We start from the raw sequence: 57339 nt of genomic DNA, 5'->3' as shown, positions 1-57339 counted from the left end.
CTGGTCTCACAAAATATTCAGGGCCATCTGGACTGGCATGCCCGGACGCTGACCCTGTCTCGTCCCGGCGTTCAGCCAGCAGTCCCCGTGACATCTTCCGCCCCTGCTGCCACGCCAGCGCCGCGTAATCCGTTCCGGCAGGGGCGTGAAGACGATACCTCCATCCCCCCTCCAGCCCCAATACCGGTCGCACCTGCCGGCCCGGTCTGGAAAGCCGAACCCGGCAGCACCCTGCGGACCACCCTCACGCAGTGGGCCTCCACGGCCAGCTGCAGTGGTGGCAAATGGCTGGTTATCTGGCCCGTCGCGGTTGACTATCCAGTTTCTGCGCCTCTGACCTTTAACGGGCCATTTGAACAGGTGATGACCGGGCTGTTTACCCTCTATCAGAAAGCCGCGGTTCCCCTGTATGCCGGAGTCAGTCGCCAGCAGTGTGTGATTTCCGTCAGTGATAAACCTTTTCCGGGAGGCACGCCGTGAACATGCTGGCGCCGTTACTGCTGCTGGTACTGCTTGTGACCGGCGGCTGGTATCAGAGACACGCAGAATCCCGGTTAACGCCGTCTGACCTGACCGCGAGACAGACCGCGAGTGAGATACTGATGCTGGCCGATGCGGTCAATGACTGGCGGTACCGTTACGAGGGTACACCAGCCCTGCAGGACCTGGATCTGCCCTGGCCCCTGCCTGCCGGGATCCACTTCACTGTGCACAACGACCGGCTTTTTATCTGGACCCGGGAACAACCTGGCCTGCTCAGCGCCCTGCGTGCTGCAGCCCGTCAGTCGGTTCTCGTCCTGACCGTCAGTAACGGTACACTGCTGATGGCATCCGGCACGCCGATGGGTGTCCCTCTGCCTTCAGGTATCACTGACAGTGACATTGTCTATCTGAATTAATGAATTAACTTCCCCCGGAGTTTCCCCTATGAAATTACCGTTCCGATCCGGCGCGGTCTGGCTGATGACATCCCTTTTGTCGCTCGCCGGCTGTTCTGCCATGTATGACGACATCAGTCAGGAGGCCGCCGGCATCACCCGCCAGAGCGATACCGCGCTGCAAACCCACCAGGTGGCAGAAGCACCTCCGGTGACGTGGCTTGACAGCCAGTGGGTCAATCCACACCCCCTGACCGTCAGTGAAAAAACCAGAAGCGTCCCGGCCTGCAGCATCACGCTGGTATCTGCTGTTCCCCTCACGCTGTCGGCCGCCGCGCAACGTATTACCGCATCCTGTGGCCTGCCGGTGACGATCCAGCCCCCCGCCGGGCTGTCAGCCCACGGTGAGACCCGCCAGTTAAACGGTTCGCTCCCGCTTCCGGATGCCAGTGGCCGGACGCCACTGGCCACGGCCGGCGCCATGCCCTCCTCCCGGTTAATCGCGGTCACCTCGCCGGATATCGGGCCCCTGAGCTGGCAGGGGCCACTGGGCGGGCTGCTGGATACGCTGTCCACCCGCTCCGGGATGCACTGGCGCCATGAAGGGGGCCAGATAACGTTTTTCAGCCAGACAACCGAAACCTTTCAGATAGCGGTGTTAAATGCCAGTACGTCCATGGATGCCAGCGTGACCGGGGGGACGTCCGCCAGTGCCGGTGTTTCCGGCGGAGGCTCGAACAGCAACTCCCTGTCCGGCAATCAGGATACCTCCCAGAAAACCACGGTACGTCTGGCATCTGAACTCTATGACGACTTGCGTAAAGCCGTGGAAACTATGCTGACACCAGACAGCGGTCGTTACTATCTGAGCACGGCCAGCAGTACGCTGACCGTCACTGACACCCCGGAGGTGCTCGCCCGCGTACGCCATTATATCGAGACCGAGAACAGCCGCCTTAACCGGCAGGTCACCCTGAAGGTGGAGGTTTACAGTGTGACCGCGAAGAAAGCGAACGAGCTGGGGCTGGACTGGAAAGCGGTCTATAACTCGGTGACCGGCATTGGTGCCTCTCTGACCGGCAGCTTTGCCTCCGGCAGCAGCACCGCGTCCAGTGCCGGTATGAGTATTCTCGACTCGGCCACCGGACGAGCGGCCCGCTGGCGCGGTTCTGAGGTCTTTATCAAAGCCCTTGCGGAGCAGGGTAATCTGGCCGTCGTGACGACCCAGACCAGCACCACCACCAATATGGTGCCGGTTCCAGTTCAGGTGGCTGACCAGACGGTCTATCTGGCCTCCACCAAAACCACCACCTCAGACTCCTACAGCTCCACAGAGCTGACGCCGGGAAGTATCACCACCGGCTTTAACATGACGATGATGCCGTACGTTCGGGATAACGGCGATATCCAGTTGCAGTTCAGTTTTAACCTTTCTGACAGCCCGACCATCCGTACGGTGACCTCCTCAGATGGAAACACCTCGATTGAAATGCCCTACACCAAGCTTCGTTCCCTGGCGCAGCGGGTCAACATGAAATCCGGGCAAACACTCATTCTTTCCGGCTATGAGTCCACTGCCGCCCAGGACACGCGTGAAGGAACGTTCACACCGAAGAACTGGTTGTTCGGTGGTGGACGCGGCGTTTCTGACCAGCGCGCAACACTGGTCATTCTCATCACGCCGGTTCTGTCCTGACAGGAGGCCCTATGCACTATTTTACTGTCGGAAAATACCGTCTGGCGGCGGGTCTCTCCTGGTCCGTGCTGACCGGAGGACGTCCGGGCCGTCAGTTACGCGCGCTGACCGGCCGACGAAATCCATGTGTGCTGGTTCGTCAGGGAGAGATGCAGTACGCCGGCGTGGGAGAAGGCCGGGAACGCGCCTGGTCTGTCGCCGTTGCCGCCCTCCCGGCCCTGGGCCAGAACGGATATGCCCTGATTAAATTACCGGATGAACGGTGGCTGTTTCTGGCCGCCGTGGACGGTATGCCCGCCCTGCAGGGAGATATAACCGGTGACAGTGTCACCTGTATCAGGGCGCGCGATCGTTTTCTGGCGTTTCACGACGCCCCTGTCTCCGGATGGCAGGAAACCGGGACAGAGGCGGCACCCGCAGACATTACCGCCCTGCTGCCCCCCCGCCTCCCTGCCGCCGCCCGGTTGTTTATTCCTGGGCAGCGTGTCCGCCGGTGTCTTCTCGTCGGACTGGCTGCCGTGGCGATCTGGTATGCCTGGGATTACTGGCAGGGGGTACAGCGCCGGGAAGCGCAGCGTCTGGCCGCCCAGGCCCGTAAACAGGCCCCGAAAAAAACCGGGATGCGCCGTGTTGCCCTTCCCCACCCCTGGGCAACCCTGTCGACACCACAATATCTGCTCGGCGAGTGCCTGACGGCCGTCAGAAATCTTCCCCTTACTCTTTCCGGCTGGACGCTGAAAGGTGGGGAATGCCGGGGAGACGGTATTCGCGCGGAATATCATTTCCAGGCCGGCAGTACGCTTACCCGTTTCAGAGAAAGTGCACTTGCCCTGACTCCCCCACCGGTTGTGATGACCAGTGATGATGGCCAGAGCGGAGAAATTCGCTGGCCCATCCCTGCAGGAGAAATGACGGATGAACGTCCGGGGAATCAGACCGAACAGCTCACGCCGTTTATATCCAGTCTCCAGGCGCGCAACGTCACGCTTCAGCTGAAAGCCGATCCTCCACTCCGACGTCCTTCACAGACCATTGACGGCGAAGTTATCCGGGCAGGAATGATTGGTGAAATCGGTGTCTCTCCGGAATTTACCGATGCGGAGAAAAACGGTCTGCGGGCCGCCTCACTGGCCTGGAAAGACAATCCGGATGTTTCAATCAATATTCACATGCCTGGATGGTTAAGACGTGGAGATGAGGTTCTGGATATCGTTCTGAGAGAAATGGGAGTCTCCCCGAGGAAAGTTTCCCTGGCTCATTCAGATCCATCCGGAAAGGACCTTGATTATCAACGCCGTATGCTCGACAGGGGAGTCTGGCTGGAGTTTGATATGATTGGGCTCGACATTACATTTCCGAAAGAAGGTGTGGCTCCAGGGGTACAGGAGACAGCCGATGCCGTCAGCAAGCTCATTGAACTGGGGTATGGAGATCAGCTTGTATTAAGTCACGATGTTTTCCTGAAACAAATGTGGGCGAAAAATGGAGGAAATGGATGGGGGTTTGTGCCAAACGTCTTCCTGGGCTATCTGTCCAGCCGCGGGGTCGATGCGGAGTCAGTGAAAAAACTTTGTGTTGATAATCCGGCAAATCTCCTGGCCTGACAATTACCCGGCAGCCCGAACGACGTGCGGGCTGCATCTTTCCCCACTGACCTTAATGAAAAGAGAGTTATTACGGACACCGGCTTGGGAAAATATTCATCGGGATTTATACCCCTGCCTCATCAATACATGCTGATGGCCCGGCAGGGGATATCAGGCAAAGATTAGTGGCGGATCTGCGCCAGGTCGTCTTCAGTCAGACCTGTCATCTTCATGACGGTACTGCGGTCAATACCGTTCTTCAGCATAGTACGGGCAATTTTAAGGGTGGCTTCACGCTCGCCTTTTTCAATTCCTCGCTGTTCCCCCAGTTGGATGCCCTTCTCTATACCTTTCTCGATACCTTTTTCGATACCTTTCTGCTCAAGCTGTTGTGCGATGGTCATAAGTGCGTCTCCGTGTTGCGGCACACGCTGTGCCAGTTCGCGAACAAAGGCTTCGGCGTCCGCTGTTTCGCCTGCCTGTAAAATATAGTGTACCAGTGATAGGACCTGCGATGAAGACAGATATCCGGCCAGTAAAATCGGCGCCAGCTGGTCAACGAGTTCTGCTAGATCGCGCTGATGAATATGCTTCTGCAGCAGCGTCAGCGCAGCCAGACTGCGGTGCCCTGCAATTTCATCATCCGGAATAACGGTCACGTCAACCAGCGGGAATGCGGTACTGTAGAGCCTTCCTGCAAGTTCTGGATCGTCAAACTCATCCAGCCAGCGAGTCGAGTATGGATACGGGCTGCGCTTCCCCGTGTAGAACAATACCGGTATAACCAGGGGCAGTTTTTTATGGCCAGCCTCAAGATGGCGCTGCATTGCAGCCACCGCGTAACGGATAAGCCGAAAGGCCATATGTTTATCAGGCGACGACTGGTGCTCAATGAGAACATGGACATATCCATCACCGGCGGTTGTTTTCAGACTGTAGAGCACGTCACTGAAATACTGCCGGAGATCATCTTCAACGAACGAGCCCGATTCCAGCTTCAGCGTGCTGAGATCGCAGATCGCAAGCAGCTCTGCCGGCAGGTGTATATTCATGAAATCGCGTGCGGTATCCGGCTGTGTCAGAAACTGCCGGAACGTCGCATCATGAGGTGTCGGATTATTGTTTTTTTTCTTCATCGACCCAGACTCTGAAAAATATCAATGTAATGGTACAGGGGCCGACAGTCCTGTGAAACGAAAACTTTCATCAGGGCTTCCAGACCATTCCACCCTGTGGAGAATCTTGCTGTTCCTGTCTGCGCGGCTGTTCCTGGCTTGTATATCGGTTCTGCTCGGCCTCCACGATCCTGCGCTGCTCCGGCTCCTGCAGTGCAAGCCTGCGAGACGGAAATTCCCGGTTAAACTCCGCCACGGTTCGGCAGGCCCGGGTCCTGAAGTCAGGATCGTTACTGAAGCTCACATGCTCGCCACTTTTCAGCGAAGCCGCCCCCACAGCAAACCACATGGACGGGATTTCCTTCGGTGTAACCACTTCCAGTCGGTCACCATAATCTGCCACCTCTGCCCAGCCGTTCCGGCAATATACCACCACACCGTCCCGTCTGACAGTTGCCTCAAACTCCGGGGCTTCCATGATGCCCACATCATCTGCCGGAGCACAGTAGACGATACTGTTAGTCGGAAATCCCTTCCGCTTGCTACGGTAGTGCCAGCCTCGTAACTGGCTGATTGCCGCCACATCGCCCTTAACCGCTTCCTGCTCCACCCACCCCCTGTACGTCATTGGGCGCAGCTTACCCGCCACGTGCAGTGTCGCCCGCTCCTCACGCAACTGCAGACGCAGCGCCGCTTCTTTCTGCATCTTTTCAAACGCAATAATGTTATACGCCAGACGCCGTATCTGCGGATCGGCTGTCCGTCCCCGCCGCCTCACTTCCGCTTTCCGATCGCGCGCCTCTGCGGCTATCGCCCGAAAACGTCCCGCCACATCCAGGTCAGGTTTCTTCCAGTCCCTTCGATAGCGCTCATACCGAGCTCGCAACTCAAGCCGCGCATTTGCCCTGGCCTCCCGGCGTTCTGCCCTCGCCCCCTGGTCACGCACATGCAGCGTGTTCCGGTACCGGTTATGGCTGTCCGGATACCAGTCCGGTGACTGAAACGCACCGGCGGTCGCTTCCTGTTTCAGTGTCAGATCCGGATGAAGCCGGCTGGCTCGTATCGGTGTCTGTGCTGTGTCATACAGGCTGTAGATCGCCAGCCCTTCTCCCTTGCGATCCAGGCACAGTCCGGCCGCGCACAAAATTTCATGCGCGGCCCCCCAGGAGAAATGCGGTCCGGACAACAGGCGATCAATCTGTTCAAAACAGTGCTGGCGTGCATACGTCGTCAGACTTTCCGTATCAGCAAAGTGCTCCAGGCGCGCCGCCCCTTCCGGCAGTACTTTCATCCGTTTCTTCGCCCGGACAACATGACCCTTTTCATCAACCTTCCAGCTGCCGTTGTCATGCCTGAATCCGTGTTTCAGCTCCAGCTGACGACAGCTGCGCTGCAGCCGCTCCTTGCTGAAGGACAGCGTCGCCGCTTTGAACGTGCGCGGACACACACGGTTTGTCGCAATATGCACATGGACGTTGTCCGTGTCACGGTGAATGGCGGCCACATATTGATTCCCTTCCAGACCCAGGGCTTTCTGTGTGTCAGCCACGCAGGAAAATATGATATCCGGGTCAGGATTTTCATCTTCCTGCCAGGACAGAATGTAATGAAATACCGGCTCCTCACAGCGCCGGTTAGCCATCGCCGTCGCCGCCATTTCCACCGGCGCGGTTTTCAGGCTGAAGCAGTTATGCTGGATCACCACACCATTCACCGCGATACGGGAGTCACCGTTCTCCAGCATAATTTCTGTCCCCTCTCCCTCGCCAGCGTTCTGCGAACGGTCAATGTATTCAACCAGCCGCTCAAAGCACGCTTCACGTGAACGGGAGGGACGCCGGAAACGGGCATCTTCCCGGAGCGCCTCTTCCGGACTGAGCTCATCCCGGATGCAGTTGTAGGTGATGAGCTGCAGGAAGCTGGATCTGCCGTCTCGCCGACCGTCAGGGACTTTGGCGATCATACGCCGCTCCTTTGCCCGAGCCTGAGCAGCGTGTCGCGAATGGTTACCAGGATATCAGCATACTGTTTGCTAAAGCTGGCACTGACCGTATCCCGGCCTTCATTGAAGAGGTGTTTCTGCAGAGCCCCCAGGCGGGTCAGTTCACGGACGGTCCGCTGATCGCTCCAGGTCTGGATTTTACGATTGAGCGCGCACCGGCGCAGAAATTCCCCGGTACTGAGACCGGCGATTTTCGCCTTTTCCAGAATTTCTGTTTTCTCCTCCGGCGTGCATCTGATCCCCAGAAGCAGCTCGGTGCGCTGACGTTTTTCGCTCTTGCTCACAGTTAGTTATCCGCTCCCTGCGCGAAATTGCCGGGCAATTTCGCCTCACCCGGGGTGTCGGGGCTCTGCCCTGACCAGGAGATTTGTTGGGGCCGACACCGTGGTGGCGGTTCAACAAATCACATCCTGTCCCTCGTTTAGCTTCGGTTATTTTGCATGCAATCGAGTATATAGACGTCTTTCTGGTGACTCCAGAAAAACCATGTTTTATGTGTGGTTTTGTGACACAATTCCCCGCGTCCGGGCAGGAGGGATGCAGGGGCATGTTATGACAGCAAAAAAATGGTTTTCCGAAAATGATGTGAATGCGGCCCGCGAACGACTGAGTGCGCTGCCGGATCTCACACGGGAGCGGCTCACGCGTGCGGAGGTGCTCGGGCAGTTGCGCGACGATATCCGGACGTTACACAGGAAGAAAGGTTACACCCTTCCGGAGCTGCGCCAGCAGCTGGAGAGTGTCGGCCTGACCGTCAGCGAGAAAACGTTACGGGACCTGCTGGACGGTGGGCGACCGGCACGCAGACGGACAAACAGTCCGGCTGTTGCAGAAGAAAAAAAGGCGGGCGGTCTGGCAGGTGGAAAGTCAGATTAATGACAGAAAAAAGGGGCGTCCGTTACGCCCCTTTTTCATGATCAGCTTTTAAGCTGTTTCATTTTCTCGGCCATCTCCCAGAGTGCGCGGTTCAGTTTAACGTCCCCGTCAATGCCGTTTACAGGGCGCGTACGCTGATGCTTCCCTTTCGCATTCCTGCCCCACACGCCGCCCTTCGTCATGTTTTCCTGAACGCGCTGGTAAGTCGTCCACAGATCGTCTTTTTTGTCTTCGTGGCGGCGGGCCTGCAACACATCGTCAGCCGTCAGCGGGATATGTTTTCCTTCCCCTTTCTCGTCATATTTCCAGTTGAGCGCAATCTCCGCAAAAATGCGCTGTTCGTCACGACTGAGGCCGATTTCTTTCATCTCGCTGCGCGATTCTTTCACACCGTCGAAAATCTCCAGCACTTCAAAGGCCCCCTCAATGACCTGCCCCACCACGTCGCCTTTGTGCGGCACACGGATTTCACCAAAAGTCTTTCCGCAGACCATGCCGTTCATGCACACAAAACGGAACATACCGGGGATCATCTGGTAGCTGCTGCTGCCGTCGTGGCTGTTGAGAAGAATGATTTCCGGTACTTCCTCGCCCGCAATTTCACCTTCGCGGCGCAGTCGCAGCATGTGTTTGGTGTGTTCGCGCTTACCGATATCGCGCGTACGGGTCTGGCAGGCAAAGAAAGGCTGGAACCCTTCTTTGCGCAGATTATCCAGCAGCGTGATGGTCGGAATGTAGGTGTAGCGTTCGCTGCGGGATTCATGCTTTTCCTCCGAGAAGACGCTCGGAACGAAGCGCATCAGTTCGTCATTGGTCAGCGCGCGCTCTTTACGGATGACGTTGGCAGAGCGGAAAACGGATGATAAACGGGCCATGGTAATTCTCCTCTGAATGCAAAAAGTGACTTTCTTCTGGCGTTGTCCTTTTGATGGTGATTCACCATCGCGAAAGGCCGTTGCCGTGATGAAATGACCGGCCTGGACCTACAGTGAGGCCTGCAAGGGAGCTGACCGAGGCCGCAGCGCAAGCGACTGACCAACAGGAAGGAGTGCGAACGGGGGAGGAAAGCAGGCGTCAGCCGTGCCCTTGCAGGGTGAACGGTCCAGGCCAGTGTCTTTCACGGCAAAGGCGGACTGCGATGACACCGGGAACGAAAAGGGAAACGCCGGAAGGAAGTGGCGGGCCATGCCCGTATCCGTAAAGGGGACGCGAAGCGGCCCCGGTTGGGGCGGCACTGGCGCAAGCCAGTTGCAAGCCCGGGATGGTGTCTGACGGAAAGAAATTTACTGATCGGGAAACATATTGCCCCGGGTTTCAGGGCAGTATCATCACCATTCAAACTGAGAGCAGGCATCGGGAGAAGCCGGTTTTCCGGCTTTCCTTAGCGGCCGTCCGTGACGGCCAGTTAGAGTGGCACTGCCGGTTCGGCAACTGCTAACGACACCCTTCAGGCATCGTTTGCTATCCTGACAGGACGGCGCCAGGCCAGGTTTGAGTTTCTTTGGTTTTGATGCTTATCGACTCGAAATGCGGATGAATAACGAGGTAAAATAAGTGCAATTTCTGCACTTTTTTGATGGTCGTTATGACCGGTTTTGAACTCAGATTATGGCGAAAGAGCCTTGGCTGGCGCCGCGACAGGGCAGCAGAGGAGCTGGGCGTTTGCCCGCGTTCTTACAAAGATTACGAAAACGCGTCTAAAGTTAAGCGGGCCATAGCGTTGGCCATGATCACGCTTTCCGTACAGGGTATCATGCCGCTAATATCACGCCCTCAGATCAGCAAATTGAAAGCCCTTGAGATGCTTCAGAGAATGCTGCCCTGAATCATTTGCGCAGGTCAGCCCTCAGGCGCAGAACCGCAATAATAAAAGGGACTGCCCGATTGCTCAGACAGTCCCTTCATAAAGGCGCTTCAGGCATGTCAGACATCATTAGCCCCTGAATGGCGGGGGTTACCCCCCGCCGGGGTTAGCTACTTAGCGGATTCGTAAGCCATAAAAGCCGCCACCTCCCTGTTCGTATCTCTGTACCGGATTTCGCAGAGTGACTTCCGGGTCAGGTAAGTGAATATCAGCAGTGTGAGACACACTATTAATACGCACCCGAGCAGAGTGTTTCGCGGTAGTTTCATGGCCTTCTTCTCCTTGCCTTGCGGCATCTAAGAGGCTATCCTGATGTTGTCTAGGCATACAGGTGGCCTCGTGGGTTAATGAAAATTAACTACGGGGCTTTCTGCTCTTTGCCACACAACACGGTAACAAACCACCTTCACGTCATGAGGCAAAAAGCCTCAAGCGCCACCGCTATAATACCGCACACCGTCACTGTCTGACCAGGATTCCAGCCCTTATCGGGCTGATTTACCGCGAAAATACTCCGGTCGGGTTTCCAGTTCCCGCTCGATAAGTTCATCAGCAAACAGTGGCGCAATCCGATTAACGCGGCGCTCCAGATTTCCTCTGCGGGCAGCCGCTTTCCGTTCATCGCTCCAGCTCCTGATCTGTCTCTCATCAGGAAATCCACACACACTGCATACCTGGCACCGGCCACCCAGCGGGCCATCACCGATTCAGGAGCGGGCTGCCCGGCCCCCACCACTTCCGATACCAGTTCATGCGGACCCGGACACGGTCTGTGCGGAACCTTCCAGCGCAGCGAATAGCGCCTCTTCATCCCCGGCTCCGGTCCGTCAGCTTGTTGGGTACCTTCCAGCGTTCGGCCTCGCGTAAATGTGCCGGGGTGTCCCGGACGTTGAACCGGATTTCATACATCACGTTGTACAGTGGCTCATTGCTGTCGCGCAGCCAGCCCAGCGATATCAGCGAGGCAAACCGCGTCCACCACTGCCAGAACCCCTGTGCCAGCTCCCGCGCGTCAAACTCGTCAGCCCAACGCGTATACAAGGTGTTAATGGTTTCCGGCGACTGAAAATTAAGCTCCGTCAAGGCCTGTCCCAGCAAGTTCTGCCGCAACATCCAGGCACGCTCCAGCACTTTTTCCTCCCGGCGCATTTTGCGGTTGGAAGCAAGTTTCTCGCGCTGCATCCGGCGATCTGAGCGCATGTGCATCACCTCCGGGAACAGTTCAGCCTGTACATCAGTGGAAAGTGGCAGTGGGTAAGACTCTCCGTGGCTGGAAATAAGGCGGTCCAGTGCCTCTTCCACCTGTTTCAGGCTGGTCAGCTGGTTCTTCGGCTCCCAGTTCAGGCCGGGAATCACATATTTCGCGAAACCGGGCGGTGCCGTGCATCCATACCAGTCGGACGATCAGTCGGGGATACAAGGGCGCAAAGGAAGCCGCAGCCTGACGGCATGGAAGACGGGAGCTGAAGGGTGAGACCGTGAAACTTGAGTGGTCGAACGACCGGAAGATCGCGGCTGACGTGTAGGAAGGACCGGATGACCGCCGCGTGCACTTTACCCATGTATCCACGACAGCCCGGCTACGATGGATGCACGGGACAGCCCGCACACGGCGCCGGACTGACAGAGTGGAAAACCATCAGGCCACGTCACGCGGGGACGGGGCCGCCATAAAAGCTGAGCCGACGTCATTCTTTTCAACTTCTGTGTCACCGGCGGATAAAAAAGGAGGAGTTTCCCCTTCCCTCAATGACTTAATCCCCGAACAGATCTGTGTTGCACACCAAGTTCAGTACATCCCGCAACACGCGGCGGTCAACTAGCGACGAACCGGTTCCCTCGGGAAACGCAGAAGATCGGTCATAACCCCGGCCGCTTCGATTTCTTCCCGGGACTCATTCACTAGGGTGAGCAGGACCGGACAAAACCGCGCCTCCCGGACCAGTATACCGTCCAGCACCTGATCCAACCGTTCCCCGTCCTTACTGTCCAGCCAGTTGTCATGCCCATATTCGTCCGCAACCAGTCGCCAGTCTCCGAAACGTTTTTCCATCAGCCGCGGCGCGGCAGATGGTACAAGTACCGCCACGATGTGCTGCGCGTCCTGGTGAACGATGTCATCTATCCGGTCAATGACATCTTTCAGGAAGGCCAGCAGATCATCACATTTCGCCGCAGTCAACCACTCCTGCGCACAAGGCAGCCGCTCCGGGTACGGGTCAAGCTGACCGTGGAATAACGAGCCGACAGTCCCCATCGTCAGCGAGCCGATACCGCGAAAGCGGCTTGAAGGACTCTCCTTAAAGTGTGCGAGTGGATGGCGTAAAATCACAGCGACGTCGGACAGGAGCGAAAATGCCGCCCGTCCCGTGACCGTCCGGGCGCGGCACACTGGCTCCGGGCGGTGGATATCCCGCACATTGCGTGCATGGTTGTGGATCCTTATGAAGATGCCCTCATGTAAGAGATGAAGACATAACTAACATCGCGGTATGTTAATCAACGGGGAGCAGGTCAGTCAGCAGCTTCAGTGCACAGGCGCGATAGCCCCAGCTTTCGATTCCTGCTTTTTGAACAGGAAAACCGCATGTACCAACTTGCTACTGACCTCTCATTTATTCAGGCCCGCTTGGACCCGTCGACGAAATGCCGGATCGCGGAGCCAGTCGAGCATGAACTAAGTTCGTTACCGACCAATTTTCCTCAATGCTTTGACAAGTCCGTTTGCCCGCGGTATCGGAGTAATGCTCTCTGATTTACAGGGAGTTTTCGTGATACAGCAAGCCATTGAGAACATAGAGGATATAAAACAGTATAAATAACTACATTGTGAAAAGTTGAAACATAAGTTGGCATTTTAGAAGAAGATCAACTTTTTCATGTTTTTATTGATTAAAATAATGCTATTTAATTAGATTGATAAAGGGATATTGATATGTGGAAATTAAGCGGTCGACTTATGTTTTTAACTGGCATAATTCACACTATAGTAGGAGTTATTTTAGGATATAGTGCGATCAATGAAATCAGCCATAGAGAATATTTCAATGTAATAGCCCAGAATATAAATCTTGAATATCATTTTTGGTTTATTTTTTGTGGGTTAATTATTATCATGCTAGGTCAATTGCTCCATGTTTTTATACAGAAAACACAGGAGCCCGCACCTAAATTTCTAGGTTATAGCATAATGACTATTTCAATCATTGGATGTATATTAATTCCTGCATCAGGGTTTTGGCTTTTTATTCCACAAGCACTAATAATTCTTTTTCCAGCTAAAAATTGAAATATTATTCATGATGCAATGTATCTTGCAACAGATTGTCTGGTAGAAAGTATAAAAAAATAAACACTTTGATATATGTTTTTTAGAACTATAAGTTCCATAAAAGAAATTATTCAATAAGGTGAACATAAGGATACCCTTCTGGTTCACCTTTCTATTAAAAAAGAAAAATACACTTATGCAGAAAGTAATCAGGCTTACATGAGAAATGCCTAAGCGGCAAATGTCGTTCATGCACAGTGACCAGCTCCCCGATGTTTGTGATGTCTTCATAAGACACATGTGAATATCCCCATGAGGAACCGCAAAGAAGCCATTTCCACATTTGTTTCGTAAAGGCCTGGTAACCTTCCAGAAAGCCTTTATCTCTGTGATGCAGAGTAACCAACAATTTCACAAACCACAGTGCTTTTCCAGTGATCTGGCTCGAATATGAATTCCATTGGCGACGAGACAGTACCACTCCGGGTGGAACGGGTTATGAATACCCATAACAAGGCCCTGCCTGGTACTGGCTATGAAAAACAGCTGTCATCAAAGATGCGATCTCATTCACAAAATGCAAACGCAGCAAACCAAAACAGAAGCTATAAATCTTGTTTTGGTTTTGTTTTGATCGTATGTTAATTACACAAAAGCAATCATCAATCTTCAGTTAACCCGGGAGGATCCATGAAAATTGCAATCGTAATTGCTTCAAATGGTTTACTCGCCAGCGAATTGGTCAAAGTAGCAGAACGTACTGTTGGGCAGTTAGAAAATGTCAGGGCCATAGAATTTCACGATAGCGAAAGCATTGAGGAACTCGTAAAGGGGTTCGAGGTTCAATCGTGTAAAAAACCACGTTAAGGCAATAATTCATTGTTTGAATTGAAATTTAATGGCCTCAACTCTCCCTTCAGAATATTTTCCGGCAGCGTGAACGTATAATGTCCCAGCATGTTGATATGACCGTACATCAGTGGCGACAGGCGTGAGATATGCTCGTCTTCCGGGATCTCACCAGCGCTGCGCAAATGTGATAGCGCTTCCTGCATATAAAGCGTGTTCCACAATACAACTGCGTTAGTGACAAGCCCCAGCGCACCCAGTTGATCCTCCTGCCCCTCACGGTAACGTTTTCTAATCTCACCACGTTGGCCGTAACAGATCGCCCTTGCCACGGCGTGACGGCCTTCTCCCCGGTTAAGCTGAGTCAGTATCCTGCGACGATATTCTTCATCATCAATGTAGTTGAGGAGGTACAGCGTCTTGTTGACCCGTCCCACCTCCATAATCGCCTGCGCCAGCCCTGACGGACGGGAACTTTTTAAAAGCGAGCCCACAAGTTCTGAGGCGTGGACTGTACCCAGCTTCAGAGAACCGGAAACCCTCATCATTTCATCCCATTGGGTTTCTATCTTTGACAGTTCAACGCATCCCCGCGCCAGCTCATCCAGTACCCCGTAGTTCGCATTTTTATCTGCACGCCAAAATACCGCCTCACCGGCATCTGCCAGGCGGGGCGAAAACTGGTAGCCCAGCAGCCAGAACAGGCCAAAGATAATGTCGCTGGACCCTCCAGTGTCCGTCATAATCTCCACCGGATTCAGCCCCGTCTGCTGCTCCAGAAGCCCTTCCAGCACAAAGATAGAGTCACGCAACGTACCGGGGATAACGATGCCGTGAAAGCCGGAATACTGGTCAGAAACAAAATTGTACCAGGTGATCCCACGCCCTGAGCCAAAGTATTTTCTGTTAGGGCCAGAGTTCAGCGTTTTTACAGGAGTGACAAAGCGCATCCCATCTGCAGAAGCCACTTCTCCGCCGCCCCAGCGCTCAGACAGTTCCAGCGTGGACTGAAAATCGACCAACCGGGCATTAGCGCTGACCAGCGTTTCAGCCCGAATGTAGTTTTGTTTTACCCAGCTCAGACGGTGGCGGGTCAGTGCCGGAATACTGTGTTTGATCAGCGGTTCATGTCCGATATTGCAGGCTTCAGCGAGCAGTACGGCACACAGGCTGATGTTAAGATCCTGAGCACGGGCTTCAGACTCACTCACATGAGTGAATTCGCGGGTAAAACCAGTCCGGGCGTCAATTTCAAGCAGCAGCTCTGTCAGATCAACAGGGGGGACCAGCTGCCTGACGCGGCTGTTCAGAAGAATCAGCGGCTGCGGTTCTTCCAGTTTTTCCAGACTGCTGATGGTCAGGGACGGATATTTACCCTGATGACAGATGCTCACGGCAGCATTCAGCTCAAAGCGTGAGGCCACCGTTTTCCAGGTTTCGTCCAGTTCGGTTGCCAGCTGTTTAACGGCATTTCCACCATCGGTGGGGTGTCCAAGCGCCCGGCATACGGCGATCCGCTGAGCCTGCCATTCTTTCCCCTGAAGAAACTTCTGACGCGGATCGCCCCAGCGATCGCTGTTCTCCAGCCAGATATCGCGGCGACGCAGCGAATCCTGAAGGCGTTCCAGCAGGCACAATGAGTATCCTGCACGCTGTATCCGGCCTTCGGAGTCGTACACCAGACGTTTCCAGGGACCTGTAATGATCTGCTCAGGCGCATTCTCCAGGAGGCGTTTTTTCGAACCACTCAGTTCGGCCAGGTAATGTATGGCCGATAGCGTATTTTCGCCGGCAGGGGCAGACTGAAAATGTAAATCACGCAGCATCGCTGGCAGAAAGCGCTTAACCCGTCCATATTGCTCGACCATTTCATCCTGGAAATTTGTGTCCTGCGGGCGGGCAAGCTCATTGACTTTACCTACGGATTCCGCCAGCCGGTTCTTTGGTACGTGGCTGAAAATAGTCTGACGCAGCGCTGCGTCATCCATTTTATCATCCAGTAAAAGCGTACATGCATGTGCCAGAAGTAGCGCCGCGCGATCAAGATCTTTGAGCGTTCTGAGCCGTTTTTTCTGCCCGGTTTGCTTCGCTGAACGCGTGATATTGAGGATCAGCAGATCCAGAACATCGACAGCCTCATCGAGTGCCAAAATTTCCTGTGCTTTAACAAACGCGGTCAGGATGGCCAGCCGCCGTTCCTCCGGCATTCTGGCGATATATTTTACCGAAGCCATGCCAGCATAACGAGCCAGGTTGCGGAGTTGAATTGCAGGCAGCCCGGCAAAATTCAGCCGGGAAAACTCCAGGCTGCGCAGGCGTGTGTAGCGCTGAAGTGCGTCAGTAAAGGCCGGACCACTGACGTTGACGGGCCCTTTTCGTATCTGCTCCATCACGGAAACCCGCTGTCCTTCCGGTATGACAAGCAGACCGGCCAGTTGCTCAGTCTGCCAGCTGTCAGGTAATGCAGCCAGTCTGCGCCACAAACGCCTGCTTGCCCGCTCACGAATTTCGCCAATGAGCCTCGTCAGCGCTGAGGCTGCGGGCAACAATACTTTATTCTGGAGCAACCATGCCGTGGCAAAATCGAACATCAGACCGGGGCGCTCGTTACTGAGCCATGTGCGGATATAAAGCAGACGTTTCAGTCTGAACGACCAGGGGAAATCGCCAAAATCATGGTAGTCAGAGTGTTGCCTGATCAGCCTTTGATGCTCCCAACGGGTATTCTCTCTCTGGGCGTATCGGGCCATGATCTCAGGGCGATGAATGTTCAGCTGTAATGCAACGTAATTTCGGACGCCGGGAGGTATTTGCAAGGGATCGGTCTGGAAGGTTCCCAGAAAACGGGCCGTGGTTAGCTGAAGGGCAATCCCAAATCGGTTATGTTTCCCCCGGCGCTGATTAATAAAAACAAGATCGCGTTCATCAAGATGAAAATACCGGGCCAGCTGAACCTCGTTAGGCTCGGCGGCATACCGTCCGTAGTTTTCGGTCTGTTCACTGGTCAGAAAACCGTCACTCATCCCGCATCCTTTCGTAAGGGTATCGCTCTGCTCAAATTTTGATAGTCTCAGATATTATAAGTTTTGAGACCTTTTAAAGTGCGTGCTTACATGAGTATCAAAAATCGTGTTTTATGCTTTATGATACTACGCAGTATCAGTATCGATTTGTGAGACCAATATGGCATTACTGGGATATGCAAGGGTATCAACGAGCCATCAGAAACTGACGGCGCAGATCATGGAGCTGAAATCTTCAGGCGTCAGAGATGACCGGATTTTTACTGACATGATGTCGGGCGCCACGGACGAACGTGAAGGGTTACAACGGCTGCTTGCCCGTGCCGAAAAAGATGACATTATCATGTGTACCAAAATGGACCGGCTTGGCCGCAACACAGCGGATATGATCCACATTGTTGATGCCTGCTATAAAAAGGGAATAGCCATCCGGTTTCTGGAGAATGGACTGAGTACTGAAGGCACGATGGGTAAAATGGTCATTCAGATCCTTGCTGCCGTTGCTGAAGCTGAGCGGGAGCGGATCCTGGAGCGCACAAACGAAGGCCGGGTCATCGCCATGGCGGCAGGCGTCAGGTTTGGACGGAAACCTCATCACAAATCGGTCGCCGCACTGGAGCTTATCCGGCACGAAACGCCCATTAAACTGGTGATGGAGAAAACCGGCATATCCAGGGCCACCTATTTCAGGTTAAAAAAACTGGGCCCAGGCAGTTAACCCGACGCAGGCAGCGATTTTTTCCTGTGCCGGAAAGGGTTTCGCGGTTGATGCTGATGATCCCCTGCTTAAAAACAGAGTTAACATTGCCCACAATATTGCTGGTTTTGATGAGCCGTTAAAGGAGTTTTATGAATGGATGGATGTATCTGGTGATTGCCGGCATAGCCGAAGTCTTTTATGCCGCGTCAATGCTCCGGACTGAGGGATTTACCCGGATCTACCCCAGTATTTTTTGCCTGACATTTATCGGTGTGAGCATGTACTTTTTGTCCCTGGCAACACGGACTATTCCTGTAGGAACCGCTTATGCGGTCTGGGTCGGGATTGGTGCTTTAGGGACAGCAGCGTACGGAATAATTTACTTAAATGAAGATAAGGGCCTGTTACGCATTGCCTGTTTCGGACTGATTCTGGCGGGTATCATTGGCCTGAAAATTCTGGCAGGACACAAGCAGCTGTAGGTTCTCATCCATAAACAGAACTCCGGGGGCATTCTGATTTTAGACATCAGCATGCCTCTCCCTTTCCCCTTTTTGAAATGGGACATTACCCGCTACATTAATAACAGGCGAGAGAACCGACATAACCGGGGGCGGCCAGGAAAAGTTGCCATGATTGACAAAAAGACTGCTTTTTGTTTGTACCTGCATGATTAACGGTGCGAATTTTTTCGGCAAACTATAAATGCGGGCACCAGTGTGATGATAAGCACCTGAATAAATGCCGACGGTAATGAAGGTGGCCCTGTTGATTAATAAGTTTGCAGGGAAATAAAAATCCCCGTCATCACGGGGATTTTCCGGACCCGAATGCGTTACCGGGAAGGATGCGAAGGAGAAAAGCGCAGTATCAGCATACCCGCCAGTGCTGCCAGTACAGAGCCGGCAAGTACCCCCACCTTGACCTCGTCCACCAACAGGGGGCTTTCTGCAAACGCCAGGTTGCCGATAAACAGGCTCATGGTAAACCCTATTCCGCACAGGACCGATACGCCGTAAACCTGCAGCCAGGTACTTTTTTCAGGCCGTTTTGCCAGGCCCAGGCTGACGGCCAGCAGCGACAGGCCGAAAATGCCCGCCTGCTTGCCAACAAACAGGCCCAGCGCAACGCCGACCGGTACCGGCGACATCAGGTCATCAGCCGTCATACCGGAGAGCGCGACCCCCGCATTTGCGAAGCCAAACAGCGGCAGTATCAGAAACGTCACCCACGGATTGATGCCGTGCTCCAGCCGGGCAAGAGGGGATTGTTTATCCGGATCGGTTACCCGCAGCGGGATAAAGAGCGCCAGCAGGATACCCGCGATGGTGGCGTGCACCCCGGACTGAAGCATGAAAAACCACAGCACGCCCCCCGCCAGCAGATAGGGAAACAGCCGGGTAATCCCGGCACGGTTCATGATAAACAGCAGAGCAACCGTGACCGCCGCACCGGCCAGCATCAGAAACGAAATATTACTGGTATAGAAGAGCGCAATAATAGCCACTGCGCCCATGTCGTCCAGAATAGCCAGCGCCGACAGGAAAATTTTCAGCGAGGCAGGTACGCGACTGCCCAGCAGTGCCAGTACCCCGAGCGCAAAGGCAATGTCCGTGGCGGCAGGAATTGCCCAGCCAGCGAGGGTTTCATCGCTGCCCGCATTAAACCATACGTAAATGGCCGCAGGCACGGCCATCCCGCCCAGCGCGGCAAATCCCGGCAGCGCGCGCTGGCCCCAGGTGGCAAGCTGACCGGTGAGAAGCTCGCGCTTGATTTCCAGGCCGACCATCATGAAGAACACGGCCATCAGGGCGTCGTTTATCCAGTGCTCAACGGAGAGGCCGGCGGCGTTGTATTTCAGGAATACCTCATATCCCTCCCTGAGCGGAGAGTTAGCCACGATGATAGCGGCTGCTGAGGCGATGATGAGCACGATGCCGCCGGCTGCGGGCGAGCTGAAAAATGCAGATGGCACTTCTGACATCCTCTTTTTATTTCTGTCTGGGATTTCTGACACACTCCCTCCCTTTATTCAAAAAAAACAGGCCTTCCCCTGATATACAACCGCTGGTTATCAGAGGATAAGCCGGCTGAGCTACGCTGAAGATATAAAAAATACGATAATTAATTGCTGATAAATTAACGAATTAGCGTGACGTTAATTTTATCATAACGTCCGGCCCGCTTCAGGCGGAAGAGGTAAAGCCCTGTAAAGCTGCCGCAGGCAGGGGCATTTTTATCCGTCATCAGCCACACGCTCACAGCAGCCATGTGACGACAAAAAAACCCAGGGCAGTCATCAGAATGGAGCCGGTTACGTGTACCAGCAGTGAAGTAAACGCCCAGAAATAATTACCGGACTGCAGCTGTGAGAATATTTCCAGGGAAAACGTGGAAAACGTGGTCAGCCCACCGCACAGCCCGGTGATAACAAGTAATCGCCAGGCCGGATCCAGGTCAGGATGGCGCATGAACCAGGCCAGCGACGCACCAATGATAAATCCGCCCGCAAGGTTCACTACCAGCGTGCCCGGTGGCAGGTCAGGAAACAGGCTGTTCAGGCGTGCGCCAAGCAGCCAGCGGATCAGGCAGCCAGCGGATCCACCAATGATAATGGCCAGATAAGATTTCACGGGGTTTACCTCTGTGTCAGAGGGAGTATGCAGGCTGATGATACGGGGCGGCCTGACATACTCCCGGTTAAAGGGGAGTAATATCAGGCGTCATCAGCTTCTCAGGGGAAGCGGTTGGGTAAGGTGGAACGCCATCACCTCGCCGCAATTCTGGCCCGGTCACGGGCGTTAATCAAGCGGCTATCCACTGTTTTTGTGCGACTCCCCCTGCGGCGGGCATGAGGAGCCCGTTTTCAGGCTTGACCTGAAGAGCATTAAAAATTATCGTTTCGGCAGCATTTTATATCTGACTGTGAGTCATGCACATTACGCCACCCTGAGTTTCTCTTCGCCCGTCCTTTATCAGAGAGCCTGCCGCGACAGCCAGTCCGCGCCGGGTACCGTTCTCTCATATCCGTTACGGGACTGCCACCTTTCACGGTGAACCCGCGTGTACCTGCTTCAGGGACGCAGGCGCCGTGTCCGCAGCAGCCGGTACGGACACGTCGTGATTAATCGGCGGGCTGCAGCCCGCCTTCAGGGATATTCATGCGTCAGCTTTTTCGGTTTATGTTTCATCACGCCTCTCACCTTACGTTCGGTGCGATGCTGATGGCCATGTCCAGCTTTGGACAGACCTATTTTGTCTCACTTTACGGGCAGGATTTTCGTGAGGCCTTTGGGCTCACCGACGGCGGACTGGGCGGCCTGTACGCAATCGGAACGGTGATGAGCGCCATCACGCTGACCTGGGCCGGACGGCTGATTGACTACACCACGACCCGCCGCTTCACGCTGGCGGTCACCCTTTTGCTGCTCACGGCCTGCCTGCTGGTTTCCGGCGCACAGGCGGCGTGGATGCTGTGCATCGGGTTTTACTTTCTGCGCCTCGGCGGCCAGGGACTGATGGTGCATACTGCGCTGACCGCAACGGCGCGCCAGTTCCCCCTTGATGCAGGCAAGGCGCTCGGCGCCATCGCGCTGGGGCTCTCGCTGGCGCAGGCCGTTTTTCCTGTGATTGCGGTGCAGATAAGCGCGCTGACGGGATGGCGCGCTGCCTGGGGCATCAATGCCGGAATGCTTGTTGCCGGCGTGGGGGTCGCGCTGATGTTTTTGCCCCGCGGGAAAGAGAAGCCGCTGCGTACGTTCAGAAAGCGGGGTGAGGAGAAAGAAAAAGAGGCGCCGGTATGGCGAAACCGCAACCTGCTGCTGGCGCTGCCTGTCGTGCTGGCCTCCCCCTTTATCACCACCGGCTTCTTCTTCCACCAGGCGAGGCTGGCACAGGAGAAAGGCTGGGAGCTGTCGTGGGTGGCGGTATGGTTTATTGCCTATGCCATTACCCAGGCGGTATCGCTGCTGTCGTTTGGCCCGCTGATTGACCGGCTCTCACCACGCAGGCTGCTGCCGTGGTTTCTGATGCCACAGGCCCTGGCCATGCTGGCGCTATGGCTCAGCAACGGTCAGTGGGTGACGCCTTTTTACCTGATTATGACCGGCGTATCGTCGGCCATTGCCTCAACGCTTGCCACCGCGCTCTGGGTACAGCTGTTTGGTCCGGCGCAGCTGGCCAGGGTGCGCTCGGCGGTTGAGGCAGGGACGGTGATTGCCAGCGGGGCATCCCCGGTAATCATGGGCGTGCTGATAGATAACCATGTCACCCTGCATCTTCAGGCCCTGTTCTGCCTGGTCTACATTCTTGGCGCCAGCCTGCTGGCCACCGGTATCAGGACGGATGCGCCGCAATAACGCGCCTTTACCTTCATACCCGTCATCCTCTTTCCCCTGTGAAGGCGGGCCTGATATCAGGCCCGCCTGTTTCATCGCAGCATCAGCAGGGGCTGACGGCTTTCAGACAGCATTTCCGTGGTGTGGCTGCCAATAAAGAATCGCCGTAACCGGGAGTGCCCGCAGGCCCCCATTACCGTGAGGTCGATATCATGGGCGTCCGCGTAGCGGCACAGCGCCCCGGTTACGGACTCGTCTTCCAGCAGGCGTGTCTCGGTCGTGATACCGGCTTCCTGAAGAACAGCCTGCGCATCCTGCAGGGCTGACATGTCACCGTTGACCATCACGATATGACAGCTCAGGCCGTGCAGCAGCGGGCTGACCGTCAGGCGCGTCAGGTTTTTACGGCTCTCACTGCTGCCGTCGTACGCAAACATCACCCGCGCCGGCGGCGTAAACGTCTCCGGCACAATCAGCACCGGGTTTTTCTGCAGGCGAATGACGCTTTCCAGATGGCTGCCTACCTGATTCTGCGTCCCGCGGCGCCCCAGCACCATCAGCCGGACTTCGCCCAGCTCCGCCAGGATTTCGTCCAGTGCGCCGTGCTTTTGCAGCAGCTGTGCGTCCGGCTGTCCGGTCTGCTTCAGGAGCTCCGCACAGCCGGCCAGCACGGCCTTGCCCTGCGCCATCAGCAGCCGGCTGCGCTCACCCTCGACGCGGACCAGCGCTTCGGTCAGCTGCTCCCGGCTGTCAATACCAATGCTCCCGGTCAGGTCAGACACGGCGGGAGTCTCACTCTTTTCGAGCACGTGCAGCAGCGCCAGCGGCGCGCCAAGTTTACCGGCTGCCCAGGCAGCATACTCACAGACCGGCCGGGTTGACGGCGAGCCGTCAACGCAGGCAATAACGGTGTTATTCATGATGCTTTCTCCAGTAAATTAATGGCCACCCATCAGCTTTTCCACTTCTTCAGGCTTGTCATGCACTCCGAAGCGGTCAACGAGGGTGCGGGTCGCGTCATTCATACCCTTGATCTCCACTTCCGTGCCTTCGCGACGGAACTTGATAACCACCCGGTCCAGCGCGCTCACGGAGGTGATATCCCAGAAGTGGGCGTGCGTTACGTCAATCACCACGCGCTCCACCGCTTCACGGAAGTCGAAGTGGCTCATAAAGCGATCGGATGAGGCAAAGAATACCTGGCCGGCTACGGTATAGGTGCGGGTGTCGTCCTTCAGCTCAGAGGAGACCGCCATAAAGCGGGCGACCTTGGTGGCGAAGTTCAGCGAGGCAATCAGCACGCCGGTGAGCACGCCAAACGCCAGGTTATCGGTCGCCACCACCACCACCACGGTGGCCAGCATCACCACGCTGGTTGACAGCGGATGGCTGCGCAGGTTGCTGATGGAGCGCCAGGAGAAGGTGCCGATGGAGACCATGATCATCACCGCCACCAGAGCCGCCATGGGTATCCGGGACACCCAGTCGCGCAGGAACACCACCATCAGCAGCAGCACCACGCCGGCGGTGAGCGTGGAAAGCCGCCCGCGCCCGCCCGATTTGACGTTGATCACCGACTGGCCAATCATCGCGCAGCCCGCCATGCCGCCGATAAAGGAGGTGCAGATGTTGGCCACGCCCTGCGCCTTGCACTCGCGGTTTTTATCGCTCGGCGTGTCGGTCATGTCGTCCACGATGGTGGCGGTCATCATCGACTCCAGCAGCCCCACCACGGCAAGTCCTGCCGAGTACGGCAGAATAATCATCAGCGTGTCGAGGTTAAGCGGGATATCCGGGATCAGAAACACCGGCAGGCTGTCCGGCAGTTTGCCCATGTCACCCACGGTGCGCACGTCCAGGTGCAGCCACATGGAAATGGCGGTCAGCACGATGATGCAGACCAGCGGCGAGGGAATGGTTTTGTTCAGATACGGGAAGAGATAAATGATGCCCAGGCCCGCAGCGGTCAGGGCATAAACGTGCCAGGTGACGTTGGTCAGCTCCGGCAGCTGCGCCATAAATATCAGGATGGCCAGCGCGTTCACGAAACCGGTGACCACCGAGCGGGAGACGTAGCGCATCAGGCTGCCCAGCTTCAGGTAGCCGGCCGCCAGCTGCAGTACGCCGGTCAGCGCCGAGGCCGCCAGCAGATACTGCAGGCCGTGGTCTTTTACAAGCGTGATCAGCAGCAGCGCCATCGCACCGGTGGCGGACGATATCATTGCCGGACGGCCGCCGAGGAAGGCCATAACCAGGGGAATACAGAACGCAGAGTAGAGCCCGACCTGCGGGTCGACTCCGGCGATGATGGAAAAGGCGATCGCTTCGGGAATAAGCGCGAGCGCGACCACAATACCGGCAAGGACGTCACCACGGACGTTACCCAGCCAGTCCTTACGCGTCGAGGACAGCAGCATAGTCATTTCTCAGTTTTTGATTACGGTCAGCCCGTGAGGGCAAAAATTTTACGTACGAAAAAGCACATCCGCAGACGGGATGTTTTTGAGTGCGCGCCGAAGTTTATTCAGTGCGACAGAGGAGGGGTACGACTCAGGGTGGCGTAAGACGCATGGTGGTGTTTATCACTCCTTCACGGCTGACAGAGCAGCGCGGGTAATCAGAAAGACCGGATGAACAGACGTTCAGTACCGGCCACAAATGCCCGCCGGGCAGATGAACCACGGCAAAAAGCGCTTTTTACTCTACACGAATTGTTAACGGGGTCAACGCGCAGGGCAAAAACGCTGTTCATGGAATGCCGGTCAGGCGCATCCGGACGGAAAGTCCTTCTGCATGCTCAGGCTCGTCCGGCGTTCGCACATACATATGATTAAGTGAATATAAATTTGACGGAGAAAGTTTCACAGGTACACTCAGGTCAGTCACAATAAGGAGTCACCATGCCACCCGTGTCCCCCCTGCAGCTTTTTAAAAGCCTTTCCGACGAAACCCGACTCAGCCTCGTGCTGCTGCTACGCGAAAAAGGGGAGCTCTGCGTCTGTGAACTTACGTCCGTGCTGAAAGAAACTCAGCCCAAAATCTCACGGCATCTGGCTCTGCTGAGAGAAAACGGGCTGCTTACCGACCGGCGGGACGGAAAATGGATCCACTATCGTCTGTCGCCTCATATGCCGGCGTGGGCAGCGGCGGTTATCGAACAGGCTTATCTCTGCCAGCGGGATGATATCCGCCAGCTCAGCCGGCAGGCTGAACGCGATAACGCCACCACCAACGGCAAGCCTGTCTGCATTTAAAAATTTACCGGTATATATCTGGATTATCGAATATATTACGCATCGAAAATTTATCAGTCCGGTTTAACAGGCATTTGTATTCAATAGGAGCGGGTATGTTTCTGGCAGGTGCGATTTTCATCCTGACGCTGGTACTGGTCATCTGGCAGCCGAAGGGGCTGAGCATTGGCTGGAGTGCCGTCATCGGTGCGGCGCTGGCGCTGCTGACCGGCGTGGTGCACATCGGTGATATTCCGGTGGTCTGGCAGATTGTCTGGAACGCCACGGGCACGTTCATTGCGGTCATCATTATCAGCCTGCTGCTCGATGAGTCCGGCTTTTTTGAGTGGGCCGCGCTGCACGTTTCCCGCTGGGGAGGCGGCAGGGGCCGGCTGCTGTTCACGTATATCGTTCTGCTGGGTGCCGCAGTGGCGGCGCTGTTTGCCAATGACGGAGCCGCGCTAATTCTGACGCCGATCGTTATTGCCATGCTGCTGGCGCTGGGATTCACTCCCGGCTCCACGCTGGCGTTTGTGATGGCAGCGGGCTTTATCGCTGACACCTCCAGCCTGCCGCTCATCGTATCGAACCTGGTGAACATCGTAACGGCTGACTTCTTTACGCTGGGCTTCAGCGAGTACGCATCCGTCATGGTGCCGGTGAACATTGCCTCCATTGCGGCCACGCTGGTGATGCTTCATCTCTTTTTCCGCAGGGACATCCCGGTCACCTATGACCTGGCGAAGCTGAAGGCACCGCGGGAAGCCATCCGGGATGCACGAACCTTTAAGGCTGGCTGGGTGGTTTTGGTTCTTCTGCTGGTTGGCTTTTTTGCTCTGGAGCCGCTCGGCGTGCCGGTCAGCCTGGTGGCGGCGGTGGCGGCGTTTATTCTCTGGCTGGTTGCCCGCAAAGGACACGTGATTGACGCCGGCAGGGTGCTGAAAGGCGCGCCCTGGCAGATCGTTATCTTTTCGCTGGGCATGTATCTGGTGGTATACGGACTGCGTAACGCCGGACTGACTGATTACCTTTCCGCCGCCCTGAACCGGTTTGCAGAGCACGGCGTATGGGGCGCAACGCTCGGCACCGGCTTCCTGACGGCGGCACTCTCGTCCGTCATGAACAACATGCCCACCGTGCTGGTTGGCGCGTTGTCGATTGACGGTAGTAGCGCACAGGGCGTGGTGAAGCAGGCGATGATTTACGCCAACGTCATCGGCTGTGACCTCGGCCCGAAAATAACCCCTATCGGCAGCCTCGCAACCCTGCTGTGGCTGCACGTGCTGGCACAGAAAAACATCACCATCAGCTGGGGCTATTACTTCCGCGTGGGCATCGTGATGACCCTGCCGGTGCTTTTTGTCACGCTGGCCGCGCTGGCCCTGCGCCTGTCTGTTTAACTTTAACCCCGGGGCTGCGCCCGTGCAGCCCCTTTACGGAGTACCGCTTATGACTGACATTACCATTTACCACAACCCGGCCTGCGGGACATCCCGCAATACCCTGGCGCTTATCCGTAACAGCGGCGCCGAACCCACGGTTATTCTGTATCTGGAAACGCCGCCGTCACGCGATGAGCTGAAGAAGCTGATTGCGGATATGGGCATCGGCGTGCGCGACCTGCTGCGCAAAAATACCGAACCGTACGAACAGCTCGGCCTGGCAGAAGACCGCTTCAGCAATGACGAACTGCTCGATGCCATGCTGGCTCATCCGATCCTCATTAATCGCCCGGTGGTAGTGACACCGCTCGGCACGAAGCTGTGCCGTCCCTCCGAAGTGGTTCTGGACATACTGCCGGACCCGCAGCAGGGCGCGTTTACCAAAGAGGACGGCGAAGCCGTCATTGATGGGGTCGTCTCAGAAAACGGAAAATAAAGCACGCTAAGCGTGCGTGGAGGCTGGCACCCAGCGGTACAGCGTCGGAATGGACACGCCGAGGTTCTTGGCCACGTCCTTGGGCGGCACCCCGCTGGCCAGCAGCTTCTTGGCCGACTCGATCTTGCTGTCGGTCATCTTCGGCTTGCGGCCGCCTTTGCGGCCGAGCTGCTTGGCGACTTCCAGCCCGGCGCGGGTGCGCTCGACGGTCAGCTCGCGCTCCATTTCGGCAAGGCTCGCCATGACGTGGAAGAAGAACCGCCCGGATGGTGTGCCGGTGTCGATGGAGTCGGTGAGGCTCCTGAACTGGACACCGTGCTTGTGCAGCTCGCCGACCAGATCGACCAGTTGCTTGACCGACCGGCCCAGCCGGTCGAGCTTCCAGACGACCAAAGTATCGCCTTCGCGCAGCATTTCGAGCGTCTTGGCCAAGCCAGGCCGGTCTGCCCGCGTGCCACTCACCTTGTCCTCGAAGACCTTTTTACATCCGGCCTTGCTCAAGGCTTCGCGTTGCAGCTCCAGGTTCTGATCCTGCGTCGAGACGCGCGCATAGCCAATCAACATGGCTTGTCTCGCGCCCGGTCGATGCGTTCCTGCATCGCCTGCATCACTTCTTCGTGGGTGTACGATCTGGCGTTGGCGTCGGTGGCTTGCCGCAGGGCTTCCTCAACCTCGCGCGTCATCCGCTCGTAATCCTCCGGCCACAGCGCTTGCTCCATGCGCAGCGACGCCTGACCCAGCAGGTGCAGCAGGCTGAACAGCCGCATGTCGTTGGTGGCGACGATGCGCTCCCGAATCTGCTCCTGAATAGCTTCGCTAGCCCGATGCGCTTGTGGTGTGGCAGTCCCCTCGTAGTCAGCGGGGAATTCCGCTTCCTCGGCAATCCTTGCCCAGGCGCTGGCCAGCGCCTCGATGGTTGACGTGCTCATTTCCGCCGCTCCTGTGCTCTTTGGCGAATCAACCGGCCAAGGGGCCTCGACGCGAAAACCAGCAGCATCACGCCTATCGGATACCAGGTCGAGAAGACCACCAAGGCATCGAAGGCTGGCCGTCCGGTGTTGGTAGGCAGTACGGCGGTCACAGCCATCAACCCGCCGACCGTCCAGATGATGCGCCACACGTAGGGCATCACGCGGGGCACGTAGCCGTCATCGAAAGCGGTCTGGTAGTAGCGGCGCAGGCCGCGCTCGGCAAGCGCCTGGCGCTGCCGCTCCGACAGCGCATCCGTCCGGCCATACCAGCGCCGGAATGGTGGACAGCGCAGCAGCAAAGGGGTGAAGAGGATCATCACCGCCACGATCGCGACACCCCACGCCATGACGGCGCCGGCATCGGGCCGCTTGGCGTTCTCGATCACGGGCGCGAAGACGCCCGGAGCACCGATCATCCAGAACAGCGCAATGTGCTGATGGAAGGAGAGCTTCATTTGCTCATCCACTTGCGCAGCAGGCGCTTTTTCAGGGAGGCGCGTTCTTGCGGGTTGCGTCCCTTGTGATTGGCGATGCGATCCGCCGTGGCGGCCTGGCGCTTGACGGGCCAGTAGGAGCGGCCATCCTTGCCCATCGACCAGACGCTGCTGGCCTGGTTTTCCAGCAGGGGCAGATGGGCGCTCAGGGCTTCGGGCGACGCGCTGGTCAGCGCCGTGCGCTCACGGGTGCGCCAGCGCTGATGCCAGAGCTTCTTGTCCTCGCGCTCGCTGCCGCAGGTCGTGTGCCCGACGATGGGTGTTTTGCGGCGGCTGCGGCTCATAACGTAGTGGTCTCCAAGAACATTCAGGACTGATCCCAGGCGTCGATGGTCAAGACCTGATCGGCAGGACAGGCGGCTACGCGGTCGGGAACTGGATGGTGTTCAGTCTCATGCCGACCCCATTCGATTGATCGCGTCGCTTGCGGCACGCTGCGACGCAAGGAGGTTTGCGACCTGGTTTAGCAGCCGTGTCCGCTGCATGTCTGTTACCTATCTCCCCGACCGCTCATTGGACCAACTCCAGAGATTGGGCTCTATCGCTCAGCCAATACGAAACCGGCATTGGCTGATGCCACAACCGAGACTAACACAAATGGCTCGGTACCTGTATTTCGCGCCCCGTGCACTTGGCCCGGTCTTGCCACGGCTATCTCACCTTCCCTGAGGGCACGAACAATCCCATTGCCCTGAAAGTAATCAGCCATTCCCGACAAAACAGTCCACGTGTCTTGGCCGTGAGGATGAATGTGAGCCGCAATTTCCTGCCCGGGATGGACATGCCAAACCACGATAATTGAGTCTCGGGTTTCAAGCACAACGGAACGAATAGGCTCGCCTTCGGACGGCTGAACATACTCGGCTACAGAAAATATTCTCGATTCAACAGTCATCGGAGATTCCTCTTTCACAGTTGTCGTTACGGTCTTCATCGTCGGCATCCTGACGCACGGCGGGCAATTGCTGGAGCAACGCCGGCAGCCATTCCTGTACCGTCTCCCACACCACATCGAGGTTGATGTCGAAATAGCCGTGAGCCATGCGATTACGCATATTGCGCATGCTGCGCCACGGCACGTCGGCATGCGCCTGGGTGAACTCGACGTAGCCATCCATCACCTTTGTGGCCGCCTCGCCGATGACGATCAGGCTCATGATGACGGCCTGCTGGGTGCGCTTGTCGGCCAAGAAGTCGTCCTTGGCCATCCCTTCCACGAAGCTGCGCGCATCGGTTGCGGCCTGCTGAATGTGGTCGAGGTAATCGGGCAGGCGGTTCTCGCTCATATCGGTTGCGCCTCCGCGAGCACCTTGGCCCGGAACTTCGGCGGCAGGTCGCCGGGAGTCAGCAGATCGACGTCAACGCCGAGCAGCGATTTCAGTTCTTCTTCCAAATCGCCCAAGTCCAACAACGTGGCACCGGGCAGCGCATCGACCAACAGGTCGAGGTCGCTGCCATCCCGGTCGGTGCCATGCAGCACCGAGCCGAAGACGCGCGGGTTCGCGGCGCGAAAGCGGCCTACCGCTTCACGCACTGCGCTTCGCTTCATGTCAAGCACAACAGACGGTCGCATGCGCATCCTTTCTTATCGAAACTCGTTGAGATGATATGCAATCAAGAATAGAATTTCAAGAACTATTTTCGAGAATCGCAATGCCTTGATTCCCGTGCCGCGCCGGTTGCCTTGGCGGGCTTGTCACAAACCTACGTTTTCAAGAAGAAGGAAACCGCATGCCCCGCCGTTCGATCCTCTCCGCCGCCGAGCGCGAAAGCCTGCTGGCGTTGCCGGACACCAAGGATGAGTTGATCCGTCACTACACGTTCAGCGAAAGCGACCTCTCCATCATCCGGCAGCGGCGCGGCCCGGCCAATCGGCTGGGCTTCGCGGTGCAGCTCTGCTACCTGCGCTTTCCCGGCGTCATCCTTGGCGCTGATGAGCCACCGTTCCCGCCATTGCTGAGACTGGTCGCCAACCAGCTCAAGGTCGGCATCGAAAGCTGGGACGAGTACGGGCAGCGTGAGCAGACCCGACGCGAGCACCTGGTCGAGCTGCAAACGGTGTTCGGCTTCCAGCCGTTCACGATTGGCCACTACCGGCAGGCTGTCCAGTTGCTGACCGAGCTGGCCATGCAAACCGACAAGGGCATCGTGCTGGCCAGAGCCTTGATCGAGCACCTGCGGCGGCAGTCGGTCATTGTGCCCGCCCTCAACGCCGTCGAGCGGGCGAGCGCCGAAGCGATTACCCGCGCCAACCGGCGTCTCTACGACGCCTTGGCTGAGCCGCTGACGGACGTGCATCGCCGTCGCCTCGACGATCTGCTCAAGCGCCGCGACAACGGCAAGACGACGTGGCTGGCCTGGCTGCGGCAATCCCCGGTCAAACCGAACTCGCGGCACATGCTGGAACACATCGAACGCCTCAAGGCGTGGCAGGCGCTCGACCTGCCCTCCGGCATCGAGCGGCTGGTTCACCAGAACCGGCTGCTCAAGATCGCCCGCGAGGGCGGCCAGATGACGCCCGCCGACCTGGCGAAGTTCGAGCCGCAGCGGCGTTACGCGACCCTGGTGGCGCTCGCCATCGAGGGCATGGCCACCGTCACCGACGAAATCATCGACCTGCATGACCGCATCCTGGGCAAGCTGTTCAATGCCGCCAAGAACAAGCATCAGCAGCAGTTCCAGGCATCCGGCAAGGCGATCAATGCCAAGGTGCGGCTGTTCGGGCGCATCGGCCAGGCGCTGATCGAGGCCAAGCAAGCGGGCCGCGATCCGTTCGCCGCCATCGAGGCCGTCATGTCCTGGGATGCTTTCGCCGAGAGCGTCACCGAAGCGCAGCGGCTCGCGCAACCCGAGGACTTCGATTTCCTGCACCGCATCGGCGAGAGCTACGCCACGCTGCGCCGCTACGCGCCGGAATTTCTCGACGTGCTCAAGTTGCGGGCCGCGCCCGCCGCCAAGGACGTACTCGACGCCATCGAGGTGCTGCGCAGCATGAACAGCGACAACGCCCGCAAGGTGCCCACCGACGCGCCGACCGAGTTCATCAAGCCGCGCTGGCAGAAGCTGGTGATGACCGACACCGGCATCGACCGGCGCTACTACGAACTGTGCGCGCTGTCGGAGCTGAAGAACGCGCTGCGCTCCGGCGACATCTGGGTGCAAGGCTCGCGCCAGTTCAAGGACTTCGAGGACTACCTGGTGCCGCCCGCGAAATTCGCCAGCCTCAAGCAGGCCAGCGAATTGCCGCTGGCCGTGGCCACCGATTGCGACCAGTACCTGCATGACCGGCTGACGCTGCTGGAAACGCAGCTCGCCACCGTCAACCGCATGGCGCTGGCCAACGAGCTGCCGGACGCCATCATCACGGAGTCGGGCCTGAAGATCACGCCGCTCGATGCGGCGGTGCCCGATACCGCACAGGCCCTGATCGACCAGACGGCGATGATCCTACCGCACGTCAAGATCACCGAATTGCTGCTGGAGGTAGACGAATGGACGGGCTTCACCCGGCACTTCGCCCACCTGAAGTCAGGCGACCTGGCCAAGGACAAAAACCTGTTGCTGACCACGATCCTCGCCGACGCGATCAACCTGGGCCTGACCAAGATGGCGGAATCGTGCCCCGGCACGACCTACGCCAAGCTGGCCTGGCTGCAAGCCTGGCACATCCGCGACGAAACCTACGGGGCGGCACTGGCCGAGCTGGTCAACGCGCAGTTCCGACATCCCTTCGCCGAGCATTGGGGCGACGGCACCACGTCATCGTCGGACGGCCAGAACTTCCGCACCGGCAGCAAGGCCGAGAGCACCGGCCACATCAATCCGAAATACGGCAGCAGCCCAGGGCGGACGTTCTACACCCATATCTCCGACCAGTACGCGCCGTTCCACACCAAGGTCGTGAACGTCGGCGTGCGCGACTCGACCTACGTGCTCGACGGCCTGCTGTATCACGAATCCGACCTGCGGATCGAGGAGCACTACACCGACACGGCAGGGTTCACGGACCACGTCTTCGCGTTGATGCACCTGCTGGGCTTCCGCTTCGCCCCGCGCATTCGTGACCTGGGCGACACCAAGCTCTACATCCCGAAGGGCGATGCCACCTACGAGGCGTTGAAACCGATGATCGGCGGCACGCTCAACATCAAGCACGTCCGCGCCCATTGGGATGAAATCCTGCGGATGGCCACCTCGATCAAGCAGGGCACGGCGACGGCCTCGCTGATGCTCAGGAAGCTTGGCAGCTACCCGCGCCAGAACGGCCTGGCCGTCGCCCTGCGTGAGCTGGGACGCATCGAGCGCACACTGTTCATCCTGGACTGGCTGCAAAGCGTCGAGCTGCGCCGCCGCGTGCATGCCGGGCTGAACAAAGGCGAGGCGCGCAACGCGCTGGCCCGCGCCGTGTTCTTCAACCGCCTGGGGGAAATCCGCGACCGCAGCTTCGAGCAGCAGCGCTACCGGGCCAGCGGCCTCAACCTGGTGACGGCGGCCATCGTGCTATGGAACACGGTCTATCTGGAGCGGGCCGCGAACGCCTTGCGTGGCCACGGTCAAGCCGTCGATGACGGCCTGTTGCAGTACCTGTCGCCGCTCGGCTGGGAGCACATCAACCTGACCGGCGATTACCTCTGGCGCAGCAGCGCCAAGATCGGCGCGGGCAAGTTCAGGCCGCTACGGCCGCTGCAACCGGCTTAGCGTGCTTTATTTTCCGTTTTCTGAGACGACCCCATTGATGAGCACGGGAACCGCGTCAGCCACTGATTTTTTACCAGGCTGCGGGCATAACAGTGTGGAAAAAGCCGGCATCTGCCGGCTTTTTTATATGCTGCGCTGGTTGACCCGCTCAGAAAGCTGCGCGGCACTCTCTTTCCTTTCGCTGTAGCGGTCGGTGAGATAATCACTGCGACCGCGCGTCAGCAGGGTGAACTTCATCAGTTCCTCCATGACGTCCACTATGCGGTCATAATACGAAGAAGGCTTCATGCGGCCATCCTCATCAAACTCGGCCCAGGCTTTTGCCACGGATGACTGATTCGGGATGGTGATCATCCGCATCCAGCGTCCAAGAATACGCATCTGATTTACAGCGTTGAACGACTGTGAGCCGCCGCTGACCTGCATGACGGCCAGGGTTTTTCCCTGTGACGGGCGGACCGCGCCTGACGTCAGCGGTATCCAGTCAATCTGGGCCTTCATGATGCCGGTCATGGCCCCGTGACGCTCCGGAGAGCACCAGACCATGCCTTCCGACCAGAGAACCAGCTCCCGCAGCTCAGCCACTTTCGGGTGCGTCTCCGGCGCATCATCGGGCAGTGGCAGGCCGGACGGGTTGAAAATTTTCACCTCCGCGCCCATGGCCGTCAGCAGCCGGGCACCTTCTTCCGTTGTCAGCCGGCTGTAAGAGCGCGCCCGCAGCGAGCCGTAGAGCATCAGGATGCGGGGCGGATGCGTTATCTCTCTGGCCTTCAGCTTATCTTCCGTCAGCGGCGCGTCCAGGAGGGCCGGATCGATATTTTTCAGGGCATCAGTCAGGTTGTTCACAATGGGGTCTCTTCGGGAGTCTTTGCGGGTGACAGACTGCAGCTGCCGCCTGCGCAGCATTCTTCTGTCAGAAAGGCCATCAATTGCTCAAGCTGCGCATAGCAGGGCCTGCAGAACAGGGTACGACTCTGCCGTTCCTGGCTTATGAGTCCAGCGGATATCAGCGCTGAAAGATGATGGCTGAGCGTGGAGGCAGGAATCTCAAGGTGCTTCTGCAGTTCGCCAACCGGCAGGCCTTCATGACCCGCCCTGACCAGCTCCCGGTATATGCTGAGACGTGTCGGGTGGCCCAGTTCTCGAAGTGCGTTTGCAGCAGTGTTTAAATCCATAATACCTCCTTTATCTATATTTCCAGAATAATAGAAATATAGCCTGCGTCAATCGTTTCTGCCGTGAGGGTACCGCTTTCCCAATCATGCTCTGTCCGCCAGGTTATGGGGGGCAGAGCCAGAGCACTACCGAAATCCTTGCGAATACCCGTGCAGGGAATAATTTCCGCCCCCTTTATGGCCGGAAAAAAAACTGATAAACGTCGCCTTTTCAGAAGGTTGCTTTCTTAACGTGGTTTTTCGCATGGTTGGACCTCAGACCCCGTAAATCGTTACAGGCAAGCAAGCAAGGAACTAAATACTACCAATGGCATTGTTTTTTTAATAAATGACAGATTGAGTTGTCACCATTACGTTGCAAGTCAACTTGTCCATGAACTCCAAAATGGCTGCGTCATTGCAGGAGTTAATCTTCCTATGTTAATTTCATTATTTCTGTATGAATCTAATGAAACTGAAATAGCCCCTTTTGCTTCCAAAGCGAAACTATATGGTATAGCCGGTATTCAGCTAACTGAAAAAAGCGATATTGATAAGGCGATTAATGATAAAAACAAAAGCAATGAATTCTTTTAGGTTTGAGTTTTACACAGAAGGAATTTTTTTATGGAAAAAATAACAGTTCAGATATCAATACCTAAGGCTATTGGTGACTCAAAAACGGTATCAGTACCTCGTAACAACACGCTTATTGAAGCGCTTTTAACAATGAATCAACCTATTGTAATGGATAAAATAATGAAGAGCAGCACTGAATTTAATCAGTTCGTTCTTATCTATCACAACAAGGCTAGAGTGAAAAATACCGATTTTATTCTTACTAATGATTGTAATATAGACATAATTATCCCGATGGCGGGAGGATAATATGGAGTCACTCAGAGATAAACGTCAAATCAATGTAATTAGTCCTCATGGACAGAAAAAAATATCTAATTCATCAGTTTTTATTGTGGGATGTGGCGGTCTGGGTTGTCCTGTGTCTTTATACCTGACAGCATCAGGAGTCGGAGAAATATCAATCATTGATGACGATGTTATTAGTGTTTCAAATCTTCACAGACAAATATTGTTTGATGAAAGAGACGTTGGGAAACCAAAAGTTATGGTGGCTGCTGAAAAGCTCAGGAAAATTAACTCTGCTGCCAGACTTAATGTTTATCGGGATCGTATCTCTAAACATAACGCTGAGAAATACTTAAAAGGTCATGATCTTGTCATCCTTGGATGTGATAATTTTCTCACCCGTTATATAGTGAATGATGCATGCTGTAGACTAAATATCCCTTTTATCAATGCCTCCGTACAGGGTGATGAGGGTTCTTTATCTTATTTTGATATTGAGCATGGATGTTACAGGTGTATCTTCCCTGAAATACCGCCTGATTTAGTTTTGCCTACTCCAGAAGAAGCAGGAGTTCTGGGGCCTGTGGTTGGTGTTATCGGAACTACAGCGGCAACTTTGGCTGTGCGCATTCTCACCGGTAATTACGAACATTATCTTAATACTATTTATAACTTCGACTCAACAACCTTACAAATGAATACTTACTCTTTTACCAAAGAATCGTGTTGTCCAGGTTGTAAAAATTAAACTATCAGGAGAATTATAAATGCATCTTACCCCATGGCTAAAAACAAAAAAAGTTGAGCTGACTTCCAGACTAATGATTGGAACTGAACAGTACGACACGGCCGATATGATCCGGGATGTGACGATGGCTGCCGGTGCTGAACTACTCATTGCTACAATCAACCCCAAAGATCGGAGTGCTGGCGTAGCTATTGCTGATGTCGCTAAAGCATTTGAAGAGAAACAATATAAATTTGTCCCTGTTTCAACAACATCATTTGTAAATACTGCTCAGGATGCTGTAGATACAGCGATGAAACTGCGTGACATGTTCGATATTGAATTTGTTAAGCTTGATGTTCGTAACGATCCTCGTCAACGCTGGGCAAATAATTTTGATGTCATAACTGCTGCAGACATTCTGCTAAAAGAAGGTTTTGATGTTATGCCTATGATTACACCAGATCCCTTTGCAGCCTTAAAACTACAAGATATGGGATGTTGCGCTTTACGTTTGTCCGCTGGAGAGCTTGGGACCGGGCGTGGTATTTACAATTTTGAAGCCATGGAGAATGTCCGAAGTATGGTGGAAATTCCCTGTGTCGGCGAAACAGGCATTCTGGATGTCACAGAAGTAACTCAGTTGTTTGACCTGGGCATGGACGCTGTTCTTGTGAATTCGGCTATTGCACAGGCCAGTGATCCTGTTGCGATGGCCGCGGCCATGCGCCTGGCCACCGAAAGTGCACTGTATTACAAGAAAGCTAAAGGTTAACTTTTCAAAGGACAGGTAATACCTGTCCTTTTATTTGTGGAGGGATTATGACTGAAATTATATGTAAAGCTGTACTTTTTGACCTTGACGGAACGCTGGTTGATTCGGGTAAATGTATAGAAGAATTGTGGCGTGAATGGGCTGAAAAGCATCATTTAGATATAAACTATGTTCATTCCATAATACATGGCAGAACAATAGAGGAAGCGCTTTCAAAAATATCACCGCATTTTAGTAATGAAAAATGTGTTGAAGAAGTTAAATCTCTCGCGATTGAAAAACTGAGTAAAATGGCTCCGGTATCAGGTGCGGTTAGTTTTTTATCCTCATTGCCTCATGATTTGTTTGCTGTTGTTACATCCGGAGCGAAAAAGGTGGCATTGCCAAGCATGTATGGTGCAGGCATTCCGGTCCCGGAATGCATAATTACAGCCGAAGACGTCCAGAAAAGTAAGCCATCACCGGAACCCTATCTGCTGGCTGCTGAGCGACTCAATAAGCATCCGGGAGATTGTGTCGTTTTTGAGGATGCAGATGCCGGTATTACCTCTGCTCTTGCTGCGGGCATGCGGGTCGTCGTTGTAGGTTCATCACTCGATCTAAAATATGAATATCAGAAGCTTCTTCGGGTAGATAATTTTAATAATATTAAAGTATCATTTGACGGTGACAAAATCATAATTTCATTATGATGTCCATCATAAAATACAGGCTTGATGCCTGTATTTTAATAATTTGTCAGAATGGTTTCAAAATATTGACTGATTCCGGAATACATTTCCTTTCATCCGGTGTCAATTCCCTCTCAAAGATTAATGTATCCAGTTCACTGTAAGAACAATAACAATATAATCCCTGTAATGAAATTTTTGAGGTATCTGCAAGAAGAATCGACTTACTGGCTTGTTCAAGTACTATTTCTTTAGCTTCAAGCTCTCTGTATGAACCTACAGTAGGACCATTATGATGGAATCCATCACAGCCCATGAATGCGATATCAATATTGCTCTGACGTAATGCCCTCATCGTCCAGGCTCCGACATATGAATAACTTTTAGGTCTTAATTCACCGCCGGTAACCAGTAACTGATTTTTACTGTTTGAAAGTGCCTGTGCAGCCATCATCGAATTTGTAATTATGGTCAGGTTTTCATACATATTCAGCACATTAGCAAGTTGCAGTAAAGTTGTTCCGGAGTCGATGAAAATAACATTGTTTTCTCTAATCAGGGAAACGGCACAATTAGCAATTCTGGATTTTTCTTCGGCATGTGAACTAATCTTGAACGGCAATGGATTTTCAGTGTAATTGCTTGCCGGGAGGACAATCCCGTGGCCTCGCTGAAGGATATTTTTCTCATGCAACTCTGTCACATCCTTTCGGATCGTTTCAGGAGTTACGTTGAACATTTTTGCCAGTTCACTAATGGTTGCTCTGCCGTTAGTTAATACCACATTGATTATTTTATTTCGGCGTTCTACATCTACTGGTCTGGCCATAACTGCCTCACGTTAAAAATTCAATTTTGCATATAACAAACCGTCCTGATTCCGGAAATGACTGACGCCATGTTCATCTCTGTCAGGCTTGTTATTTCAGTTCTTTTAGTTGTGTCTTTACACAACTGACTACCCTGTCCATTTCCTTACAGAATTTTTTCGCGTCACCTGAGCTTCTGCTCCTGGGCTGCACGTAGGTTTTTTTATCAAACCGACAGGTGTAGTATTTCACTGTCTCATTAAGTCGGGGACGTGTACCTTCCCGGGTAAGATTAACTTCTACATATTCATCATTACCATGGGTATATTGTCCTGTATGAAGATAAAGCGGAGCCCAGTCTGTCATCAGATGATCGTTGTTACTGTTGACTATTTTTGCATTTATACCCGCCCGGTGAAGAGCATCAGGTAAATAGGTAGAATACAGGTTATCAATAAAACCGTATGTCCCTACAATGATGATATCGCTTATCTCTTTGCGCGTTAACCCGACCAACTCTGGCGCAAAATCATCCGGGTGAAACACCAGACTCATCAGAGTGTCAAAGTCAGAGGTCGTTTCGTACAGAGGTGTTGACGGTGAACCTTTCCATGTATCCGGTGCTGCTCTTTCTTTTACCAGTCCTGCGTTCTGTAAGGCGTGCACCGCCTGAATAGCTATGCCACTGTCCTGGCTCGTCAGAGCCTGCTCGGCCTCTTCTGAGGAGGCACTGTCACGCACAGGTACGGTCTGACGAATTTTAAGTTCCCGGGCAAACCTGATCTGATAGCTGGTCAGCGTGCTGACAAGGCGAATAAAATGGTATCGCTTGTCATCTGGCATTTCGCTGAGTGGAGTTCGGCCCAGCGTCACCGACAGGCGTGTATAATATTCGGTCTTTGATTTTTCATCATCTGTTGCCAGTTTTCTTATGACCGGTAACAGATCCGCCTCACGAAATTCCACTGTTTCATCATAATCACGATTAAGTCCCAGAAGAAACGTCTCAAGACGTTCAAGCCTTTGCTCCCGTTCTATCCCGGCGATACCCCGAATAAACTTTTCTGTGGCCGAAACAGAGCCTCCCAGGAGGGGTACTCCCTTAATGGCCTCAATAATCAAATCTTTTGCCAGTTTCCTGTTAGCCGGGCTGCTGTAAATGTCTTTTGCTACCGCCCTAACCTCTTCCATAAAGGGGGATGACTTACCGTGCCCTTCCGGAGGAACATTTTGGTCAGACCTTCTCATATTTTCTCCCCGGCAGACTCATTTCACTGACGTCAGAAGGTTGTCTGCAGTGTCCCGAAGCCAGACATAGAGTTCATGACCGTCTTCGTCCGGCCCCGCATCCAGCTGAATACAGCGCTTCGTGACTGTTCCGCCACTGGCCTGGATATCTTTGAGCAGGGAGCCCACCGTGCCGGTTCTGTCATCAATCACCACCCGGTCCTGATATTCCGCAAACTGGTTCAGGGTAAGGTCGACAAACCAGCCGGTCACCTCCACGATGACGTGGGATTTTACTGTCGACAGGTTCTCTTCCCGGAAATCCTCAGTCGTCTCCATATGGATAATCACCGGCTTCAGGGACGGATCACCGTCCTGAAGATACTGCGCCAGAAAGTTGCTGGCCAGATCGCAGCAGCCGTGTGGGAAGGCATTCAGCTCCTTCCATCGGTCCATCCGGAAGCATTCATTGGAGCGGGTGTCGGCCGCAAGCACCAGGGCGTTGCGGAAAGCGTGGATACGGCGTCTGATTTCTGGTGTCATTTTGTCACCTTCCCGCCTTTCGGCTCAGCCCGGGCCTGCATCAGCAGTTCTTTCTGCAGCGCCTTTTCACTGGCCCGCAGGGTTTTCACTTCCTCCCGGCTCTCCTGCAGCTGTTCATTCAGGTGTTCACTCCGGGTTTGCAGGCGTACCACCTCCTCGCGCAGCGATATCATCTGTTCCTGCAGCGTCTGCTCCTGCTGCAGCAGACGGCCACGTTCGGCCTGAACCTCCCGCAGCACCGCCAGCTCGCTTTCCAGTTCGGCGACTTTCGCCAGCGCGGCGTCGCGCTCGATGTCGGCCTGTTCAATGTCGGCGTCGGCCTGCTCGCGCGCGGCCTGCGCCCCGGCGTCCGCCTGCTGCACGGCCGCCTGCCACAGCAGGGAAAGCTGACCAGTCAGCAGCTGCTGCAGCTCCGGCGGTAACGGGAGGGTTTCTTCCCGGGCCTGTTCGCGCTGCCGGGCGCGGAACGCGCGCATCACCGGGGAAATGGTGGCCAGGGAGCCGCCGCCGAGGTGGTCGCGCACCTGGACGTTGGTCGGGTTCGGGGTGCCGGCCGCGATGAGTGCCGCAGCGGCGTCCTCAATGCGACGGACCATGTCGGGGGAAGGCAGTTTGCTCATGGGATCTCTTCGTGGTGGCGTTATACCGGCAGTGTATCCTTTGAATAAAAAACACACAATACATTCGATACAATACAATTAATACATACAGTACATACACCTTCTCTCTTTTTTCGCTCAGTTCCGAAAAATACCAAAGTCGGATCCTCGGCCAATACTGGTTCATAGCTATGAATTAAAAGGAGGGTGATTTATACCGTGACTTAGGTTGTAGGGACATAATAACCATGGAATATATGAGTAAATATTTCATTCTCTGGGTACAAAATCTCTTATAGTTGGTGGACTTCTAAAGCGCCATGGAAAAGGAACAATGATGGTAGGATCTCGCTGGTATAAATTTGATTTTCATAACCATACTCCGGCTTCACATGATTACAGAATGCTTGATATCACTCCAAGAGAATGGCTTCTTGCTTACATGCGGCAGCAGGTTGATTGTGTTGTCATCAGCGACCATAACAGTGGTGCCTGGATCGACATCCTGAAAGATGAGCTGGCTAAAATGTTACAGGATGCGAGTACCGGCGAGCTGCCTGAATTCCGACCGCTGACACTTTTTCCTGGGGTGGAGCTGACAGCAACCGGCAATGTCCACATTTTGGCAGTTCTTCACACGCACAGCACCACTGCCGATGTGGAAAGGCTTCTGGCCCAGTGCAATAACAACTGCCCCATTCCACGCAATGCCCAAAATCACCAACTGGTCCTCCAACTGGGACCAGCCGGTATCATTAACAATATTCGCCGTAATCCTGAGGCTGTCTGTATTCTTGCCCATATAGATGCGGTTAAAGGCATTCTTCAAAGCCTGACCAATCAGGGTGAATTGACTGCCGCTTTTCAGGAAAAACCCCATGCGGTTGAGATCAGGAATCAGGTGGAAAATATTACCGATGGAACCCATCGGCGGCTTATTGATGGTTTGCCGTGGCTACGGGGCTCAGACGCTCATCATCCCGAACAGGCCGGTGCACGCACCTGCTGGTTAAAAATGTCGTCCCCTGATTTTGACGGGCTCCGTCATGCCCTACTTGATCCGGATAACTGTGTTCTTTTCGATCAGCTTCCCCCGGAGGAACCCGCTTCGTATTTACGTAGTCTGAAGCTCAGAACCCGTTACTGCCAGCCTGCAGATCAGGACGCAGCATCAGTAGAATTCAGTCCTTTTTATAACGCTGTAATTGGCTCCAGGGGCAGTGGTAAGTCCACGCTCATCGAAAGTATTCGTCTTGCGATGCGCAAGACCGGGGGACTCACTGCGTCCCAGAACCGGAATCTGAGCCAGTTCAGTGAGTCGGGTATGACAGAAGATTCCTTCATCGAATGTGTGTTTCATAAAGAGGGTACCGATTTCAGACTTAGCTGGCGACCGGGTGGTAACCATGAATTACACATCTTCAGTGACGGCGAGTGGATACCTGATAGCTACTGGTCGGCCGACCGTTTCCCGCTCTCGATCTACAGTCAAAAAATGCTTTACGAGCTGGCTTCAGACACCGGTGCATTCCTGCGCGTCTGTGACGAGAGTCCGTTGGTCGATAAACGGGCCTGGAAGGAACGATGGAATGAGCTGGAACGGGAATATCTGAACGAACAAATAACCCTGCGTGGCCTCCGGGCAAGACAGGTGACAGCCGACTCTCTGCAGGGAGAATTATCTGATGCACTGCGTGCCATCAACCAGCTGCAGTCAAGCGCCTACTATCCCGTCTGCAGCCTGCTGGCTCTGGCCAAAAGTGAGCTTTCTGCTGCAACCTACCCACTGGAGCTCTACGAGCAGCATATTACAGCCATTCAGTCTCTGGCAGCAGAACCGCAGCAGATACCTGCCATTCCACAGGATCCGTCCGGCCCACTGACGGAATTCATGGCACGCCTGTCGTCTGTACAACAGCATTACGACCAGCGACTTAATGCACTCCTGGCAGAATGTGCTGCAGAGCTCACAGGCATCAGGCAGGAACAGGCGTTCACAGCTCTAGGAGCCGCAGTCAGTAGCCAGGAGGCTGCAGTGGAAGCTGAGGCTGTTGCCCTCCGGGCCCAGGGACTAAATCCCGATGTCCTCAACGAACTGATGGCGCGTTGTGAAGCACTGCAACATGAGCTGAGAAATTATGACGGCCTTGACGGAATGATTACCGGCTCGCAGGCGCGGTCTGAGCTGTTGCTGTCTGATATGCGTGCTCACCGAATGACTCTGACACATAACCGGAAAGTATTTCTGTCTTCCCTGTCACTTACCGATCTGGACATCAAGATCCTTCCCCTTTGTGCCCCACATGAAGAGATCGTGTCTGGTTATCAGACGGTGACTGGCATCAGTAATTTTGCCGAACGTATCTACGATCACAGTGATGGGAATGGCTTACTGCATGCCTTTGTCAGCCAGCGTCCGTTCAGCCCCCAGCCTGCGGCAACAGAGCAAAAATACAGGGCGCTGGACGAATTGAAAGCGTTGCACCAGGAAATCCGTCAGAATAACTCAGGGGCCGGATCCTCGCTTCATGGTACTTTCCGGAATCGCCTCAGAGGTCTGAATGACCAGCAGATGGATGCACTGCAATGCTGGTATCCCGATGATGGCATTCACATCCGGTATCGGGCACCCGGAGGACAAATGGAGGATATTTCGTCCGCTTCTCCGGGACAGAAAGGGGCGAGCATGCTGCAGTTCCTTTTATCTTATGGCACTGATCCACTTCTGCTGGACCAACCTGAGGATGACCTGGACTGTTTGATGCTGAGCATGAGCGTAATACCCGCGATTATGTCTAACAAGAAGCGCCGGCAGCTTATTATTGTGTCGCATTCTGCCCCTATCGTGGTTAACGGAGATGCAGAATACGTTATCAGTATGCAGCATGATCGTACCGGCCTGTATCCGGGACTCTGCGGCGCGCTTCAGGAAGCCCCGATGAAGGCTCTGATATGCAGGCAAATGGAGGGAGGCGAAAAAGCGTTTCGTTCGCGATATGAGCGTATTCTGAGCTGAAGAACTGGAAACGCCAGCTCCTGAACGAGCTGGCGTATGCCGGTGTTCCTTTTGATAAAGAAAAACTTAACACGCATATGCCCCTTAATATTATAAAAAAAGCCGCATTGCGGCCTTTTCTTTCTGTCAGTCCGACTTTAAGGCAGGGATGTCCGTTTGGAAAGGGTCAACCCAATTTACTTCCATGTCACTTTTAAGTTTCAGCAGTTCAGGATCTAACACTTTATCCTCTAACACCTGTTTGACACGCTGTCTGACTCCATCCCAGTCATCAAAAAAGTCCTTAACCTGATCATGATCAATTCGCCTGTATGCGCCTTTATCTGAACTGAATACGTTAGTTCGTAAGCTCATTAATAAATCGATAAGCCCATGATCAGTCGAAGAAACCTCTTGTACCCAGTCTTTGACCGTTTCCAGCGAACTCATCTCTTTCCATGCATACAGATATCCCAGGAGTGACTGACGTGAAAGCAACTGACCCCGGATTTCTTCCTGATCCATACGGGCAGCAAATCTGTCGCGGAGCTGTTCGGTAATCTCACGACTCAGCAGAGCCTCAGAAGGACTGGAAACCCTGTTCTGAGCCAGACCGTGTTCCCAGATAAGATCCCGCATAAAATCTGCTGTCCAGAATGGCGAGGTTCCACTGCTGACGAACGTCTCCAGTAACGCAGCCGTTCTGGCTTCGTCGAGTTTCAGCATATGCTTCAGCAAGTGCCTTACAACCTGATTAATGCCCATTTCACGCAGCGAAAACCATGGGTTACGGGTTCGGAAGCGAGTGCTGACCTCATCCGTGTGATCGAAGAAAAACTTAACAAGCCCTGCACACTCTTCGAAAGTATGTTCTCTTATCAGGCCCGGAGTCAGCCTGCTCAGAATATGTTCGAACCAGGTACCGGTCATGCTGCCTTCACTGCTTATTTTCGACAATAGCTGTTCAGACAGTTGCGACTCCTTTTCTGGTAGAGCGGCCAGCACAAAAAGTCGATCGAAAAACTCAGACGGCAATACATTCTGAGGCGCAGAAAAAGCAAAATAATATCGCCAGTGCGTCACGCTGCTGAGTCGCTTACCGGTCGTCTGGTTATGACGAAAATCCTCACTGACCGGCTCAAAGAGATTCAGATGTTCATCATCATGCCCGTTGATCCCCGGTATCCAGTGTGCGAGCGTCAAAAATGAGCTTGCGCCGGACGCCCGAAATCTCTTCAGTAGGGTGACAAGCTCCTGCTGAAACAGTTCTTTTTCTCCGTCAGCAAGTGCCCCCTGACCTGTCTCTACCACTACCCGCTCTGTAAGATAATGCTCGGTCCAGTCATACAGGGCTGGATTAGTCACCCTTATAAGCTGAAGCAGGCACAAATCAGGAAAATACACAAAATCCCGCATTCCTGGATAAAGGAAAATGAGGGAGTTCATAGCCTGATGTATCTCACGGGGAGTGGATAATGCTGCACCATATGTATCGGACACCTTGGCAAGATCATCTAACATTGCAGCATCAGGCCGTTGATGATTTATTTGCTCATATAAATCGGCAGCCCGCTTACCAAATTCATAGCGGAGATCGAAAGTTTCGGGTCGTGGGATCTTAAAACTGAGCTGAATAATCTTCTGCAGATAACGGTTCCCGTCCTCGACATTCAGTGCATGCTCAACAGCATGCGTGATGATGTTCCTGTCATAACAAAGAATATGCGTAAAGCGTGGAAGATCGGCCACAGCGCGTACCAGCCTGAACACTTCTGCAATCTGGGACGGTTCAAGACGATCTAGGTCATCCATAACGACAATGAATTTCTGATCTAGACTGACCAGTTGTTGTGCAATTTCCGCCCGCAGTTTAGTGGTTGTTTTTTGATTTACTGCGAAACGCGTCCCGGTAAAGACTTTTATCCCGCCAGCTATTCCGTTAACAATACGGGAAAACTGCCCGATATACTCTACCAGCGGTAGGACTCGTGACGACGTATTCTGTGCATATTCAATCACTTGCTGCGCTTCCGGCGACAGCAGATATTTACGCCAGAGTTTTTTGAGACCCTTCGGAGGATGGCGTTTTTCCATTTCCTGCTGGATAACCGTGGCCACAGGAAGAAAGAGCGCTTCAACCGGGCTGCTGCCGCTCAGCCAGGGGGAAATATGCAGCACATGCGTGTGGCCATCCTTTGTCTGATTAAGGCTTTTTAATATCAGATTCAGCAAGCTAGTTTTACCCGATCCCCATGCCCCTTCAATTCCAATGACGTTCGAAGTGTCCAGCGGGAGGGAAAGGACGCTTTGGGCAATATTTTCAGCAATGGTTTTGAATCCGTAACGGTCATCAGCCGCAGATTCGACTGCCGCATCAAGCCCTTCTCGGTTCCACAACTGTCTTCGTATTTTCATACTACAGATCTCCGTACAGGCAGCGCATCCCGGTAAGGGCCTCCGCCAACGTACCTTCAGCACATTTCGTTGTGAGTTCACTGACCAGCGACTCAAAGGCCTCTGCCGGGAGAAATATCCGAAGCCCGTCGATCCCGAAGAATCCCTCCGGCGTGACATGTCCGGGCGGGGAAAACATCACGCGCTCGCCCTGGTGGCCGTGCGCCAGGGCTTCCGGATGGCGGGCGTACAGCGTGAACAGGCCCAGCAATTCGGAGAACGCTTCCCAGCCGTACGGCACCACGAAGTCCTGGCCGGTGATCAGCAGGTGCAGCCGCGGTGTCTCATACCAGGCGCCCGGGCGCGCGCCGGGGTGCTGGCCGTCGATGCGGATCTCCAGGCGCAGCGTACCGGCCTCAATGGTTTGCGTGACGGCCGGGATCACCGGGCGCAGCTCCTGAGCCAGATCTCGGGCCTTCTCCCCGCTCCAGTCCAGCCCGCGCAGCATCAGCGGGAAAACGGTTTTCAGCCGCGGCAGGGTGAAAATCCCAGCCAGAGCACTGTCGGGAATATCGGCGAGGTTGAAGCAGTCGCTCTCCAGCGGACGCAGGAGGTGTTCGGCATACATCTGGTCCACAACGGGGCGCAGCTCTGCCCGGAAGGCGTCAAACTCTTCCGTCCAGTTTTTCCCGGTCAGGCGGAAAATCCCCTTCAGGTAGTGACCGTCCACAGGGCGATCGTGCTCCACCTGCCAGGCCAGCAGGTCGCCGGTGATGTCCAGCAGCGTGTCCAGAGCCGGGAGGGTGGCAAGCCTGTTATGCCTGCGCAGGAAGGCCTCCCTGGCGTGAACCAGGACAAAGTGCAGTTCGTCGCGGGAGAGCGCTGACGTGCCTAAGGTCTGGCCAAGAATGATATGCCGGTACAGCTGCCGGACCGTAGCCTCAGGATCGGCGACCAGCTGAAAATACCCGTCGCCGGGCGCGACCGTTTTCAGGCCGTCATCGAGGAAGCGTTCGGCCAGGGCGTTGACCGAAGTATTTTCGCGACCGGCGCGCACTTTCAGCGCCTCGATCAGCTTTTTGTGAAAACGCAGGTTAAGCTGGCTGAGCATCATCGTTCCTTGCATGTTTGTTTTTCTCTTCATGCTAACCTAGCATTTTATTGTTATCCATTAATCAATTTGTTTTGATCTCCAAAATTGTGATGCATCATTAATTACTAAATGTGATGATTATACCGCTACAGTAATGTATATCCCTTCTAATTTCAGCGGAGATCCGAAAACCCTGAGTTCCGGATCTTTGCGAACCCCACCGGCGCACAGCGGCCCGGCAACACAAGCACAAGATGTAGTGGTGTTTTCAGATGACAGTGACGCTATATGTTGTATTCCGCACCCTATTCGTGACCTGCTGCTCAACGGCCGATATTGCCGCTTTGCTTTTTCCCAGACAGTGGCACATTTCCGGAAAAAGTGAAATAGCGTAAAAATCGGATCAGACCGGAATGGTCATCCGGTAATTTAACGCATTTGTTATATGACTGCTTATTATCAGCATAAAAATGATGTCGGAACGGGAAAATCATCAGGGTGACAGATGCAGGGTTGTGCGAAGCTAATTATGCTGCGCTGCATAATTACTCTGCTTGACTGTTTGCCAGCAAACCAGAAGGAGATCAGAATGGGACGTTCAATACCAGTGAAGATAGGTAAGAAGGAATTTAAAACCAAAAAAGCCGCCGTGGACTATTTCATGGATCAGCGTGAAGCAGTCAAAGCAGTGGGCCCGCTGAAAGAGGGAGAGTTGTTTGATGGATTGCGCGTTCTTTATCTGCGTTACTGCGAAATCACAGACTATCCCCTGGGCAACCGGGAGATTTATGCATTCAGCGTAAATTATGAAACTCGTCATACCGACCAGAACTACGGTACGTATTTGTGCTATTGGGTACATTTTTCACCGAAAGATACGGATGGATTGTCCTTTTCGGTTAAACAAGCAGTAGATGCGATCGCCCGCGCTGCGGCTGAACAACCCTGACGGTGGGCGTGATGTATCAATAAAGGAACACATATGGCTGACTGGTTTATTGCGACTGAGGGCGTGAAGGTGGTGAAGGACAGCGCCAGTCTGTGGCCGCAGATCGTTACGGCGGTTTCATCTGCCGGTGCGGCATTCGGTGGCGTGTGGTACGGACAGAAACTGATAACTCAACGGGAGAAGGACGCTGCAGCAGCGAAGCTGGCCAGTGAACGCCTCTTCATTGCCACCGAACTGGTATTTCTGCTTGAGCGATTTGCACAGCGTTGTCTGCCCGTTGCGTTAGATCAGGGGGATCGAGATGAGGATGCCAGATATAAAGCTAATTATTTTATTCCTGAACTGAGCTACGCTTCGGTTTCCGGAGACTGGCGCTCTTTGCCTGCAGATCTCTTATATCAGCTACAACAACTTGAGGTCCTCAGGGAAGAGTCAGTCTCGATAGTAAATACTGCATTTATTGAAAGTTCCCCTTATGACAACGACGGCATTATTGAGCTGAATAATCAGGCCAGCCGTCTGGGCATCAGGGCCATTCACCTGTCCCGCCAGCTCAGAAGACTGTGCTCAATGCCTACTGACCGCCTAGAAGATCGTAAATGGTCATTGTGGCCACAGTTATGTATTGCGGCTGGTCAGAGTATTGAGCGAGGCCTCAGATATGCGCAAAGCAATGCTAAACTTCAGGTTGCTTTAGCTCAGATACCTCCTCCCCACGATTTGAATGGATATTCACAATGACATTACCAGCTTTGCATGGATTTCCAGCTGCAACTGGTGGCGTTACACCATTATTATTGCCGGTTGCAATCGACTACCCGGCAGCGCTGGCACTTCGACAGATGGCCATTGTGCATGATGAACTGCCGAAATACTTACTGGCTTCGGGAATAAGCGCCCTGCTCCATTACGTGCCGGATCTTCACCGCTAGATGCTGCTGGCAACTCTCTGGAACACCGGCGCGCGCATCAACGAGGAGCTGGCGCTGGCGCTGACCCGGGGGGATTTTTCGCTGGCGCCGCCGTATCCGTTCGTGCAGCTGGCCACGCTCAAGCAGCGCACCGAGAAAGCGGCCAGAACGGGAGGTCGAGCGTCGGGCGGTAGTCAGGTTCATCGCCTGGTTCCGCTTTCTGATCATCAGTATGTCAGTCAGCTGCAGATGATGGTGGCCACTCTGAAAATTCCGCTGGAAAGACGAAACAAGCGCACCGGTAGAATGGAGGATGAGCGTATCTAGGAGATCACAGACCGTACTGTCCGCACCTGGCTTAGCGAAGCGGTGGAGACAGCAGCTGCCGACGGAGTGACGTTCACAGTACCGATAACCTCCCATACGTTCCGTCACTCCTACGCGATGCACATGCTGTACGCCGACATACCAAGGAAGGTTTTGCAGAGCCTGATGGGCCACAAATCAATTAGCTCGACGGAAGTGTATACGACAGCTTTTGCCATCGATGTTGCGGCACGGCACCGCGTCCGGTTTGCAATGCCAGAAAATGAAGCCGTTAAGCTGATGAAAAAGTTTCATCTTGGTCATAGAGCTTGACATCCTCCCCAGCCTGAAGGAATGCAGGGGAAGTTCTTGCACATAAACAAAGCCCGAATATTGACAGGGTTGGATTTAATAGCATCTTCAATGTAATTGATGAATTCCTTTCATTATTCCCGCAAGGTAATAAATTTAAAGGGCAGGATAAACGCAAAAGAGCAGCGCAGGAGCTACTGGAGCTGCTGAAAGAAGGCGTAGTTTTATCTGATGGGCGTTTTGAAAGCATACCCAATCACCTGAAAAAAATATTCTGGATATTAAAAACACCTGATCGGATAAAAAACGAAGCTCGGTGAAACACCAGTGACTGATGGAAAGTTTATTCGTTCAGTTAAAGCTGCTCCTGGAAAACACTATTTATCTGCAAGGCTGGAACACCAAGAAGAGAGCTCGGCAGAGGGGATATCCCGTCTAATAGTAATTATGACTGTATAACGTCGTTCTGTAATAACGTCATGAGTTTTCTTCTGACGCCGGGAATATCGCTGACGGAGTGCTCATTGCTGTATTTGTCTATCGTCATGAAAAATACGCAAACTTTTGACGTCCGCTTTAAATTCTGGGCAGAAAAGGTGAATGTCAGAGCGCAACGATACATCGTCAGCATTGTCATTGAAATTGAAAAACTCCATGGCATGTTACAACAGGCCGGGAAACATATCTTATTCAACGGCTGTCGGTATTTTCATTTTACCAGTGGTTAAGGCGTGCCCTCTGCCAAGGTAGAAATTAAGGTTCAGGTTGTCTCCGTTCTCACGGCGAAAGTTAAGGCAGATTTAGTTCTCAAGGATTCTCTTGATGTTGTCGCATATATACCCGGGCGTGGACAAATCAACAAACACAGCGCTTTTCAGGCCATGGATGAAGCAGGGAATGAGTCAAACATATCGGGATACAGTCATCAGCTTCTGACGAACAGAGTTCGACTGACATGAGCGAGTTTGGCCATTTTATGTCGGCTATAACCGGTGCAATTGATGTCAGAACGTCAAAACCAAATCGCTGCATATCTAATCAGTATCTGTAACGAATTCCTAGGCTAGAAGCCAAGAGTTCCAGGTGGTGTTAACTGAGGGAATAAAATCAGACCGAACGATGAATTGATTTGGGCCATGCAGAACCTGTCTAGTAGGCTTTGGCAGAGATTCCGACAGGGTAAGAATAAGACTTCGTTTGCAAATACCTGTTAATTCAGCTTTGGGGGTGAAACATCACTGTGAGTGATCGGTCCAATGATAAAAATGAGACCGTGGTCCCGCACAAAATACCGGCACAGTTGGTACAGGTGGGACCATGGTCCCGGGCACAATGCCGGCACAGTTGGTGCAGGTGGGACCGTGGTCCCGGGCACAATGCCGGCACAGTTGGTGCAGGTGGGACCGTGGTCCCGGACAGAATTCCTGCACAGTTGGTGCAGGTGGGACCGTGGTCCCGGGCACAATGCCGGTACAGTTGGTGCAGGTGGGACCGTGGTCCCGGGCACAATGCCGGCACAGTTGGTGCAGGTGGGACCGTGGTCCCGGACAGAATTCCTGCACAGTTGGTGCAGGTGGGACCATGGTCCCGGGCACAATGCCGGTACAGATGATGCAGGTGGGACCGTGGTCCCGGGAAGATTCTCGTAGCTGACGAACGTTATGATGGAAAGCAGGTTAAAGCCAGTGATGTTTTACTGGCCTGAGGAATAAATCAGAGAGACAGGGGATAATACAAGCAATAGAGGTCAGTATTAAACATCTACATATCAGGAGATCGGTTTTTCGAGGTCCCTTAGAATGGCTTCAATCTTCTCAATGCACTCAGCTGGAAGTCGGGACCTGTCAAGGTTCAGAACCATTTTATCGCCTTTGTACAATGCTGTTGCCCCCGGCGCAAACTGATGACGTGAGCTCAGATTCACTCTTGATGCAGGAGACGTTTTCAGTACCGATGTTAAAAGACTTATGACTTCTTCTGCTTCAAAGATGACACCCGCTTTCTTCTGTTCATGGAGAGTCACGGCCTGCTGCTTCAGTAATTCTTCTTTATCTGCAAAAGCTTTCTGAAGGGCTTCACCTGACCGGGCAGACAATTCACCTGGATGAGAGAAAAGGGCGACAACGGATTTCGGCAGTCTGGCTGTGTTGATACAGCGAGTAATAATCTTACGTGAGATGTTTTCCGCATCGGCAAGTGCAGAAATATTTCCGGCAAATTCATTCTGCAGTCGGTTTGCATAACGCTGACCACGCTCATAAGCACTCGTCGGGCGATAATCGTTGCCCAGTCTGGACAATGCTGACATCTGCTCATCGTCAAGTTCACCGACCAGAATACGATAATCACTTTCTGTCAGGATAGCGGCCTTGCGGCGACGGCTGCCATCTGCAATTTCAATGATATCGGAAACCCGACGACCAAAAGCCGGAGTCTGCTGACCGGTCAGTAAAAATGAAGGAATGAGATCATCCAGGGCATCTTCGGTCAGTAGTTCCTGATCACGCTCGTTACCTGACCATACCCGGGAAGCATTTTCAACAACATCACCCCGGAGCACCTCTAGGGTAAACTTCACTTCCCGACCACACACCGGTAACGTAATTGCATTGCCGCGAGCCATAGCCCCGACACGTGCAATTAACGAATCCACCATTGGTGCAGCTGGCGCTGTCGTGTCTTCAACTGCCTGAGTATTTGCTGTATGTCTTGGAATGACGGGTGCACGCTTCATTATCTAATCTCCCAGCGTGGTTTAATCAGACGATCAAATATTTCATTACAAACAGGTTCCCAGATTGAAAGTGCGTTTCGCCATGCACCGGTCGAAGAACGTTGATCAATCGCCTGTTCGAAAACGGTTCTCATGCGGATCTGGCCTTTACCTACTTCATCGGTTTCACGTACCACATTTTTTAAAACCATGCTTCCCCACGCATCGCGAATTTGCTCTTCCATCCACGGTGACTGTGAACCATTATTATTACTGTACTTGGTAAGCAGAATACGGACATCCGGCTCAAAGCCTTTAAGATCCACATTCCTGAGCAAATCACGAAGCATATCGAAAAACTGCAGTGCAGAAGTGTAATCGAACAGCTCTGCCGGAGTGGGAACAATCAGCACATCAGCAGCGCATACGACATTAATCGTGCCAATACCGAGGTTCGGTGCGCTGTCGATCACAATCACGTCATAGTCATGAGCGACCGTTTCAATGGCAAGGCGGAGCATCAGATGCGGGTCTGTGGGCAGTTTTCCTTCATCAAATTTGCCCATCAGCTCAGTTTCAATGCGATGCAGTGCCAGGCAGGACGGAATGATATCAAGGCCAGGCCAGCAGGTGGGTTTTATCGCATAACTGGCATCATCCTTTTCACCAAGATAAAAAGGCAGGAGAGTATCTTCAGCATGTATATGAAGATCGGGCACCCATCCGTGATACATCGAGGCTGTGCCCTGAGGATCATTACCCTCTACAAGCAGGACGCGTAAACCTTTCAGGGCCAGGTCCTGAGCCAGGTGAACAGAAACGGAGGTTTTGTAAACCCCCCCTTTATGAGCGGCAACCCCGATCACCGGTGGGAAAGCATCTTCTGCACGTCGCAGTCGGGTACCAAACACATCCCGCATATGATTGATTTGTTCGATGGTATAACCAACACGCTGTTCAACTCTGCCACGGGTTTCCATATCCGGGTGGGGTAACCGGCCGGCTTTCTCTGCATCCCTGATTGCCTGAGAAGAAACTCCAACCAGATCCGCCGCTTCACCTATTCTCCAGCGGCGTGTGATCTTCCTGGCTTCCGGACTGTCGTCATTAAACTGCGCAATGGCAATAGCCTTCGTCATCTCATGTCCAGCAGTAATGCACTGGTTAAGTGTGTCCATCAGTCCCATTCTGAGCATCCTTTAATCATCGCTTTGCATTATTTTATTAAATCTTGGAATTTTTTGCAAAGCAACAATAAAATCGCAAAGCCATCTGAAAATTGCAAAGCTGATGGTAATGAAGGCAGTAAACCGGGGAAAAGGGAGTGAATCACATACCGCAGTCAATATTTCTCACTGCCGCTCGCCGCAGTAAGCGATCTCACGTAGTGAGAACGCGGCGAGGAAGCGGAAAAGTACAGAGGCTGCACAAAGCACGAACGCTACGATGCCGGCGACTTCTCCGGATCAGTCTCTCTTCATGAAATTGACTGTAATATGTAAAAAATTGACTATGGTATGAAGTTAAAAAGCTGAAGGCTGGTTCACAGCAAAAGAAGATTCTACATATCGCAGTCAAGATTTAATGTTGAATCAGGGAGCGCTACTCATGCGGCATTCTAGTTATTCATGCAGGGCCCTGAATGTAGTGTGGAAGATAGGGCATGGATCAGCGTTATTCATTGCTTCGATCCAATAATTGATCCCAAAGAGATCATATTGAGATCCTAAAGAGATCCCCGGATCGCTGCAGCAGGCGCTGTGACTGGCCTGAACGTCATACTGGATCGACTGTGGAATGTAAAATGTTGACTGCTGTATGCAAAATCTAATACTGTGATATGCAACGGTATTTACTGAGGTATGTATATCCGTTGACTGCGATACGTATGACGACATTATTTTGTGGATAACCGTTGAGGATCAAGATGACGAGCGAAAATAACAGCTTACCTCTCAATCTTCAGGAAGTGGACAAGACAACCGGCGAAGTTGTTAAGCTGGATGTCAACAGTACCAGTACTGTGCAGCCGGTAGCGCTCATGAGGCTCGGTCTCTTCGTTCCAACCCTGAAATCAACCTCCAGGAGTAAGGCAAACCGGAAAAACGTCACAGATGCCACTGAGGAGCTTGTACAGCTGTCCATTGCTAAAAGCGAAGGGTACACCGACGTTAAGATCACCGGTTCGCGTCTTGATATGGACACGGATTTTAAAGTCTGGCTCGGGATCATTCGCTCCATGTCAGAGTATGGGGTAAAAAGTGATACCCTGGAACTGTCGTTCGTTGAATTCGTTAAGATGTGTGGATTTGACTCCCGGCGCTCAAACAAGAAAATGCGCGATCGCATCAGTAATTCCCTGTTTAAACTCGCCTCGGTTACCCTGAAATTCCAGAGCGAGACCAAAGGATGGACCACCCATCTGGTGCAGTCAGCCTATTATGACATCAACGAGGATATCGTGGAGATCAAGGCTGAACCCAAGCTCTTTGAGCTTTACCACATGGACAGGCGGGTACTGCTTCGGCTGAAAGCGATTGACGCCCTGCAGCGGAAGGAATCGGCCCAGGCTCTGTATACCTACATCGAGAGCCTTCCCCAGAATCCCGCGCCTATCTCCATGAAACGTATGCGGGACAGGCTGAATCTCACCTCAAACATCTATACGCAGAACCACACGGTCCGAAAGGCGATGGAGCAGCTGCAGGATATCGGCTATCTGGATTACACCGAGTTTAAACGTGGCCGGGCGACTTACTTCAGTGTGCATTATCGCAATCCCAAACTCATCAGCGGGACGGTGAAGGTACCGCGCAGGGAGGAAGAGGAGCTGGCGCCGGAGCAGAATTATGACGAAGTCATTAAGGCTCTGAAGGCTGCAGGCATCGATCCTCAGAAACTTGCTGAAGCGCTCTCGGCAATGAAGCCGGTAAATTGACTGCGATATGCATTACCATGACTGCCGTATGCATAAGTGATCAGTTATTGACTGTGATATGCATCACGCATACCACAGTCAATATTCGCTCTCTTTCCTGCTTGTGAAGAACGGACAATATTGACTGCGGTATGTTATTTTTGGCCAGAATATGCTGATATTGACTGCAGTATGTAAGTTTGACGTGAGCGTTACCCGGCCAGCTGAATGCTCTCCACATGACTGCATCCCACAGTCAATATTTCAGTACATCCCCGGTCCGCACTGAATGAAACCGCTCAGCAGAGCATTGATTCCCGCATTGCCGCTAAAACCAGTCCTCCGAAGTTCACTAATCCTGTCGTACCCGCTGCCCGCCTGCAATCGTAAAGAGAAAGCCCATGGCTGTCAGAACCGCCCCGGACGCAGTCCCCAACGATATGTTCGTACTGAATAACGACCAGGCTTGCCGGTTTGGAAAGGCCCCTCAGGTACATTCACTGTAACCTGCTCGCGCAGGACTCCTGCTGATATCCGGATCTCAGTGAGTTTTATTGTCTGCGGTATGAAAATGCCAGCTGTCATCTGAGGACGGGCCTCCTTAATACGGATGATGTTATGGTGCAATGAGAAGGGGGAGGGGGAACGTGATGCGGTATGAGACCAGAACCGGACGGAAATGATGCCCGGCTCATACCGGATAAGTACCACGCAGCACGGTGAGGGACTTTGAAAGGATTGCCTCTGCCTCACCTGTGGCGCGGAGTTTATCTTTTTCCCTTTCACGTAGCGGCGAAAACCCCCGCCGCCTGCCCGACATTCTCATCCGGGCGGTGGCAGGGAACGAAGGATCTCTGCGGCATCGCGACCGTCAGCGGTAAAGGGAACAGCCAGAGTGGCGGCCATGTCCAGCGCGAATACCCGGGTATAGACTTCCATTGAGCGCGGATCCTTATGCCCGGCCAGTGCCTGGATGACCTTCCTGGGCTGCCGGTGATACAGCATGTGCATGATATAGCTGTGCCGGAAAGTATGTGGGGTCACGGGGATCGAAAAATGCACGTTGTCAGCTTCAGCCCGTTTCACTGCCTGCTTCAGCCAGTTGCGCATTGTCTCATCCGTGACAGGCCATAACGGCTCACGCCGGCGGGGGCGGGTGGTGACCATCCAGCTTTCCATCTGACGCACAAAACTGGCATCCGTCAGCGGTACCAGACGCACTTCATCTTTTGGCGGCCGGCCACGACGTGCCCGCACTTTTTCCGACAGCACCCGAACAAAAGGGCGCAGACCATCCAGGTCGAACGATTCCGGGGTGAGCGTCCGGGCTTCACCGATACGGATCCCGGTATTCCACATGGTGGCGAACAACATGTGGTGACGCTGGTCAGGCATATACCAGAGGAGGGCGCTCACTTCCGGCGCCAGGAGGTAAGCCGGCGTGGCACCTGTTGAGGTGGCCATCCGCCGGAGTGCCACCGCGGTCGCAAAATCAACACCCGGGGCGATCGGCAATAACGAAACGCGTTCTGGTGAATTCTGCAGGGGAATGATGTTGTTCATCGGCTATTTTTCACGTAGCGCATGCACTGGTTATGGATACAGTTATTCTGACCTGAATAGCCCGATCCTGCCATCACAATAAATCGCAGCGCGCGGATCCTTTTGTTGTCTTATCCCGCATTATTGCGGGTAAAACCAAATACGTAAAGGATCCTTTTTGAGCACAGATCCACGCTGAAGCCAGTCATGACGCGGGCTGAGGGCCGTTTTACGGTTTTTGGGAGAATTGGAGTAATGCCAGGATGTACATGTTAGGCAGGAAAAAGAAGAGAAGAATGGCGTTGGATGCCGGGCAACCGCCCGCATTATGGGCGTTGGCCTCAACACGATTTTACGTCACTTA

Annotated in this window: 50 protein-coding genes, 9 pseudogenes and 1 riboswitch (1 of these 60 only partly in view); of the genes and pseudogenes, 26 read left to right on the top strand and 33 right to left on the bottom strand. The window is 54.0% G+C overall.

Annotated elements, in window-relative coordinates; all coding sequences use genetic code 11:
* The 5 genes and pseudogenes from F8562_RS25730 to F8562_RS29600 form a co-directional block, all read left to right on the top strand.
* A protein-coding gene (locus F8562_RS25730; protein ID WP_049593989.1) for a toxin co-regulated pilus biosynthesis Q family protein crosses the window boundary here: on the top strand, positions 1-480 show its final stretch. The gene continues 510 nt to the left of window position 1, outside the view; only the last 480 of its 990 coding nucleotides appear in the window; its start codon lies beyond the left edge, outside the window; it ends in the stop codon at positions 478-480.
* Positions 481-482: 2 nt separating this feature from the next.
* A complete protein-coding gene (gene pilM, locus F8562_RS25725; RefSeq protein ID WP_049593988.1) occupies positions 483-899 on the top strand; it encodes a type IV pilus biogenesis protein PilM in 417 nt (138 codons plus the stop codon).
* A 64-nt stretch (positions 900-963) separates the two neighbouring features.
* On the top strand, positions 964-2574 hold the full coding sequence (locus F8562_RS25720; protein ID WP_224239840.1) for a PilN family type IVB pilus formation outer membrane protein: 1611 nt from the start codon (positions 964-966) through the stop codon (positions 2572-2574).
* 11 nt (positions 2575-2585) lie between these two features.
* Positions 2586-3587, top strand: a pseudogene (gene pilO2 / locus F8562_RS29605) (type 4b pilus protein PilO2); the annotation flags it as partial.
* A gap of 27 nt (positions 3588-3614) precedes the next feature.
* Positions 3615-4178 (top strand): annotated as a pseudogene (locus F8562_RS29600) (phosphotriesterase-related protein); the annotation flags it as partial.
* Between the two features lie 164 nt (positions 4179-4342).
* Here the strand turns inward: F8562_RS29600 and F8562_RS25710 are convergent.
* From F8562_RS25710 to mobA, 3 genes are all read right to left on the bottom strand, one after another.
* A complete protein-coding gene (locus F8562_RS25710; RefSeq protein WP_049593948.1) occupies positions 4343-5296 on the bottom strand; it encodes an Rpn family recombination-promoting nuclease/putative transposase in 954 nt (317 codons plus the stop codon).
* Positions 5297-5366: 70 nt separating this feature from the next.
* A complete protein-coding gene (gene traI, locus F8562_RS25705) occupies positions 5367-7238 on the bottom strand; it encodes a TraI/MobA(P) family conjugative relaxase (protein ID WP_049593947.1) in 1872 nt (623 codons plus the stop codon).
* Positions 7235-7561 (bottom strand): plasmid mobilization protein MobA, encoded by a 327-nt coding sequence (gene mobA / locus F8562_RS25700; RefSeq protein WP_049593946.1) that lies wholly within the window; start codon positions 7559-7561, stop codon positions 7235-7237. Before mobA ends, traI begins: the two co-directional genes overlap by 4 nt.
* A 268-nt stretch (positions 7562-7829) precedes the next feature.
* Between mobA and F8562_RS25695 the strand changes: the two genes are divergently transcribed.
* Complete coding sequence (locus F8562_RS25695; RefSeq protein ID WP_064355337.1) at positions 7830-8153, top strand: hypothetical protein; 324 nt, start codon at positions 7830-7832, stop codon at positions 8151-8153.
* A gap of 41 nt (positions 8154-8194) precedes the next feature.
* Here F8562_RS25695 and F8562_RS25690 read toward each other — a convergent pair whose 3' ends face one another.
* The 7 genes and pseudogenes from F8562_RS25690 to F8562_RS29820 all read right to left on the bottom strand — a co-directional run.
* A complete protein-coding gene (locus F8562_RS25690) occupies positions 8195-9028 on the bottom strand; it encodes a DUF932 domain-containing protein (RefSeq protein ID WP_049593944.1) in 834 nt (277 codons plus the stop codon).
* A gap of 1099 nt (positions 9029-10127) precedes the next feature.
* Positions 10128-10247: a type I toxin-antitoxin system Hok family toxin gene (locus tag F8562_RS25680; RefSeq protein WP_223156217.1), complete on the bottom strand. Its 120-nt coding sequence runs from the start codon at positions 10245-10247 to the stop codon at positions 10128-10130.
* Positions 10195-10344: pseudogene (locus tag F8562_RS29595) on the bottom strand (DUF5431 family protein); the annotation flags it as partial. The pseudogene F8562_RS29595 and the gene F8562_RS25680, both read right to left, overlap by 53 nt.
* A 158-nt stretch (positions 10345-10502) precedes the next feature.
* A pseudogene (locus F8562_RS29385) lies at positions 10503-10828 on the bottom strand (theronine dehydrogenase).
* A pseudogene (locus F8562_RS25670) lies at positions 10825-11370 on the bottom strand (plasmid SOS inhibition protein A); the annotation flags it as partial. The pseudogenes F8562_RS25670 and F8562_RS29385, both read right to left, overlap by 4 nt.
* Before the next feature lie 401 nt (positions 11371-11771).
* Positions 11772-12256: pseudogene (locus tag F8562_RS25660) on the bottom strand (hypothetical protein); the annotation flags it as partial.
* A 375-nt stretch (positions 12257-12631) separates the two neighbouring features.
* Positions 12632-12751 (bottom strand): annotated as a pseudogene (locus tag F8562_RS29820) (Tn3 family transposase); the annotation flags it as partial.
* 201 nt (positions 12752-12952) lie between these two features.
* Here F8562_RS29820 and F8562_RS25655 point away from each other — a divergent pair.
* Both F8562_RS25655 and F8562_RS25650 read left to right on the top strand, forming a co-directional pair.
* The gene (locus F8562_RS25655; RefSeq protein ID WP_049593942.1) at positions 12953-13306 is read left to right on the top strand and encodes a DUF6463 family protein; all 354 of its coding nucleotides are present in this window, start codon (positions 12953-12955) and stop codon (positions 13304-13306) included.
* Between the two features lie 672 nt (positions 13307-13978).
* Entirely contained in the window at positions 13979-14155 is a 177-nt protein-coding gene (locus F8562_RS25650; RefSeq protein ID WP_142298658.1) for a hypothetical protein, read from the top strand.
* Here F8562_RS25650 and F8562_RS25645 read toward each other — a convergent pair.
* On the bottom strand, positions 14152-17160 hold the full coding sequence (locus F8562_RS25645; protein WP_004118541.1) for a Tn3 family transposase: 3009 nt from the start codon (positions 17158-17160) through the stop codon (positions 14152-14154). The two genes, F8562_RS25650 and F8562_RS25645, sit on opposite strands and share 4 nt — an antisense overlap.
* 160 nt (positions 17161-17320) lie before the next feature.
* Between F8562_RS25645 and F8562_RS25640 the strand changes: the two genes are divergently transcribed.
* The gene (locus F8562_RS25640; protein ID WP_151891952.1) at positions 17321-17878 is read left to right on the top strand and encodes a recombinase family protein; all 558 of its coding nucleotides are present in this window, start codon (positions 17321-17323) and stop codon (positions 17876-17878) included.
* Positions 17879-18009: 131 nt separating this feature from the next.
* Positions 18010-18342 carry a DMT family transporter gene (locus F8562_RS25635; RefSeq protein ID WP_004118538.1) on the top strand — a complete coding sequence of 111 codons (333 nt, stop codon included), beginning with the start codon at positions 18010-18012 and terminating at the stop codon, positions 18340-18342.
* A gap of 353 nt (positions 18343-18695) precedes the next feature.
* Here F8562_RS25635 and nhaA read toward each other — a convergent pair whose 3' ends face one another.
* On the bottom strand, positions 18696-19844 hold the full coding sequence (nhaA, locus tag F8562_RS25630; RefSeq protein WP_011977829.1) for a Na+/H+ antiporter NhaA: 1149 nt from the start codon (positions 19842-19844) through the stop codon (positions 18696-18698).
* Between the two features lie 274 nt (positions 19845-20118).
* A complete protein-coding gene (gene crcB / locus F8562_RS25625) occupies positions 20119-20493 on the bottom strand; it encodes a fluoride efflux transporter CrcB (protein ID WP_004118534.1) in 375 nt (124 codons plus the stop codon).
* Between the two features lie 77 nt (positions 20494-20570).
* Positions 20571-20641, bottom strand: a riboswitch (Fluoride riboswitch).
* A 380-nt stretch (positions 20642-21021) separates the two neighbouring features.
* On the opposite strand from crcB, the gene F8562_RS25620 reads away from it, so the two are divergent.
* Complete coding sequence (locus F8562_RS25620) at positions 21022-22218, top strand: MFS transporter (RefSeq protein WP_001549953.1); 1197 nt, start codon at positions 21022-21024, stop codon at positions 22216-22218.
* 71 nt (positions 22219-22289) lie between these two features.
* On the opposite strand, the gene F8562_RS25615 is transcribed toward F8562_RS25620, so the two are convergent.
* Positions 22290-23117: a universal stress protein gene (locus F8562_RS25615; RefSeq protein WP_004118529.1), complete on the bottom strand. Its 828-nt coding sequence runs from the start codon at positions 23115-23117 to the stop codon at positions 22290-22292.
* An 18-nt stretch (positions 23118-23135) separates the two neighbouring features.
* Positions 23136-24614 (bottom strand): SulP family inorganic anion transporter, encoded by a 1479-nt coding sequence (locus F8562_RS25610; protein WP_001549885.1) that lies wholly within the window; start codon positions 24612-24614, stop codon positions 23136-23138.
* A 483-nt stretch (positions 24615-25097) separates the two neighbouring features.
* On the opposite strand from F8562_RS25610, the gene F8562_RS25605 reads away from it, so the two are divergent.
* The 3 genes from F8562_RS25605 (at position 25098) to arsC (ending at position 27308) form a co-directional block, all read left to right on the top strand.
* Positions 25098-25451, top strand: a complete 354-nt coding sequence (locus F8562_RS25605; protein WP_001549886.1) for a metalloregulator ArsR/SmtB family transcription factor — start codon at positions 25098-25100, stop codon at positions 25449-25451.
* A 95-nt stretch (positions 25452-25546) separates the two neighbouring features.
* Entirely contained in the window at positions 25547-26830 is a 1284-nt protein-coding gene (locus F8562_RS25600) for an arsenic transporter (RefSeq protein WP_001549887.1), read from the top strand.
* A 49-nt stretch (positions 26831-26879) separates the two neighbouring features.
* Positions 26880-27308 (top strand): glutaredoxin-dependent arsenate reductase, encoded by a 429-nt coding sequence (gene arsC, locus F8562_RS25595; protein ID WP_004118526.1) that lies wholly within the window; start codon positions 26880-26882, stop codon positions 27306-27308.
* A gap of 6 nt (positions 27309-27314) precedes the next feature.
* Here the strand turns inward: arsC and F8562_RS25590 are convergent, their stop codons facing one another.
* The 7 genes from F8562_RS25590 to F8562_RS25560 form a co-directional block, all read right to left on the bottom strand.
* Positions 27315-27872 carry a recombinase family protein gene (locus tag F8562_RS25590; RefSeq protein WP_004118524.1) on the bottom strand — a complete coding sequence of 186 codons (558 nt, stop codon included), beginning with the start codon at positions 27870-27872 and terminating at the stop codon, positions 27315-27317.
* Entirely contained in the window at positions 27866-28237 is a 372-nt protein-coding gene (locus F8562_RS25585; RefSeq protein ID WP_003100853.1) for a hypothetical protein, read from the bottom strand. The genes F8562_RS25590 and F8562_RS25585 overlap by 7 nt, the downstream gene beginning before the upstream one ends.
* On the bottom strand, positions 28234-28734 hold the full coding sequence (locus tag F8562_RS25580) for a hypothetical protein (protein ID WP_003100856.1): 501 nt from the start codon (positions 28732-28734) through the stop codon (positions 28234-28236). The genes F8562_RS25585 and F8562_RS25580 overlap by 4 nt, the downstream gene beginning before the upstream one ends.
* Positions 28731-29057, bottom strand: coding sequence for a hypothetical protein (locus F8562_RS25575; protein WP_003100858.1), 327 nt, complete (start codon positions 29055-29057; stop codon positions 28731-28733). Before F8562_RS25575 ends, F8562_RS25580 begins: the two co-directional genes overlap by 4 nt.
* Before the next feature lie 254 nt (positions 29058-29311).
* Positions 29312-29668 carry a cupin domain-containing protein gene (locus F8562_RS25570; RefSeq protein WP_000215515.1) on the bottom strand — a complete coding sequence of 119 codons (357 nt, stop codon included), beginning with the start codon at positions 29666-29668 and terminating at the stop codon, positions 29312-29314.
* Positions 29658-30059, bottom strand: coding sequence for a DUF86 domain-containing protein (locus F8562_RS25565; protein ID WP_001293886.1), 402 nt, complete (start codon positions 30057-30059; stop codon positions 29658-29660). The genes F8562_RS25570 and F8562_RS25565 overlap by 11 nt, the downstream gene beginning before the upstream one ends.
* Positions 30056-30346: a nucleotidyltransferase family protein gene (locus tag F8562_RS25560; RefSeq protein WP_001247892.1), complete on the bottom strand. Its 291-nt coding sequence runs from the start codon at positions 30344-30346 to the stop codon at positions 30056-30058. Before F8562_RS25560 ends, F8562_RS25565 begins: the two co-directional genes overlap by 4 nt.
* Before the next feature lie 158 nt (positions 30347-30504).
* Between F8562_RS25560 and F8562_RS25555 the strand changes: the two genes are divergently transcribed.
* Positions 30505-33471 (top strand): Tn3-like element ISPa38 family transposase, encoded by a 2967-nt coding sequence (locus F8562_RS25555; protein WP_003100881.1) that lies wholly within the window; start codon positions 30505-30507, stop codon positions 33469-33471.
* 123 nt (positions 33472-33594) lie between these two features.
* On the opposite strand, the gene arsH is transcribed toward F8562_RS25555, so the two are convergent.
* Both arsH and F8562_RS25545 read right to left on the bottom strand, forming a co-directional pair.
* A complete protein-coding gene (gene arsH / locus F8562_RS25550; protein WP_025801347.1) occupies positions 33595-34308 on the bottom strand; it encodes an arsenical resistance protein ArsH in 714 nt (237 codons plus the stop codon).
* 5 nt (positions 34309-34313) lie between these two features.
* Positions 34314-34646, bottom strand: a complete 333-nt coding sequence (locus F8562_RS25545; protein WP_001549890.1) for an ArsR/SmtB family transcription factor — start codon at positions 34644-34646, stop codon at positions 34314-34316.
* 417 nt (positions 34647-35063) lie between these two features.
* Between F8562_RS25545 and F8562_RS29380 the strand changes: the two genes are divergently transcribed.
* Genes F8562_RS29380 through F8562_RS25525 form a run of 5 tightly spaced genes read left to right on the top strand, consistent with a single transcriptional unit; the run spans position 35064 to position 37686 of the window.
* A complete protein-coding gene (locus tag F8562_RS29380; protein ID WP_179294857.1) occupies positions 35064-35222 on the top strand; it encodes a hypothetical protein in 159 nt (52 codons plus the stop codon).
* 30 nt (positions 35223-35252) lie between these two features.
* The gene (locus tag F8562_RS25540; protein WP_049593941.1) at positions 35253-35513 is read left to right on the top strand and encodes a hypothetical protein; all 261 of its coding nucleotides are present in this window, start codon (positions 35253-35255) and stop codon (positions 35511-35513) included.
* A gap of 1 nt (position 35514) precedes the next feature.
* Positions 35515-36240 carry a HesA/MoeB/ThiF family protein gene (locus F8562_RS25535; protein ID WP_074188070.1) on the top strand — a complete coding sequence of 242 codons (726 nt, stop codon included), beginning with the start codon at positions 35515-35517 and terminating at the stop codon, positions 36238-36240.
* Between the two features lie 19 nt (positions 36241-36259).
* A complete protein-coding gene (locus F8562_RS25530; RefSeq protein ID WP_049593940.1) occupies positions 36260-36994 on the top strand; it encodes a hypothetical protein in 735 nt (244 codons plus the stop codon).
* Between the two features lie 47 nt (positions 36995-37041).
* Positions 37042-37686 (top strand): HAD-IA family hydrolase, encoded by a 645-nt coding sequence (locus tag F8562_RS25525; RefSeq protein WP_049593939.1) that lies wholly within the window; start codon positions 37042-37044, stop codon positions 37684-37686.
* Between the two features lie 46 nt (positions 37687-37732).
* On the opposite strand, the gene F8562_RS25520 is transcribed toward F8562_RS25525, so the two are convergent.
* The 4 genes from F8562_RS25520 to F8562_RS25505 all read right to left on the bottom strand — a co-directional run bounded on the left by F8562_RS25520 (position 37733) and on the right by F8562_RS25505 (position 40864).
* A complete protein-coding gene (locus F8562_RS25520; RefSeq protein ID WP_049593938.1) occupies positions 37733-38494 on the bottom strand; it encodes a DeoR/GlpR family DNA-binding transcription regulator in 762 nt (253 codons plus the stop codon).
* A gap of 91 nt (positions 38495-38585) precedes the next feature.
* Positions 38586-39722 carry a hypothetical protein gene (locus tag F8562_RS25515; RefSeq protein WP_142298657.1) on the bottom strand — a complete coding sequence of 379 codons (1137 nt, stop codon included), beginning with the start codon at positions 39720-39722 and terminating at the stop codon, positions 38586-38588.
* Positions 39723-39740: 18 nt separating this feature from the next.
* Complete coding sequence (locus F8562_RS25510) at positions 39741-40244, bottom strand: hypothetical protein (RefSeq protein WP_053094424.1); 504 nt, start codon at positions 40242-40244, stop codon at positions 39741-39743.
* Positions 40241-40864 carry a DNA-binding protein gene (locus F8562_RS25505; protein ID WP_049593936.1) on the bottom strand — a complete coding sequence of 208 codons (624 nt, stop codon included), beginning with the start codon at positions 40862-40864 and terminating at the stop codon, positions 40241-40243. Before F8562_RS25505 ends, F8562_RS25510 begins: the two co-directional genes overlap by 4 nt.
* Positions 40865-41177: 313 nt before the next feature.
* On the opposite strand from F8562_RS25505, the gene ppl reads away from it, so the two are divergent.
* Entirely contained in the window at positions 41178-43859 is a 2682-nt protein-coding gene (ppl, locus tag F8562_RS25500) for an anti-phage protein Ppl (protein WP_049593935.1), read from the top strand.
* Positions 43860-43985: 126 nt separating this feature from the next.
* Here ppl and F8562_RS25495 read toward each other — a convergent pair whose 3' ends face one another.
* A complete protein-coding gene (locus F8562_RS25495; protein ID WP_049593934.1) occupies positions 43986-46253 on the bottom strand; it encodes a P-loop NTPase fold protein in 2268 nt (755 codons plus the stop codon).
* 1 nt (position 46254) lies between these two features.
* Entirely contained in the window at positions 46255-47343 is a 1089-nt protein-coding gene (gene pifC / locus F8562_RS25490) for a transcriptional repressor PifC (RefSeq protein WP_049593933.1), read from the bottom strand.
* Between the two features lie 571 nt (positions 47344-47914).
* On the opposite strand from pifC, the gene F8562_RS25485 reads away from it, so the two are divergent.
* The 3 genes and pseudogenes from F8562_RS25485 to F8562_RS25475 all read left to right on the top strand — a co-directional run bounded on the left by F8562_RS25485 (position 47915) and on the right by F8562_RS25475 (position 49824).
* The gene (locus F8562_RS25485; RefSeq protein WP_049593932.1) at positions 47915-48274 is read left to right on the top strand and encodes a hypothetical protein; all 360 of its coding nucleotides are present in this window, start codon (positions 47915-47917) and stop codon (positions 48272-48274) included.
* 33 nt (positions 48275-48307) lie between these two features.
* Positions 48308-49015, top strand: coding sequence for a hypothetical protein (locus F8562_RS25480; protein ID WP_064355340.1), 708 nt, complete (start codon positions 48308-48310; stop codon positions 49013-49015).
* A pseudogene (locus tag F8562_RS25475) lies at positions 49012-49824 on the top strand (tyrosine-type recombinase/integrase). The gene F8562_RS25480 and the pseudogene F8562_RS25475 overlap by 4 nt, the downstream one beginning before the upstream one ends.
* Before the next feature lie 1747 nt (positions 49825-51571).
* Here F8562_RS25475 and F8562_RS25460 read toward each other — a convergent pair.
* Both F8562_RS25460 and sopA read right to left on the bottom strand, forming a co-directional pair.
* Positions 51572-52537: a ParB/RepB/Spo0J family plasmid partition protein gene (locus tag F8562_RS25460; protein WP_049594029.1), complete on the bottom strand. Its 966-nt coding sequence runs from the start codon at positions 52535-52537 to the stop codon at positions 51572-51574.
* Entirely contained in the window at positions 52537-53703 is a 1167-nt protein-coding gene (gene sopA, locus F8562_RS25455; protein WP_000523815.1) for a plasmid-partitioning protein SopA, read from the bottom strand. The genes F8562_RS25460 and sopA overlap by 1 nt, the downstream gene beginning before the upstream one ends.
* A 740-nt stretch (positions 53704-54443) precedes the next feature.
* Here sopA and F8562_RS25445 point away from each other — a divergent pair.
* Positions 54444-55454, top strand: a complete 1011-nt coding sequence (locus tag F8562_RS25445) for a RepB family plasmid replication initiator protein (RefSeq protein ID WP_049594028.1) — start codon at positions 54444-54446, stop codon at positions 55452-55454.
* An 801-nt stretch (positions 55455-56255) separates the two neighbouring features.
* Here the strand turns inward: F8562_RS25445 and F8562_RS25440 are convergent.
* The gene (locus tag F8562_RS25440; protein ID WP_049594027.1) at positions 56256-56996 is read right to left on the bottom strand and encodes a tyrosine-type recombinase/integrase; all 741 of its coding nucleotides are present in this window, start codon (positions 56994-56996) and stop codon (positions 56256-56258) included.
* A gap of 274 nt (positions 56997-57270) precedes the next feature.
* Between F8562_RS25440 and F8562_RS25430 the strand changes: the two are divergent.
* Positions 57271-57339, top strand: a pseudogene (locus F8562_RS25430) (IS1-like element transposase); the annotation flags it as partial.

The sequence above is a fragment of the Klebsiella sp. RCJ4 genome, from assembly GCF_009025755.1.
GTDB lineage: Bacteria > Pseudomonadota > Gammaproteobacteria > Enterobacterales > Enterobacteriaceae > Klebsiella > Klebsiella michiganensis.
This window is presented reverse-complemented; position numbering and strand designations above follow the sequence as displayed.

What these genes read in the sequence shown, in the direction of transcription:
- F8562_RS25620 (WP_001549953.1), top strand. Translation starts at nt 21,022, where the DNA reads ATGCGTCAGCTTTTTCGGTTTATGTTTCATCACGCCTCTCACCTTACG.
- F8562_RS25515 (WP_142298657.1), bottom strand. Translation starts at nt 39,722, where the DNA reads ATGAGAAGGTCTGACCAAAATGTTCCTCCGGAAGGGCACGGTAAGTCA.
- F8562_RS25575 (WP_003100858.1), bottom strand. Translation starts at nt 29,057, where the DNA reads ATGAGCCGCAGCCGCCGCAAAACACCCATCGTCGGGCACACGACCTGC.
- F8562_RS25615 (WP_004118529.1), bottom strand. Translation starts at nt 23,117, where the DNA reads ATGAATAACACCGTTATTGCCTGCGTTGACGGCTCGCCGTCAACCCGG.
- F8562_RS25580 (WP_003100856.1), bottom strand. Translation starts at nt 28,734, where the DNA reads ATGAAGCTCTCCTTCCATCAGCACATTGCGCTGTTCTGGATGATCGGT.
- F8562_RS29380 (WP_179294857.1), top strand. Translation starts at nt 35,064, where the DNA reads ATGTTAATTTCATTATTTCTGTATGAATCTAATGAAACTGAAATAGCC.
- F8562_RS25520 (WP_049593938.1), bottom strand. Translation starts at nt 38,494, where the DNA reads ATGGCCAGACCAGTAGATGTAGAACGCCGAAATAAAATAATCAATGTG.
- F8562_RS25565 (WP_001293886.1), bottom strand. Translation starts at nt 30,059, where the DNA reads ATGAGCGAGAACCGCCTGCCCGATTACCTCGACCACATTCAGCAGGCC.
- F8562_RS25720 (WP_224239840.1), top strand. Translation starts at nt 964, where the DNA reads ATGACATCCCTTTTGTCGCTCGCCGGCTGTTCTGCCATGTATGACGAC.
- F8562_RS25495 (WP_049593934.1), bottom strand. Translation starts at nt 46,253, where the DNA reads ATGAAAATACGAAGACAGTTGTGGAACCGAGAAGGGCTTGATGCGGCA.
- F8562_RS25635 (WP_004118538.1), top strand. Translation starts at nt 18,010, where the DNA reads ATGAATGGATGGATGTATCTGGTGATTGCCGGCATAGCCGAAGTCTTT.
- arsC (WP_004118526.1), top strand. Translation starts at nt 26,880, where the DNA reads ATGACTGACATTACCATTTACCACAACCCGGCCTGCGGGACATCCCGC.
- F8562_RS25650 (WP_142298658.1), top strand. Translation starts at nt 13,979, where the DNA reads ATGAAAATTGCAATCGTAATTGCTTCAAATGGTTTACTCGCCAGCGAA.
- F8562_RS25555 (WP_003100881.1), top strand. Translation starts at nt 30,505, where the DNA reads ATGCCCCGCCGTTCGATCCTCTCCGCCGCCGAGCGCGAAAGCCTGCTG.
- F8562_RS25690 (WP_049593944.1), bottom strand. Translation starts at nt 9,028, where the DNA reads ATGGCCCGTTTATCATCCGTTTTCCGCTCTGCCAACGTCATCCGTAAA.
- F8562_RS25655 (WP_049593942.1), top strand. Translation starts at nt 12,953, where the DNA reads ATGTGGAAATTAAGCGGTCGACTTATGTTTTTAACTGGCATAATTCAC.
- F8562_RS25600 (WP_001549887.1), top strand. Translation starts at nt 25,547, where the DNA reads ATGTTTCTGGCAGGTGCGATTTTCATCCTGACGCTGGTACTGGTCATC.
- F8562_RS25510 (WP_053094424.1), bottom strand. Translation starts at nt 40,244, where the DNA reads ATGACACCAGAAATCAGACGCCGTATCCACGCTTTCCGCAACGCCCTG.
- F8562_RS25445 (WP_049594028.1), top strand. Translation starts at nt 54,444, where the DNA reads ATGACGAGCGAAAATAACAGCTTACCTCTCAATCTTCAGGAAGTGGAC.
- F8562_RS25460 (WP_049594029.1), bottom strand. Translation starts at nt 52,537, where the DNA reads ATGAAGCGTGCACCCGTCATTCCAAGACATACAGCAAATACTCAGGCA.
- F8562_RS25585 (WP_003100853.1), bottom strand. Translation starts at nt 28,237, where the DNA reads ATGAGCACGTCAACCATCGAGGCGCTGGCCAGCGCCTGGGCAAGGATT.
- F8562_RS25535 (WP_074188070.1), top strand. Translation starts at nt 35,515, where the DNA reads ATGGAGTCACTCAGAGATAAACGTCAAATCAATGTAATTAGTCCTCAT.
- nhaA (WP_011977829.1), bottom strand. Translation starts at nt 19,844, where the DNA reads ATGTCAGAAGTGCCATCTGCATTTTTCAGCTCGCCCGCAGCCGGCGGC.
- ppl (WP_049593935.1), top strand. Translation starts at nt 41,178, where the DNA reads ATGATGGTAGGATCTCGCTGGTATAAATTTGATTTTCATAACCATACT.
- F8562_RS25540 (WP_049593941.1), top strand. Translation starts at nt 35,253, where the DNA reads ATGGAAAAAATAACAGTTCAGATATCAATACCTAAGGCTATTGGTGAC.
- F8562_RS25710 (WP_049593948.1), bottom strand. Translation starts at nt 5,296, where the DNA reads ATGAAGAAAAAAAACAATAATCCGACACCTCATGATGCGACGTTCCGG.
- F8562_RS25560 (WP_001247892.1), bottom strand. Translation starts at nt 30,346, where the DNA reads ATGCGACCGTCTGTTGTGCTTGACATGAAGCGAAGCGCAGTGCGTGAA.
- F8562_RS25485 (WP_049593932.1), top strand. Translation starts at nt 47,915, where the DNA reads ATGGGACGTTCAATACCAGTGAAGATAGGTAAGAAGGAATTTAAAACC.
- F8562_RS25570 (WP_000215515.1), bottom strand. Translation starts at nt 29,668, where the DNA reads ATGACTGTTGAATCGAGAATATTTTCTGTAGCCGAGTATGTTCAGCCG.
- F8562_RS25645 (WP_004118541.1), bottom strand. Translation starts at nt 17,160, where the DNA reads ATGAGTGACGGTTTTCTGACCAGTGAACAGACCGAAAACTACGGACGG.
- F8562_RS25695 (WP_064355337.1), top strand. Translation starts at nt 7,830, where the DNA reads ATGACAGCAAAAAAATGGTTTTCCGAAAATGATGTGAATGCGGCCCGC.
- pifC (WP_049593933.1), bottom strand. Translation starts at nt 47,343, where the DNA reads ATGCTCAGCCAGCTTAACCTGCGTTTTCACAAAAAGCTGATCGAGGCG.
- F8562_RS25545 (WP_001549890.1), bottom strand. Translation starts at nt 34,646, where the DNA reads ATGGATTTAAACACTGCTGCAAACGCACTTCGAGAACTGGGCCACCCG.
- F8562_RS25505 (WP_049593936.1), bottom strand. Translation starts at nt 40,864, where the DNA reads ATGAGCAAACTGCCTTCCCCCGACATGGTCCGTCGCATTGAGGACGCC.
- sopA (WP_000523815.1), bottom strand. Translation starts at nt 53,703, where the DNA reads ATGGGACTGATGGACACACTTAACCAGTGCATTACTGCTGGACATGAG.
- F8562_RS25530 (WP_049593940.1), top strand. Translation starts at nt 36,260, where the DNA reads ATGCATCTTACCCCATGGCTAAAAACAAAAAAAGTTGAGCTGACTTCC.
- F8562_RS25640 (WP_151891952.1), top strand. Translation starts at nt 17,321, where the DNA reads ATGGCATTACTGGGATATGCAAGGGTATCAACGAGCCATCAGAAACTG.
- F8562_RS25610 (WP_001549885.1), bottom strand. Translation starts at nt 24,614, where the DNA reads ATGCTGCTGTCCTCGACGCGTAAGGACTGGCTGGGTAACGTCCGTGGT.
- F8562_RS25590 (WP_004118524.1), bottom strand. Translation starts at nt 27,872, where the DNA reads ATGTTGATTGGCTATGCGCGCGTCTCGACGCAGGATCAGAACCTGGAG.
- pilM (WP_049593988.1), top strand. Translation starts at nt 483, where the DNA reads ATGCTGGCGCCGTTACTGCTGCTGGTACTGCTTGTGACCGGCGGCTGG.
- traI (WP_049593947.1), bottom strand. Translation starts at nt 7,238, where the DNA reads ATGATCGCCAAAGTCCCTGACGGTCGGCGAGACGGCAGATCCAGCTTC.
- F8562_RS25525 (WP_049593939.1), top strand. Translation starts at nt 37,042, where the DNA reads ATGACTGAAATTATATGTAAAGCTGTACTTTTTGACCTTGACGGAACG.
- F8562_RS25480 (WP_064355340.1), top strand. Translation starts at nt 48,308, where the DNA reads ATGGCTGACTGGTTTATTGCGACTGAGGGCGTGAAGGTGGTGAAGGAC.
- F8562_RS25440 (WP_049594027.1), bottom strand. Translation starts at nt 56,996, where the DNA reads ATGAACAACATCATTCCCCTGCAGAATTCACCAGAACGCGTTTCGTTA.
- F8562_RS25605 (WP_001549886.1), top strand. Translation starts at nt 25,098, where the DNA reads ATGCCACCCGTGTCCCCCCTGCAGCTTTTTAAAAGCCTTTCCGACGAA.